We start from the raw sequence: 56245 nt of genomic DNA, 5'->3' as shown, positions 1-56245 counted from the left end.
CATTCATGAAAGCGAATCGTGCCTTCAGTGGTCTCAGCGGTGAAATCCGGCGCTTCGTCGCCAATGCGGATTGCCATGTTCGATCTCCTTGCAGTGATGGACAGGGAAGCCGCCAGCGCTACCGACGGCATGGACGCGAAACAGTATAGGAGAGGATGCCGGACTCGCCGGCCTGCCTCGGCTACCCCACCAGCGCGATCAATTGCTGGCGCTGGGCATCGGTGAGCATCGGGCCAAAACCGGCCCCGGCGTTTTCTGCCATGTAGCGCGGCTTGCCGGTGCCAGGGATAACGCAGGTCACCGCCGAATGCGACAGCAGGAATTTCAGCGCCAGCTGCGGCCAACTCTTGATCCCGACTTGTGCGGCCCAGCCCGGTAGTGGTTTGTCTTTGAGCCGGCCGAGCAAGCCACCGCCACCGAACGGTCGATTGCAGATCACCGCCACCCCTTTCTCGCGGCACAGCGGCAACAGGCGTTTCTCCACAGCGCGATCATCCAGGGCGTAGTTGATCTGCAAAAAATCCACCGGCTCGGCCTTGAGTACCGCCTCCACCTCTTCGTAGGCCGAAGCGGTGTAATGGGTGATGCCGATGTAGCGAATGCGCCCCTCTTCCTTCCATTGGCGCAGGGTCGGGAGGTGGGTTTGCCAGTCCAGCAGGTTGTGGATCTGCATCAAGTCGATGCGATCGGTCTGCAACAGGGCAAAGGACTGTTCCATCTGCGCAATGCCTTCTTCGCGGCCCCGGGTCCACACCTTGGTGGCCAGGAAAGCTGGCGAACGCGGCTCATGGATCGACAGCAGTTCGCCAGTAGTCTGTTCGGCACGACCGTACATCGGCGAGCTGTCGATCACCTTCCCGCCTTTCTCGAACAACGCGCTGAGGACTGCCGGCAGGTCCTTGTAAGCAGGGTCCGATGGCGCTACATCGAAGCCGCGATAGGTGCCCACACCCACCACGGGCAAGGGCTCGTTGCTGGAAGGAATGACTCGGGTCAGCATGGTCTTGCCTCCTGTTCCCGTCGACGGCGCGGTTTGCGCGCCGGCCGGACCGAACGTGAAGACCGCCGAAACACCGGCAGCCAGCGTGAGAACTTCTCTACGGGTGTACCCCTCAGGATGGCTCATAAATCGTTCCTCACCAGTCGATCGGGTTGCGCTTTTTGCGCCTGTCGTCGTGCCAGCCAGAAACACAGCCAGCCCCAGGCGCCGGCAAACGGCAGGACAAACAGCGACACCAGGGCGAAGCCTGCGCCCATTGCCGCCAATCCTGCCGACAACCAACCGCTGGCGGCATCACCGCCGCGATACACCAGGGTTTCGATCACATTCTTGGCTTTGTACTTTTCCTCGCGGCTGACCACCGTCCACAACACCTCGCGCGCCGGGCGCACAATGGCGAACTCCACCGCCCGGCGCAGGCCTTGGGCCAGGGCCACCGTTGTTGGCACGGGCGCCAGGGCCATGGCGGCAAACGCTGCCATCGCCGCCACTGGCAACGCCGCCAGCGCCCCGCCAACGCCAATCAAACGGATCAGCGGTGCCGTCAGCAGCAGCTGACAGATCAAGGTCAGGGCCGATACCAGCAAATCGACGACGGCGAAGAATTGCGTGCGGCTGCCCACATCAGCGTAGCTGCCGGCGACGATTCGTCCCTGCTCGAAATACAACAGGGTCGCGGCGCTGGTGTGCAGTAGCATGAACGCCACCAGCCCCAGCAGATATGGCGAGCGCAGGATCAAAGTGACGCCGGCGAGGATGCTGCCGCCCATACGCCGCTCGTCCAGCACCAGGCTGCCGGATTGCGAGCGGGTTCGCGACAACAGCGCCCGATAGCAGCGCACCGCGACTTCCAACAGCAGCGCCGCCGCGACGGTCAGCGCCACCGGGCCGAGACGGCCGACCATGCTCGCGGCCAGCAACGGCCCGATAAACGTGCCGAGGGTGCCGCCTGCGGCAATGAAACCGAACAGGCGTCGACCCTGTTCGCTGGAAAAACGGTCGACCAGCACGCTCCAGAAAATCGACACGATGAACAGGTTGTAGATGCTGATCCACACGAAAAACACCCGCCCCACGGCCACCGGGGCGATGTGGTTGGCGATCAACAGGCCAAACAGCAACATCGACAAGGCGATCAACCGGTAAATCAACGGTACGAAGCGCGTTGCCGGCAGACGCGACGCCAGCGTCCCGAACACCGGTACCATCAGCAACATGACAACAAAGGTGGCGGTGAACAACCACTGCAATTGCCCGGCTCCGCCTTCGAGCCCGAGGGCATCGCGCAAGGGCCGCACCAGGTAATAACTGGCGAGCACGCAGAAATGGAAGGCGAAACCCAGCATCAGGGCCGCTCTTTCGGATGGCAGGACGTTTAGCCATTTTTCCACGCCGAGCATCGGTGCCCTCCTCTTGCGCCAGCGTTTGACTACACTCTGGCAGCGATCACCCTATCTCCGTTGCAAGTCCCGAGTCGTCAATGCGGTCCACTGACGTTAGCCGAATGTCACGCGCCCTGGTGTTAATCGTCGTCATCGTAGCCGCGCTGTATCTGGCGCTGTGCGCTGCGTTGTTCGTGTTTCAGCGTGCGCTGATCTACTTTCCGCAATCGCGCGCCATCGAGGCGCCCGTTACCCTGACGTTGCCGGTCGGCGACGCCCGGGTGCTGGTCTCCGTCAGACCGCACCAGGGCCCCAAGGCACTGATTTATTTTGGTGGCAACGCCGAGGATGTCTCACGCAATCTGCCCGGTTTTGCCCAGGCATTTCCTGATTACGCTGTCTATCTAATGCACTACCGAGGTTTCGGGGGAAGCGCCGGTTCCCCTTCTGAAGAGGCCATTCAACGGGATGCCGTGACCTTGTTCGACCTGGTTCACGCCGAGCATTCACACATTGCCGTGGTCGGTCGCAGTCTGGGCTCGGGGGTGGCGGTGCGCCTTGCCAGCCAACGACCGGCGGCACGCCTGGTGCTGATCACACCGTATAACAGCCTTGAGGAACTGGCCACACGGCAGTTTCGCGGATTTCCCGTGCGGTGGTTGTTGCAGGATAAATTCGAGTCCTGGCGCTATGCCGAACGCATCAAGGTGCTTACGCGGCTGATAGCCGCCGAGCGTGACGAAGTGATCCCTCGCGCCAGCACCGATCGCCTTTACCGCCATTTCGCCAGTGGCGTGGCCTCGCTGCAGGTCATTCCGGGCACGGGGCATAACTCGATCGGCGACAGTCCCGACTACCTGAAAGCGCTCGGAGCCGGGTTGTAAGGAGGGTTACAAAGTCGTGTGCGAGCCTGCTTGCGAGTGCGTCAGCCCTGCCAGCACTGATGCCGGATGTACTGGCCTCATCGCCAGCAGGCTAGCTCCCACAGGGAATCCCGGGCAGCCGCAGATTTGCGGACACTGAGGATCAAATTGTGGGAGCGAGCCTGCTCGCGATGGCGTCAGGCCTGCCAGTATTGATGCGGGATTAGTGTCAACGTGGGCCTCTGCGGTCCGTTTCCCCCTCGCCGTGAACCTTGTGTCGATAGTCCAGTCATATCCCGTCATGCTGTTCACTTAAGCTGGGGCACACACATGTGGCGAGGGGGCTTGTCGGACCGCCGCACCGCCCCGTTCGGCTGCGAAGCAGTCGTAAAACCATTGCACACGGTGTATCTGATACGCCTCGGTGGCAGGTTTTGGGGCCGCTTCGCGGCCCAACGGGGCGGTGCGGCGGTCCGACAAGCCCCCTCGCCACAAGGTGTATTGCCCCGCTTAAGTGAACAGCATTACAGTCATATCCCCGCGTTTTCCTGCTCTCTCAAACTTGTCATCTCATCAGAGCTGTCCCCCCATGCGCCAAACTGTCGTTGCCTCGCGCGTTACTTCACTGTGCCTGCTTACCCTGCTTCCCACTCTCGCCAGCCCCGCCCTTGCCGACGCGCAAAGACAGCTGGTGGCAGCCATCAACGACTATAGAGCTCATCCGCAACGCTGCGAACGACGACCGGAACAACGGTTGGCTCCCCTCGCGTTCAATTCCAACCTGGCCTTGCCGATCGGCTACGGTGGTGGCCTGCGCGACAGGTTGAAAGCTTCCGGCTATCAGGCGGTGACAGTGCGCAGCATCCGCGTGGTCGGCGCCCGGGATGCCGAAGATGCCTTCGATTTGCTCCAGGACGAGCATTGCACAGCATTGCTCGATAGCCAGTACGCCGACATTGGCGTCAGTCGCGCCGGCAGCCAATGGCAAGTGGTGCTTGCACGGCCGGTGCTCGACGGTAAGACCGGCGATGCGCGAGATGCTGGCAAGGCCCTGCTGGCTCAGGTCAACGCAGCCCGGGCCAGACCACGGTTGTGCGGACACCAGCGTTTTGCCGCCGCACGCCCGCTGACCTGGAACGCCGCCCTCGGCGCCGCCGCCCAGGGCCACAGCAATGCCATGGCCGTGGGCAACTATTTCGCCCATCAGGACCCCGACGGCGATATGCCCGCAGACCGGGCCAGGGCCGCCGGTTTCCGGGGACGGCAGATTGGTGAAAACATCGCCGCCGGCCAGGGTTCACCGACCAAGGCCATGGCCGGCTGGCTCGCCAGCCCCGGGCATTGCGCCAACCTGATGAGCCCGATGTTCACCCAGGTCGGTGCAGCTTACGCCGCCGACTCCCGCAGCGACCGCGGCGTTTACTGGACGATGCTGTTCGGAGCGCCATGAGCCAGCACACCTATCTGCAGGACATTAAAAAGCCCGCGCGTGGCGGGCTTTGTAGTGGGAGATAAAGTAGGTGGCCGGTGCTGGTCTCCGGCTTACGAGGTTTATCAGGCCTCCCACAAAAGAGTCGTGTAGCTGTAATGGAACTCTTCTGCTTCACACGGCATAAGGGCTGGATCTCAGCGCGGAGATCTTTCTAACCGTGTACCCTTCGGAGCGCGCCCCACGCGTCCTCGCTATCCTTTTGCGCATCAGTCTGCGTCTTCACCTACAGGTTTGAGGATAGCAAAATCGAGCAGATTGCCAACCGCACTTTTAGACCGATTTCGACCAGTAGAAAGTGCGTAAGGAAGGGAAAACACTATGGCCGAAAAGAAGGACGATCAGCAAGAACTGGCTGGCAACCTGGCCATTGCTCAAGTTCAGCGACTCATGACGGCCGGCGCACCGCTCTCACCCTGCCGCTGCCGCCTCCACCGCAAAAGAATCGCTCGCCGCCGTCGGATTCCAGACCCGACACGCCGACACCGGCAGGCATCCTGAGGCTCTCCAGCACTTCGCCGGACTGCGGATCGATACGGCGCAACTCACTCTCATCGCCCTCCCAGGTGCCATGCCACAGATCACCTTCGACCCAGGTCACGCCGGTGACGAAACGGTTGGATTCGATGGTGCGCAGGATCTCGCCGGTACCGGGGTTGATCTGGTGAATCTTGCGCTCGCGATATTGCCCTACCCACAGCGAGCCTTCGGCCCAGGTCAGGCCCGAGTCGTTGCCGCCGCCGGGTGCGGGGATTGTGGCCAGGACGCGGCCGGTCTGCGGGTCGATTTTGTGGATACGGTCTTCGGCAATCTGGTACAGATACTCGCCATCGAAGGCAGTCCCGGCATGGCCGGCGACCTCCAGCGAGCGCAGTGTCTTGCCGCTTTCGGGGTCGAGGGCGTGAAGTCTGTCGGTGGTTGCAAACCAGACCTGTTCGCCGTCCCAGGTGACGCCATGCACGGCGTCAACACCAACAAACGGGCCATATTCACGAAGGATCTCGGCAGCTGCGGTTTTCATCTTGCATTACCTCTTCAGCGGACTGGTGGCGTTGATCCTAACCACTGGGCAGCGGCGCCGGGAGTAACAAGGTCGTCGCGAATCCGGGCATCGGCGGGGTCATCCAGCGCCGGGCGCGGCCGCAACCGAACGACTGCACCTTGCCCTCGTCCGCCAGGGTATCGAGCGCCCGTTGTACCGTGCGCTGACTGATGCTCAGTGCCAACGCCAAGGCCGAACTGGACCACGATTCACCGTCCGCCAGGCAGGCGCACAAGGCGGCAAATTTTTCTTCGAGCGGCGGTACCAGTACCACCACCTCAGGGCAAACCGGGGTGGTCAGGACGAACCCGCGCGGGGTGGCGGTCACACCGGCCAAGGGTTTGAGCGCGACCCGCAGCCGGCCGATTTCCACGCGCAGCCGTGCGCGGTGGGACTCGTCCGAAAGCTTCAGGCGAAATGCCCGGGCGATCAACACCTCCCTTACAACATCGGCTGGCCAGGCTTCGGCCAATGCTTGCGCGAGGCTGAACAGGATCGGTCGTGTGCCCAGGGATACCGACATGCCGCAGCCACGCACGACGTAGCGGCAGGCGTCCACCACCAGCGAGGTCGAAGCAAGCAAGGCTTCAACTTCGTCCAGCAACACTGGCCGCTGTTCGCCCCCGGCAATCAGGCGCGCAACCGGGGTGTCGAGGAGCATCGCTGCGTGTTCAACTTCAGCGCTCAACGCCGCAATGGCGGCTTGATCGGCCGCGCGCCGTGCCCGCGTCAGGGCATCCCTGGCCGCGCGCGATTGCAGGCGGCGCAGGGCAATTCCCAGCAGTACCAGTTCGTGGGCCGTGCGCAACGCTGGGGGCAATGGGTCCGGGTTAAGTCCGGCGATCAGGTGTTGCGCTTGATCGAGCTGACCGATCAGCAACAGTCGACGAATTTGCAGATAGCGGGCGTGATCGGCATTGACCTGATCACCGTGCGCCTCAAGGGTGATTCGCGCCGCTTCCAGCGCCTTGACCGGCCAGCCAAGTTCCCGGGAAGCCAGCGCGATCTCGGCTTCGGCTACCACGCAGCGGGCCCGGGACAATGACTCTTTCGGGCCGAACCCGCGCAGGGCGCTTTTGATCAGCGCCCGGGCCCGCACCAGATCGCCCAACTGAGCCATGGCAATACCGCGCAGCGCCAGCGCCGGTGCATCGTCGCGCAAGGCCACGCGGTCCAGCGCGCCCAAGGGATCACCCGCCGCCAGGGCGCGGGCTGCCGCTGTGATCATCGAGTCCATCGCAATACCGCCACGCTTGTCACTCCCACCGTTGCATACCCCGGTTTAGTCTAATTCACGACAGGCCACCAGGAGCGTACGCCGAGGAACAATGGCTGGAGCAACAGTTACATTGCCTTGGCGCCCTACTCCCGGTCTTTCGTCGAACGGATCAGATTGCTGCGTAATTTGACGATTGCCTTCTGCATCTGCACGAATTCGTCAGGGTCGAGACCGGTTTGCGGGAAACCTTCTTCCCAGAGGCCTTCACGCAGTTTGCGTCCTTCTTTCGTGAGCCTGATCCGTACCTGGCGTTCGTCTTGCGGATCGCGCTGGCGCAGCAGATAACCCATCGCTTCGAGCTTCTTCAGGATCGGCGTGAGGGTGTTGGATTCGAGAAATAGCTTCTCGCCGAGGCTGCCCACGGTCTGGTTGTCTTCCTCCCACAGCGCGACGAGGGTGATGTATTGCGTATAGGTGAGGCCAAGCCGTTCGAGCATCGGCTTATACGCCTTGCTGAACGCGAGGTTGGAGGAATAGACCGCAAAACACAGAAAATCGGCAAGCTTGAGGTCGAGGGCGGCTGTCTTGTCGGTGGGTTTCATGGGCATTCTCGGTGGGCAGGACGGATGAATCGCGGGGTCCGACTATACATCGCATGCGATGGTATCGGAAGTATTCACACCATTGGCAGTCGTCCAGAAAGCAGCGCCATGCAGGCCGACGACCGGCTCACCAGGTTTAACCCTGGCGAGCCGGTCGTGCAGTGGTCAAGCAGTCAGGACCTTGATGGCAACGTCAATATTGCCCCGTGTGGCCTTGGAGTACGGGCAGATGGCATCGGCGTTGTGAGCCAGTTCGGTCGCAACCCCCTCATCCAGGCCGGGCACCCGCAGGGTCAATCGAGCCTGGAGGAAGTACTGCTCACCGGTCTGGCCCAGATCGACTTCGATATCGACAGCCGTATCGGATGGCAACGTCACCTTCAATTGTTGAGCGGCCAGCCCTACCGCAGCGATGTAGCAAGCCGACCACGCCCCGGCGAACAGTTGCTCGGCTTTGGGGTGCGGTTGCACGCCGGTAAGCACGTGTGCCGCAGTGGTGCTGCCGGGGGACGACAACTCGATGTCGAGGTTGCCATTATGGCCGCGCGATGTATTGCCGGCGCTGCTACGGGTGGTATGGGTTCTGCCGCTGGCCAGTACTTTTTCGATCTTGCTCATGATGATTTCCTCAGGTTTACAGGTTGCTTAATTCGTATGCGCTTGCATCGCGTGCGATGCTTATCGCCGCATCCAGGCATCACGCCGTAATCACGTTCAGGGCAACGTCGATATTGCCGCGTGTCGCTTTGGAATAGGGGCAGATGGAATCGGCGATGTGCGCCAGTTCCGTCGCGACATCCTGTGCCAATCCCGGCACGCGCAGGGTCAGTCGAGCCTGAAGGAAATAGGCCGGACCAGTCTGGCCCAGGTCCACTTCGATGTCGACGGCCAGGTCCGCTGGCAACACGATGTTGCGCTCCTGCGCCACCAGACCGACCGCCGCGGTGTAGCAGGCCGACCATGCCCCGGCGAACAATTGCTCGGCGGTCGGGTGCGGCTGGGTGGCGGCGAATGTGTGTGCTGGCTGGGCGGAACCGGGTGACGACAACTCGATATCGAGGTTGCCGTTATGGCCGCGCAGGGAGTCACCGGCAGCGCTGTGGGTGGTGTGGGTTTTGCCGGTAGCCAGTACTTTTTCAATCTTGCTCATGGACGGTTTCCTCAGTGCGTTATTGCATGCGATTATATCGTATGCGAGTTATTAAGTGTAGAAGCAACGCTTATCAAGCGGCTGGTGCAGTCATCCAGTTATTGCCGTTGTGGCCATGGAAATCACGGGTGTGGCGACTTTCGGTGTTCATGGTTGGAATCTCCAAACGGCAAGGTCATGATCTGCTATCGCAAGCGATCTAATCGTACGCGATGTATAAATATTCAACCAAAGCCGCAGTCATGTCAAAGATTATTTTAAGTGTCGTCGACGGGCGGTAGATGCCGCCAGAATCGGGGGCGTAGTCAGGGCCCGGCATCCGGGCCCTGGTGTTCAGGCCTCTCTCAAGGCGCCGTCGAAAGCGGGGGTCAGCCCCGACAGTTGCAGCTTGCGAACAAAGTCACCGAGACGCTGTTGCTTGTAAGCTTCTACATCCAGCTCGCTGTAGTCATAAAACCCCTGGCCGTCACGCAAGCCATTGCGGCCGTTTTGCATATTGTCGGCAATCACCTGTGGCGACTCGAAACGAGGTGCCAACGCGCCACTGAGGTAGCGCGAGGCGTAGTACAGAATGTCGCCGCCGCCCCAATCGATAAACTCCAGCAGCCCCAACACCGAGAAACGCAGGCCAAAGCCGACGCGCACTGCGGTGTCGATATCTTCGGCGCTGGCCACGCCCTCCTCGACCATCCGCGCGGCTTCGTTCATCGCCAGCGCCTGGATGCGCGGGACGATGTAGCCGGCCACCGGGTTGCAGACCACGGGCACCTTGCCGATCTGCTTGAGCAGTTGCAGCAACCGCTCGACCACTTGTGGGCACGTCGCCTGGCTGCGGCTGACCTCCACCAACGGCATCAGGTACGCCGGATTGAGCCAGTGCGCGTTGACGAAACGCTGGGGTTCACTGACCATCTCGGCCAACTCGGTGACCAGAAAGGTCGAGGTGGTCGAGGCGATGATGGTCGACGCCGGGACATGCTCGCTGATCCATCCAAAGGTCTGCTGCTTGACGGCGATGACTTCCGGCACCGCCTCAAACACCAGGTCGCACAGGCGCAAGTTCTCCCCGGCCAGGGTTCGGGATTGCAGGGTCAACCGGGATATCGCGATGTCCGCCTGCTCCTCCACTAGCATGCCCAGGCGTACCAGCATCTGCAGTTCGCTGCGCACGTTGTTTCGCACGCGTTCGAAGTAACCACGCCGCTCGTGCTCGGCGCGATCCTTGATGTCGATCAGGGTTACCGGCAATCCCGCATGGATGAACGCCAGGGCAATGCCCTCGCCCATCCGGCCGGCACCGACCACGCAGACATGAGGCAACGCAGCGTTCATCAGTTGTAACCCCTGGTCAGCAGCTCGGTCATCTGCGCCCGGTCAAGACTGGCTAGACCGAGGTTTTCCAGGGTGCGACCTTCGGCGTAAAGATCCCGTGCAGCGACTGCCGATGCGATGCTCAGCAGTCCCTGCGCCACCGGGGTAGGCACACCGGCCCACCGGCCGACGGATACCAGGAAGGACAGGCCCAGGCGCGTGTCTTCGAGCATGTAGCGATGTTTCTGCAGGTCGATGTCTTCGCGCCAGTCGCCGCTGTCGGTCAACTTGCCGTGGGCACCGCGACCGTACATCCACTCCTCGCCTTCGCTGGTGTTGTAGTGATCGGCCAACGGAAAGTGCGGCGCGCCGTAGGTCAGTGCTTCGCGCACGGCCATGCGCTCGGCATCAAGCTGGTTGGTCACGCGGCGAATCGATGGCTGGGTACCCTCATTGTGAATGTCCCAGGCCTCGAAATGCTCCAGGGGACCTGCGTTCATCATGATCAGCGGCGGGTGAATGATGGGGCCTGCGTTCATCAACGCCCCGCTCAGGGCGTCTTCAATCGGCTCGACGCTCGGGTAGGCCTCGCGCAGCACCGCAAAAGCGTGCTCGGACAGGTTGCTCGGGAACACGCCGGTCGGCAGACGGGTGGCGTAGCAACTGATCACCAGGTCGCTGGCGCCGTGCTTGCGCACCAGGTACGGCAGCGTGCCGGTTTCAGCGAAAGCGACCTTGCTCTGGTTGCCCGCATCGGCCATGGCCTTGGCGAACACGAAACTGCCGAAGGTGCCCGGCGGCAGGAACACCACCTGACCGTCGTGCAGGTGCGGCGCGACTTGCCTGGCCAGGTCTTCATGGGAGGTCGACGGCAAGGGGATGATGACCAGTTGCGCGTCGCTCAGGGATTCGCCCAGGTTGTCGGTCAGGGACAGTTTGTCGCCAGGATTGCCGACGGCCAACTGGCGAGTGCCCCGGTAGTCCTTGATGGTCAGGCTGCCGATGTCCAGCAGCTCTTTGAGCGCTGCGCTGTCGCGACGCCACAGGCGGGTCTGATGCCCCTTTTCCGCCATCTCCACAGCAGCGGCATAACAGCCGTGTCCACCACCCAGCACGGTAATATTCATCGAGTTGCTCCTCTTGTCAGAGACCCGATGCTATCGAGGCGCAGCGCCGCGGACTTATCCGATTACGCAGCCGAATGACCGATTGCGCAGCAGTCTCAATGCTTGCGCCGCCGCAGGGTGTCCGAAGGCAGGCAACCATAGCGTTGTCGATAGGCGCTGGAGAAATGCCCGAAGCTGTTGATGCCATGACGCAACAGGATATCGGTGACGGTTTCGCCGGCCCTGCCCTGCCTGAGCGATTCGTGGATCACTGCCAGGCGACGGTCACGGATGTACTCGACCGGTGCCTGCTGGAGGAACTGATTGAAGCCATTCTGCAGAGTGCGCACCGAGACACCACACAGTTCGCTCAACGTCGCCAGGCTGATCGGTTCGTCGAGGTGCTCCTCGATGTAATCACGGGCCTTTTTCACGTGGTGCGGCAGCGGTGCGCGCGAGTCGCTCAACAGGTCCGCCGAGTAGTTATGCGGTAACTGTGTGAGCAGCAGTTGCATCAGGTATTCGGACAGGCCGCTGGCCAGGCGCGATCCGTCCACGCCGCTGCCGTAGAGCCGGCAAATGTAATCCAGGGTGTGATAGAGGCTGACGACGCCGGTGCCCAAGTGATCGACGCTGACATCAAAGATCACCGACTGGCGCAGGCTGCGGCCGAGCAGGCGTTGCAACTGCGTCTCCAGGGCATCACGGTCGACACGCAGGATCAGGTTGCGACATTGCCCATCGGTGACGATGCGGCTTTGCGCGAATGGCGATGACACGCTCAGGTAGCCCGACTGCATCGCCGCGCTGCGCCGCCCGTGGGCCACCTCGCAATGCCCCTGCAAGGTAATGCGGAACAGGTACTGATCGGCAATGTCGCCGATGGTAATCTCCACCGGCGCGCCATAACTCAGGTCGAGCAGCGCCGAATCGCCGAAAAAAACGCCGTTAAGCCGGGTATGGATGGGCTTGTCGCGCAGTACGTTGAAGCTATGCGGGCACAGGTATTGGCTGACCTTGTCCTTGATCTCGCGGTAATCGGCGGAGCTGAGCAGGCTGTGGCGTTCCAGCAGGTGTACGTCATTCAACATCAGAGGCTCTCCTGACCTGAAGCAGAGCGGCCCCGCTGCGTGGAAACGCAGCGAGGCCCAAGTACTGGCGTATTCATGTCACGCCCGGGTAGGGTATTCCCTGGCATAGCTTTCGCGGAAACGACGGCAACCACGCCATAGCAGAAGCACGGTTAACACCGAGGCGCCAGCAATCACCAGCGACATCGACGAGCCCACCGCTGCCGGCGAGCCGAAGTAACGGTCGGTCAACAGCGCCACCATCGTAGTGCCAAGTCCAAGCCCCAGCAGATTGCTGATCAACAGGAACACGGCCGAAACCTGCGCGCGCACCTGATTGGGCGCGAGGATCTGCATGGCCGCCGTGGACGCCGGCATCGGGAACGAGGCAAAGAACATCGCGGGTACCAACAGGGCTACCGACAGCCACAGTTGATCGACTTGCGGGAACAGTACGGCCGGCACTGCCATGCCGAGGGCACCGATCACCCCGGTGCGCATCGCGGCATCCTGATGCCCTTTTTTGGCCAGATAATCGGTGAGCCAGCCACCGAACAACACCCCGGCGGTGTTGGCCAGCAACAGCACGGTGCCGAGCATGTATCCCGCCTCTACCGGGGTCATCCCGAACTTGCGGATGTACAGCGCCGGGCTCCAGCTCATCATGCAGAAAAGCACCATGGCGTAGAACGAAAAGCCCAGGTAATGGCACGCAAAGGTGGCGCGGTGGCGCCCGAGGAAGCGCAAGCCATCGCTTAGCGCGACCTTCTTCGGGCGGCCCGAAGCATCAATCTGCAAACCCTTGCGCGCCGGGTCGCGCACGGTGAGCCAGATCAACAGGCCGACCACGATGCCAGGCAGGCCGACAATGAAAAACGCCAGCTGCCAGGCCTTCATCGCACCGAGAACCGCGACCTCGATGGTGTTCATATCCTTGAGCATCGCGATCACATAGCCGCCCACCAGGAAGGCCAGGCCGCCACCCACAAACGAGCCGATCGAATAAATGCCGACTGCCCGGCCAAGTTTTTCCTTGGGAAACATGTCGCTGAACATCGAGTAGGCCGAGGGCGACAGCGCCGCTTCGCCGACGCCGACGCCAATGCGCGCGAGGAACATGTGCAGGAAGTTTTTGCTCATGCCGCAGGCGGCAGTCGCCAGGCTCCAGAAAACCACGCCGACGGCAATGATCTTCGGTCGCGAGAAGCGGTCGGCCAGGTAGGCGATGGGCATGCCCATGAATGCGTAGAACAAGGAAAAGGCCAGCCCGTGCAGCAAGCTGAACTGGGTGTCGCTGATTTGCAGGTCGGCTTTGATCGGCTCGATCATCAGCGCCAGGATCTGCCGATCCACAAACGAAAAGATGTAGGCGACCATGCACAGGGCCACCACATACCACTCGTAAAAATAGGTTTTCTTGTGCTGCAGGACCGCGTTATCGACCTGGACATTCATTAGTGTTTGCTCCTCTTGGAATCCGCTCATGTGCGCAGCGCGCCGGGTGACGGTGCACAGAGCACCGACTGGGAAGTTGCAGGGCAGATGTAAAGGACAATGGATTCGAACATGCTCAGGCCTCTTATTGTTATGGGGTCAAACACCGGGTGGACCGGGCTTACCAGAACTTCCAGGTGTACGTCGTGGCGACACGGAATTCGTTGTAGTCGTAGCCGTACTTCTGTTTTACATCGATGTTGCGCAGGTCCAGCCCGAGGCCCTGCAGCGCCCCGCTCTGCACCACGTAGTTGAGCCCCAGAAAGCGTTCGCTTTCCTGGTTGTCGCTCAAGTTTGCGCCACGATCCCAGTGGGTACCCTTGATGTAGCGGGTGTAGAACTTCAGCCCCGGCATACCCATCCCGGCAAAGTCATAGCTGTAGCGTGCACCCCAGGACTTTTCATCCGGGCGGACAAACCCCAGGGACGACCAGTGCACCAGGTAAGGTTGCGGGATATAACCGTTCATGGTCGGGAACACGCTGTCACCAAGCATGCGCTGGTAACTGAGGCCAAACATGTGGGCGCCCTTGAGCAAAGTGAACAAGGCTCCGTAGGAGCGGTTGTCTACTTCACCGTTCAATGCACTGCCATCTTCATTGTTATTGAAGTAACGCAAGTCGGTTTTTAGTTTGTAGCCATTGCCCAGGTCGGCCATATGCATCAGGCCGAAATAGTGTTGCTGATAAATATCGTGCAACACGCCATAGAAATAACTGGCTTGCAGGTTCTTGGTAATGTCGTAAGTAGCGCCACCAAAGTCCAGGCCATCACTGTCGAGGTTATCAGTGGAGCCAAACTTGTAGAGTTTCTCGTGATTGGAAGACTCCCGTGTAGCGGCAGACCAGAAACGGCCACCGGTCAGCATCAATCCGTCAACTTCCCTGGACTCGACCACGGCCCCCTGGTAGATGGTATCCAGTTGTCGACTCGGGTCATCGGAAGCCACCGGCAATTGTGGGCGCAGATCACCGACCTTCAATTCGGTCTTGCTGTAGCGCATCTTGAAGGTGGCACCGGCGCGACTGTAGTCATCCGCCGTCTGCTGATCGCTCACGCTGTACGGTAGCGAACCATCGTTGCCTGACGAATCCAGGCGCACGGCGTATTGCGCATCCACATCAAGGCCGATGGCCAGGGCTGTGTCGGTGTAACCGGAGGTAAACTGCGCATCGAAACCCTGAGACCAGCTATGCACTTCTGAAACCGGCGCATTGGTATTGGTGTAGTTACGGTGCAAGTAGAAGTTACGCGTATCCACTTTTAAGTGACTGTCATCAATAACATCGGCATAGGCTGCCAGTGGCGAACAGATTATTCCGAGCGCACTGGCAATACCGAGCCCACGGCAAGATTGCTTTACCTGATACATCTGACATCTCCACATCTGTATGTGCTTGGGCACTGTATTTATAGGAGCGAAATCAAACTGAAAAACGCCGGGCGACCATGTAACAATCCAGCGACCGGAAAAGTGCACGGCAGACAACTACAGCAAAAGACGGATTGCATCAGGGACATAAAGGACCATGGGTTGGAGCATTGTCAGACCTCTTGTTGTTATGGGGTAAAACGCCAGGCGGGCTCAATGCAACAGTCCGCTACGACGACGCGCTTCCCTTCTACGCAAGGTATGCCAGTCAGCGTCGCGCCGATATCAAGACGAACAGCATTCGTTGGGGGGGTAATCTCCAAGCCGGCTAAAGGTTTCCCTTAGTCGAAATCCACGATGGGCGTTGGCAACGCCTGGGCTGCATAGGCCTTCCTGAAGCCAGTTCATGCTGATCGGTGCGCTCTAAACTAGCCATTGCACCACCTGCCAACCTCCCCGATTGCGCAGCAGGTTCTCCAATTGCGCAGCCCGCTGCCGAGCCCGGACTCACCTGCGCAGAATCAGAGAAATGTCCGCTCCCCAGCAAAACTTTTCGCTTCACTGGGCGTCCGTTAATAAGTCGACATGATCTTTGAACCCCAGACCGCTGATCTCAGCCAGGGACAGATGTTCTCTCTTGTTTTCCTCCTGGCCCGCGACCTTGGGTGGCTTTGTATAGCCGCAGCGCTGAACTTATCCATGGGGTGTAATAACCGCTGATGACGAATTTCGAATCGGGTACTAAAGCGCCATGGTCAGTAGGCGAACGGGAGTTGCTGCAAGTGCGCAACTTCAACAAAAAGCTCGCCTGGATACCGCGCTTTCGAATCCGCAACCGCATCACCCCCCATGTGATCCAGGCGCTGTTGCGCGCCAGTCAAATCGGCGGCGCGGGAAAATTGCTCAAGCACGGGCTCAAGGCTGAAACAAAGGTAGTGGGTGCGGGCGGCGACCAAGTGCCCGTTCGGATCATCCGGCCCAGAGGCAAAGCAAAGGGTGTTGTGCTTGATTTCCATGGGGGCGGCTGGGTAATCGGCAATGCGCAGATGAATGACGACTTTAACCTTGCCATGGTGAACGCCTGCGGCGTTACGGTTGTCTCGGTCGACTACCGGCTTGCCGTATCGACTCCGGTTCAAGGCCTGATGGAGGACTGCCTTTGTGCCGCTCGCTGGCTATTGGGTGACGACTGTCGAGAGTTTGCAGACCTTCCTGTTATCGTCGTGGGTGAATCGGCAGGGGCTCATCTTGCAGCGGCAACGATGCTGGCGTTAAAGCAATCGCCCGGCTTGCTGCAGCGGGTCAGCGGTGCGCTGTTGTATTACGGCGTCTACGATTTGACGGGAACACCAAGCGTCCGTGCGGCGCTCCCGCAAACGCTGGTGCTGGACGGCCCGGGCATGGTCGAAGCTTTTCGCCTGCTGACGCCGGGCCTGACTGACGCGCAACGCCGGCAGCCACCTTTGTCACCGCTATACGGCGACTTCACGGATTTCCCGCCAGCGCTCATGTTTGCCGGTGAACTCGATCCCCTGAGAGATGACACACTCCAATTAGCCGATCGCTGGATGAAATCTGCCCCTGTCGAAGTGCACTTGCTACCCTCCTCTCCCCACGGGTTTATTCATTTTCCGACGGCAATTGCAGATAGCGTGCTTGCTTACGGCAGGGACTGGATAACGGCTCGAATCGACGCCTGGATTGGCTGAAAACAATCTTGCAGGAGCAAGCTTGTTCGCGATGAGGCCCTCACATTCACCATCCTCGGCGTCTGACCTGCCGCCATCGCCGGCAGGCCAGCTCCCACAAGGGATTTGTGCCATGCGCGGATGTTGAATTCCCCAAGGAAACCTGTATGAGCTGGCTTGCCAGCGATGAGGCCCTCACATCCACCATCCTTGGCGCCTGACACGCCGCCATCGCCGGCAAGCCTCGCAGGCGTGGGTCATCCACCACGAATGCCCCACATCGAGCGCAAAAAGCCACCCTGGATGCACGATGACTCTTTACATCTCAACCTGTGTACCCAGCTCAATCACCCGATTCAACGGCAACTTGAAGTACTTCAGGTTGCTGTTGGCGTTCTTGAGCAAAAACGCGAACAGGCTTTCTCGCCAACGGGCCATACCGATGCGCTTGGTCGGGATCACCGTCTCCCGGCTGAGGAAATAGGTGGTGCGCATCGGACTGAAATCCAGCTCGGACAAGTGACACAGACTCAGGGCCAGAGGAACATCCGGCTCCTCCATAAATCCGAAGTGCAGACTGACCCGAAAGAAACCTTCGCCATAGGCTTCAACCTCAAACCGCCGGTCAGCAGCCACGCGCGGGCTGTCTTCGGAAACCACGGTGAGTAACACCACTTGCTCATGCAAAACCTGGTTATGCAGCAGGTTGTGCAGCAGCGCATGAGGAACAGCATCTGCCCTGGCCGTAAGGAACACTGCCGTGCCTTGTACGCGATGGGGAGGCTGCGTACGGATGCTGCCGATGAACAGCGGTAGAGGAAGTGCAGTTTCATCCAGCCGCTCAACGATAATCTTTCTGCCCCGCTTCCAGGTCGTCATCAAAATGAACAGACCAATGCCGGCAATCACCGGAAACGCACCGCCCTGAAAAAACTTTGCGGCGTTGGCCGCGAAATACAGGCTGTCTACCAGCAAAAATCCGAGCAACATTGGAATGGCCACCCAGCGCGGTGTTTTCCATAGGAGCAGGACGACAGCCGAGGACAGGATTGTTGTGATCAGCATGGTCCCCGTCACCGCGACGCCATAAGCCGCAGCCAAAGCACTGGATGACTCGAAACCAAGCACCAGCAGCACGACACCCACCATCAACGCCCAGTTAACCGTACCGATGTAGATCTGCCCCTGCTCATGGCTGGAGGTGTGCTGGATGAACATGCGAGGGATATACCCAAGCTGGATGGCCTGGCTAGTCAGGGAGAAAGCGCCCGAAATCACGGCTTGGGAAGCGATGATGGTCGCCAGTGTGGAGAGTGCAACCATCGGCAAGAGCGCCCAGTCGGGTGCCAGCAAATAGAACGGGTTACGCACAGTCTCCGGGTTGCCCAGGATCAACGCGCCCTGGCCAAAGTAATTGAGCACCAGGCCCGGCAACACGAGGATGAACCAGGCACGCGCAATCGGTTTGCGACCAAAGTGGCCCATGTCGGCATACAGCGCTTCTGCACCGGTCAATGCCAACACCACAGCACCCAAAATGGCCACACCCATTCCCGGATGAACCACGAAGAATTTCACAGCCCATACAGGGTTCAGTGCTTGCAGCACTTCCGGACGCAGCGAAATACCGTAGATACCAAGTGCACCCAACACCACAAACCACAGCACCATGATGGGGCCAAACAGGATACCGATTCGAGCCGTGCCATGTTTCTGTATCAAGAACAGCGCCACCAGCACAATCACCGACAAGGGCACGACCCAGTGTTCTATTCCGTCAAACGCCAGTTGTAGTCCTTCAACCGCAGAGAGCACAGAAATAGCCGGGGTGATCATGCTGTCCCCATAAAAAAGTGCTGCACCGAACAGGCCAAGCAGTACCAGAACCTTGCTCATGCGCGGATATGGTGCGGCCGCGCGGCGCGCTAGCGCCGTCAACGCCATGATGCCGCCTTCGCCCTGGTTGTTGGCACGCAGGATGAACAGCACGTATTTGATCGAGACCACCCAGATCAGTGACCAAAAGATCAAAGATAGAATGCCCAGCACTCCGTCGTGATTTACCTGAACGCCGTAGTGGCCGGAAAATACTTCCTTGAGCGTGTAGAGGGGGCTGGTGCCAATGTCCCCGTAAACCACTCCGACGGCGGCGACGAGCAAGCCCACTCCTGACGCCTTGGATTGGGATTGGGATTGGGATTGGGAATCTGAATGTGCACGGGTCGCTGTTTCACTCAAGGGTCGCTTCTCTCAAATTGCGGGAAAGAGGTGCATGCCATCCTTGGGCAATACATTGCCAGCGTCATCAGGAATGCAAACGCGTGGCCGATTAATAAAATCGCGGCCAGTATCGTTGCGGACCAAACCGCTTATCGTAAAAAAAGCGTAAAAAATTAACGGCTCGCCTCAAGCCTGGTTCCGACAAGTCATGCCGATGCGCACTGGATGGTGATTGCATGGATGGCGGTCGGCGGTGAAACGCCTCGTTGCACTCAACACCAGGCTCAGTGGCAACATCCTGGATACGCGCTTTCCAGCGGCATGCGCGCAGATCGTGGGTATAATGCGCGCCCTCTTCATAAGCCAATGTTTTCCAATGAAAAAACTGCTGTCCGTAGTAGCGCTGGTGCTCTCGGTAATCACCCCCGCCTTCTCAAGCCCTCCGTCGAACTTTTCCGAAGCCAAGGTCATAGCAAAACAGAAAATCTACCTCGACCAGGCGAACAGTGCCCTTGGCGAGTTGTACTGCGGTTGCAAGTGGACATGGGTAGGCAAGTCGGGTGGCCGTATTGACCCTGATTCTTGCGGCTATCAAACCAGAAAACAGCAAAACCGCGCCGAGCGGACTGAGTGGGAACATATAGTTCCTGCCTGGACATTCGGTAACCAACGCCAGTGCTGGAAGAACGGCGGTCGAGAGCACTGCGTGGACGACGATCCGGTCTTCCGAGCCATGGAAGCGGACCTGTTCAATCTCTACCCGTCTGTTGGGGAAGTGAACGGCGACCGTAGTAATTTCAACTACGCAATGACCCCCGGCGTAGCGCCGCAGTATGGGCAATGCAAGACCCGGGTTGATTTTGATCAACGAGCCGCCGAACCCCGTGACGAGGTCAAAGGGCTGGTCGCGAGGACGACCTTTTACATGTTCGATCGATACAATCTGAACATGTCACGTCAGCAGCAACAACTACTGATGGCCTGGGACAAGCAGTACCCGGTCTCGGCCTGGGAGAAAGTGCGCGATAGTCGCATTGCCTCAATCATGGGGCACTCCAACCCTTTCGTGACGGGTGACCGTCAATGGACGCAAGGATACAAGGCGGCAGGTGATGGAACCGTCAGCGCCATTGCCGGGAAACCCGTGCCAGTAACGGCCCAGCCAACCCTGGCGAAAGCGACCGGGGCAGGCTTGATCATTGGCAACCGCAAGAGCCAGGTGTATCACCTCTCAATCGGTTGCCCTGGTTATGCTCAAGTGTCGGAAAAAAACCAGATAACTTTTGACTCTGAAGCTGCCGCCCAGGCCGCCGGATTTCGTAAGGCCGGCAACTGCAAGTAACAGCAGGTGGAGTTGATGGAGCCGATTTGACGATTAGCGTCGCTGAAGCTTCCTCGGCATGCTCACGCCCTCACCAGGCGTGAGCATGGGCCGATCATTCAGGCAAAGACGAAGTCCCCCGCGGTAACGGAGTCTGGCAGGCCCCCGGTCAAGGTGAACCTGTGCGCATTAGGTTGCGTTCGGGCGACTCGATCAGCACCCAATCGCTCGCATTCGCCGGCGCCCTCTTCACCCCGGAGGAATGGTCGCCAGTGCCCCGATCAAAATGGTCAACAGCAGAAAACCACCGAGAAAAAGCGTCATTCTGGCCATATGGCCTCCCAGCTCATGAAGTTGCTGTACAGGGTCGTACTGCGCTGTTGTGCGCCGGGCGGATGACCCTGCCGATGACTTATTGTGGGCCGGTGACTGTTTTCGTTACAGATGCAGATTGCGCAGGAAAATACGGATCAGACAGGTTTCGTCCAGGCTCGGTCAAGTTCGATTGCGGGCGTCTGGGGGGAAAAAACTTGCGGGCAACGTCGACAAAGGGCGTGATGATCAGGCCGTGAAGCGTCAGGTAACGCTCGTGATCCTGCTCACCAGTGCCGAAGCGGATTGCTTCCGGGGTCGACCGGGTGACATAGAGCGTGCCGAACATCCAGTCCCACAGTGACAGGTTGATACCGAAGTTCTTGTTGAAATGCCGCGGCGCATCGCTGTGGTGAATCTGATGCTGCGCGGGACTGCTCAGCACCCGCTCGATCAACGGCCCGAATGAAAACCACACATGGCTATGCCGCAGGTTGGCCGCCAGACCGTTGAAGATGAACACAATCCACGTCACGCCAAACAGGGTATAGCGGCTGACCTCGCCGCCACAGGCGTACCAGAAGACTCCGGCATAGAGGCCCAGGCAGATGATATCCACCAGCTTTTCGACGAGTTCTTCAAGAAAATGCACCCGGCTTGCCGTAGCCGGCACCAGCACGGGCGCCGAATGATGGACTTTGTGAAATGCCCACAAGTAGCGCGAATGAAAGGCCCGGTGGTTCCAGTAATGAGCGAAATCCTTGACCAGGAACACGCCCAGGCCGTAGAGCAGGGAAAGCCCGAGATTCTCCCCCACTTGTGCGCGCGCGCCCCACAGGTTAGAGAAAAATCTGATGTAGTCCGCTGAACGCAGCACATAGGGATCAACCAGCCCGACAATCGGCAGCACCAGCGTCACTTTCAGGATGGCGAGCACGAAGTAGTAGCGGTAATCGAGCAGCGCCGAGCGGTGCAGGTAAACCCGCCGCCCGCCGAGGAACTGCCCGAAGGAGTGCGCCCCGGTCAATCCGCGAGACGTTCTGAATCGAAACAGGCCATAGGCGACGCCGTAGGAAACGCAGAGAAAGACCACTCCCAGGCGCCCATTGACATCGAAGATGCCAAGAAACTGGTGGGTGACCGGCTCGATCACCCACCTGATCAGGGAACGATGTAGATCGGCGAGCACATCCATACCCGACTGCCCTGCGTAAGTGGAAGGGCATTGTAAATGAGAATGAATACTCGATGTGCTGCCGGGTGAAAATCTCTAGCCACCGAGCGCGATGATGGCGACGATCAGCACGCTACCTGTGAGCGCCAGGGCCACCCCGCCCTGCCAAGGTTTGGCGTTAGCGTATTTGGCCAGCATCCAGCCGGCGATGACAGATACATGACAGCGTCCGCCAGCCCCAGGCAAGGTTACAGCCGAGCGCGGCAATCATCATCGAGCGCTCTTGCGCTGCCTGGTCTGCCGTCGCCACACTGATGGTTCCGGTGAACGTCATGGCCATTAACAGGCCGAATACAACTTCTGTAATGTGCTCGACTGGATCAGGCACCGGGGCCCGCTTCTGTTTTTAATTATTTTGCATTGCCCACCCTCTCCATGTCCTGCTCGTTGAGTACCGTCCGGCTCATCCGCCGATACCGGCTCTTCAAGTGTAGATTGAGCGGCTACACTGGAGCGAGTACGCCAACTGATTCACAGAGAGACAATTGATGCTTGATTACTTCGCGTTGGGGCTGTTGTTCTTTGTCGGACTTGTCCTGTTCTACGGGATTATCCTGCTCCACGACATTCCTTATGAAATTGCGGTCCACCGCAATCATCCGCACCAGGATGCGATTCACGCCACGGGCTGGGTCAGCCTGTTTACCCTGCATGCGCTGTGGCCGTTCCTATGGATCTGGGCGATGGCATACCGGGAAGACCGGGGCTGGGGGTTCAGTGATGGAAAATCAGGGCACGCCCATGTTGTGCATCTGGAACAACAAGTCGCAGAACTGCAAAGCCGCGTCGCGCACCTGGAGACAGCGACAGGAACGGCGCAGCACAGGTTGCCGACCGACAACAGTGGCGAGGGAATCTGACCCATGGATCTTTTACTGGTACTGACTTACACCGCCATCTGCGTTGCAATCTTCAAGATCTTCCGCATCCCCTTGAACAAATGGACGGTCCCCACCGCTGTATTGGGCGGGATCCTGATCGTTGGCGCGATGATTTTCGTGATGAACTACAACCATCCCTACTCGGAGGTTGCACGTTCGTATTTCGTCTCCGTCCCGGTGATTCCCGTGGTCACAGGCCAGGTGATCGACGTGCCGGTCCAGGGCAACGAACGCCTGGAAAAGGGCGATGTGCTGTTTCGGATCGACCCGGCCCCCTTCGAGTATCGAGTGAAGTCGCTCAAGGCCCAACTGTTGGTGGCCAAAGCTGACCGCGCCCGAATCAGCGAACTGATCAAGCGTAACTTCGCCACCCAACGGGAACTGGATGTCGTCGTTTCCCGTACTGATGACCTGCAGGCGCAACTCGACGGCGCGCAGTACGAACTCGATAACACGACGGTGCGCGCACCGAGCAAAGGCTTTGTCACCCATGTGTCTTTGCGTCCGGGCATGATGGCGACGAAGTTCCCGCTACGCCCCTCGATGGTGTTCATCCCCGATGAAGGCCAATATTTCGCGGCGTGGATGCGCCAGAACAGCCTGCTGCGCCTGACGGTCGGCGATGAGGCCGAAGTCGCTTTCGACGGCATTCCGGGTAAGGTTTTCGAGGGCAAGGTCAAAAGCGTCCTTGAAGTCATCGCCGAAGGTCAGGTCCAACCTTCCGGCTCGCTCATCAGCTTTACCGGCTCACCACCGGCCGGTCGGGTTCCGGTGATCATTGAAATCACCGACCCCGATTTCGCCCCGTATGCCAAGCTGATGCCCGGCGGTGCCTACGGCCAGGCGGCGCTCTACAGCCAGCATTTCACCCACATTGCCATGATGCGCAAAATCCTCCTGCGCATGGCGGCCTGGATGAACTACATCTTCCCATTCCATTAATCGCTGGATGATGGCGGCGTGACGTTCAAAGGATTGAGACAAAGGCCGGTTCAAAGGAGCCGGCCCGATCACGCCGTTGAACGGGTCGTTGCAGGTTAACTCAGCGATTGGCACAGACATGAAGTGCAACGCGGGGAATGGTTCCCCGCGTGCCTTGGAGTTGAATGCATTCGAAAGGTGCGGATATCTTTTTATATTCAGCGCTGCGCTAAAGAATCCAGGGCAGCAGAAGGTGCGAGGCAATCCAGGGAGACGCCTGGCCCACGACCCATTGCAGGAGGACACATGCGGCCAGGTAAGCCGCAAAGAACTTGATCATCGTCAATCTCGCCATGACCATCACCAACCTCCCGCCTTTGAATCCTGGGGTTCCAATTCGACCCCGTGACCATCACCACGCCGAACCGCCCGTAAAGCTTTGACGCCTGCAATTTTTATCAGTTCCATGTGTGCCGGGACTCGATTGCGGGCTACCGTCCAACCCGCTTGCGCCCCGCTGCACGCCGTTTGGCGGCTTATCCACCGAGCCCTCTTCTGGGCAGAACCATACATCCGACAAACGGCCTCGCCGACTTGCACCCTCGTTCCGGAGCAAAAAGCGACGAGCCTACCGGCTGGCTGCACAAGGTTGCGGGTGACCCGATCCCGGCCTATGGTCCAAACGAACCCTTGCCTGTGACGAGTACTCGATGCTTATCGCAGGTCGCTGTTCATTCGCAGCACAGCTACATCAGGAGCTACGCAAGGAGGAGATGACATGCCAGGCAATTCACGCCCCGCCGTGCTCGAACTGATCGGCAACACGCCACTGGTGCGCGTCAGCCGTTTCGATACCGGCCCCTGCACACTGTTTCTCAAGCTCGAATCCCAGAACCCCGGTGGTTCGATCAAGGACCGCATCGGTCTGGCGATGATCGACGCCGCCGAGCGCGATGGCCGGCTGCGCCCCGGTGGCACCATTGTCGAGGCCACCGCTGGCAACACGGGCCTGGGCCTGGCGCTGGTCGGCCGGGCCAAAGGCTACCGGGTGGTGCTGGTGGTGCCGGACAAGATGTCCACGGAAAAAGTCCTGCACCTCAAGGCAATGGGCGCCGAGGTGCACATCACCCGTTCCGATGTCGGCAAAGGCCATCCGGAGTATTACCAGGACGTCGCCGCACGGTTGGCGCAGGACATTCCCGATGCCTTCTTCGCCGACCAGTTCAACAACCCCGCCAACCCGCTGGCCCATGAGTGCAGCACCGCGCCGGAAATCTGGGCACAGACCCAGCATGACCTGGATGCCATCGTCGTCGGCGTCGGGTCAGCCGGCACCCTCACCGGCCTGACCCGCTTCTTCAAACGGGTACAACCGGACCTGGAAATGATCCTGGCCGACCCGATCGGTTCGGTGATGGCCGAATACAGCCGCAGCGGCACCCTCCCCACCCCCGGTTCCTGGGCGGTGGAAGGCATTGGCGAAGACTTCATTCCATCGATTGCCGACCTCTCCAGCGTGCGTCACGCCTATTCGATCAGCGATGAAGAAAGCTTCGATCACGCCCGCCAGTTGCTGCGCGCCGAAGGCATTCTCGGTGGTTCTTCGACCGGGACATTGCTGGCGGCGGCCTTGCGTTACTGCCGCGAGCAAACCGAGCCGAAACGGGTGGTCAGCTTCGTCTGCGACACCGGTACCCGTTACCTGTCCAAGGTCTACAACGACCAGTGGATGAACGACCAGGGCTTGTTGCAACGCAAGCATTACGGCGACCTGCGCGACCTGGTGGCGCGGCGTTTCGAGGATGGCCGGGTGATCAGCGTCGGCCCCGACGACACCCTGCTCACCGCGTTCCAGCGCATGCGCCTGGCGGACGTCTCGCAACTGCCGGTGCTGGTGGGCGGGCAGCAACTGGTCGGGGTCATCGACGAATCCGACATTCTGCTCGGGGTGCACGAAGACGCGGCGCACTTTCGCAAGACCGTGGCCAGCGCCATGACCGACAAACTGCAGACCTTGGCCCCCGACGCCACGCTGGCGGAACTGGAGGCTGAACTGGGCCGAGGCCTGGTGGCGATCATCAAGGATGCCTCGGGTTTTCACGGACTGATTACCCGAACCGACATGCTTAATCACTTGCGGAGATCCCTGCCATGAGTCAACAGGACAAAAACTCCCCGCCACAGGGCTTCGCCACCCGGGTGATCCATGCCGGGCAAGCACCGGACCCGTCCACCGGGGCCTTGATGCCGCCGATCTACGCCAACTCCACCTACCTGCAACAGAGCCCCGGCGTGCACAAGGGCCTTGACTACGGACGCTCGCACAACCCGACGCGCTGGGCCCTGGAGCGTTGCGTCGCGGACCTCGAAGGCGGTACCCAGGCCTTTGCCTTTGCGTCGGGGCTGGCGACTATTTCCACCGTGCTCGAACTGCTCGACGCCGGCTCGCACGTCGTCTCCGGCAATGACTTGTACGGTGGCACATTCCGCCTGTTCGACAAGGTGCGCCAGCGCAGCGCCGGGCACCGTTTCAGCTTCGTCGACCTGACGGATCTGTCCGCCTTCGAGGCAGCGCTGGAAGACGACACGCGAATGGTCATGGTCGAGACGCCGAGCAATCCCCTGCTGCGCCTTTGCGATCTGGCCGCCCTCGCTCGCATCTGCCGTTCACGCGGGATCATTTGCGTAGCCGACAATACCTTCGCCAGTCCGTACATCCAGCGCCCGCTGGAGCTGGGTTTTGACATCGTGTTGCACTCGACCACCAAGTACCTCAATGGCCACTCCGACGTAATCGGCGGCATCGCCGTGGTCGGGCAAAACGCCGAGCTGGCCGAGCGCCTGGGTTTCCTGCAAAACGCCGTGGGGGCGATCGCCGGGCCGTTCGACGCCTTCCTCACCCTGCGCGGCGTGAAGACTCTGGCCCTGCGTATGGAACGCCACTGCAGCAACGCCCTGGAGCTGGCGCAATGGCTGGAGCGTCAGCCACAAGTCTCCAGGGTCTACTACCCCGGTCTGCCCTCGCACCCGCAGCACGAATTGGCTTGCCGGCAAATGCGCGGGTTCGGCGGAATGATCGCCCTCGACCTTAACAGCGATCTGGCAGGCGCCAAACGCTTCCTTGAGAGTGTGCAGATCTTCGCTTTGGCCGAGAGCCTGGGCGGCGTGGAAAGCCTGATCGAACACCCGGCGATCATGACCCATGCCACCATCCCTGTTGCCACCCGTGCGCAGTTAGGGATCGGCGATGGGCTGGTACGTTTATCAGTTGGAGTCGAAGACGTGGAAGACTTGCGGGCCGATTTGGCGCAGGCGCTGGCGAAGATGTAAGCCCCCCCCGACTAACGGGACACCCTGTAGGAGCGAGCACGCTCGCGAAAAACCGGAGAGCGCCACGGGCATTCAGGATGCCCGCGTCATCGTTGACGTCCATCGCGAGCATGCTCGCTCCTACTGGATCGCGCGCAATGCCTCTATAATCCCGACGTTTTCGTCTACCCTCACGAAGCGTCGTGCAGCAATCAGCTTGTGCGGGGCGCATCGACATTTTTCCGCTATTGAACCGGAGAACCTCCATGCTCAAACGCACCCTGGCATTGGCCGTCGGCCTGACCTTGTCCCTTTCCACCCTGCTGGCTCAGGCTGCCGAGACCCTCAAGGTCAGCGCCATTCCCGACGAAGCCCCCACCGAACTGTTGCGCAAGTTCAAGCCATTGGGCGAATACCTGGAGAAGCAGTTGGGCATGAAGGTCGAGTTCGTACCGGTGTCCGACTACCCGGCCGTGGTTGAAGCGCTGGCCACCGACCGCATCGACATGGCCTGGCTGGGCGGCTTCACCTTCGTCCAGGCGCGCCTGAAAACCGGCAATGCCATACCGCTGGTACAGCGCGAACAGGATGCCCAGTTCACCAGCAAATTCATCACGGCCGACCCGAACGTCAAATCGCTGGCCGACCTCAAGGGCAAGTCCTTCGCCTTCGGTTCGGTGTCCTCCACCTCCGGCAGCCTGATGCCGCGCTACTTCATGCTGAAGGACGGCATCAAGCCGGAAACCTATTTCAGCCGCGTCGGCTACTCCGGTGCCCATGACGCCACCGTTGCCTGGGTTCAGGCCGGCAAGGTGGATGCAGGCGTGCTCAACGCCAGCGTCTGGGAAAAACTGGTAGCCGCCGGCAAGGTCGATACCAACAAGGTCAAGGTCTTCGCCACCACACCGGCCTACTTCGACTACAACTGGACCGTGCGCGGCACCCTCGACCCGGCCCTGGCCGCGAAAATCAAGGCCGCTTTCCTCGCGCTCGACCCGGCCAACCCTGAGCAAAAGGCGATCCTCGACCTGCAAGCCGCCAGCCGCTTCATCGAGACCAGTCCCGAGAACTACAAGGGCATCGAGGAAGCCGCACGCGCTGCCGACCTGCTGAAATGACCTTGCATCTGAACCGGGTCAGCCTCACCCATGGCAATGGCGTGCGAGCGCTGCATGAGGTCGACCTGCACATCGGCGCCGGTGAGCAGGTGGCGATCATCGGCCCCTCCGGTGCCGGCAAGTCGAGCCTGCTGAACCTGCTGGCCACCGCCCTGCGCCCCGGCAGCGGCACGGTCGAAGTGCTCGGCGAGCAAGCCTGGCAGCTCGGCGCCCGCCAGCGCCAACGCTTGCGGGCGCGCATCGGCCTGGTGCACCAGGCACCGCCACTGCCACCGCGGCAACGGGTGGTCACGGCGGTGCTGGCCGGAAAACTCGGCCAATGGGGTTTTGCCAAAAGCCTGCTGAACCTGCTGCATCCGGTGGACGTTCCTGGGGCTCGGGCGGCACTGCTCAAGCTGGACCTGGGCGACAAGCTGTTCGCCCAATGCCAGCAATTGTCCGGTGGCCAGCTGCAACGCGTGGGCATTGCCCGCGTGCTGTACCAGGCGCCCGAGGTGTTGCTGGCCGATGAACCGGTGTCGGCGATGGACCCGGTATTGGCCGGGCACACCCTGTCGACCCTCTGCCGCCACGCGCGCGAGCACAAGGTGACGCTGGTCGCCAGCCTGCATGCGGTGGACCTGGCGCTGAGCAACTTCTCGCGCATCATCGGCTTGCGTGAAGGGCAGGTCCTGTTCGATCTGCCCGCAAGCGACGTCGACCACGATTTGCTCGACAGGCTCTATGCCAATGAGCAACTGCAATCCCCGCCCCCTCCGGTGGCACCCTTGAGCCTGCAGATTCCCCGATGCTGACCCGCGATACACGAGACCCCGCCACCCTGCCTCGCCTGCTGCTCAGCCTGTTGGCACTTGCCCTGCTGTGGCCCGGCGTCCATTTCAGCGAACTGGACCTGGGTGTCCTGCTCATGGCCGACAGCCAGAGTGAGATGGGCCGGTTTGTCTCAGCCTTCTGGCCACCGGCTCATGGCGAAGAATTCCTTGAACTGCTGTGGCAAGCCACGCTGCAGACACTGGCGATCGCCACCGCCGGCATGGCCCTGGCGTTGCTGCTGGCCGTACCCGCGAGCCTGCTGGCCAGTCGCGCACTGTCACTCTCGGCGGCCTCGCGCAGCGGTCGCCCGAGCGCCTTGGGCCGGCTGTTGCGCTGGCCGGTGCGCGGGCTGCTGATCTTCCTGCGCAGCGTGCCGGAAATCGTCTGGGCCCTGCTGTTCGTGCGCGCCGTCGGCCTTGGCCCGACGGCGGGGGTGCTGGCCATCGCCATCACCTACAGCGGCATGCTCGGCAAGGTCTACGCGGAAATTTTCGAGTCCGTCGACCAGCGTCCCGCCCACGCACTGCTGCAAGCCGGCAGTGGCCGGCTGGCGGCGTTCTGCTACGGCATCCTGCCCAATGTCGCGGCGGAGTTGCTGTCGTACACCGTGTATCGCTGGGAATGCGCGATCCGCGCGTCCGTGGTGATGGGTTTCGTTGGCGCCGGTGGCCTGGGCCAGCAAATCGACCTGTCGCTGCGCATGTTCGCCGGCGGTGAAGTGGCGAGCATGTTGCTGACCTTTTTCGTGTTGGTGCTGCTGGCCGATCAGATCAGCCGCCTGCTGCGCTGGAGGTTCGCATGAATCGCCTGATCAACCTGCTGCTGATCCTGTGCATCGGCGCGGCGGTCGTCGCGTCGTTCCGTTATCTGGGTATCGATCTGGGTGAGCTGGCGGGCAGCGATAACCTGAAGCAGATGGGCGCCTACGTCCTGCGTTTTCTCAGCCCCGACCTCAGTGCCAGCCACCTGCAAGCCATCGGCCGTGGTGCCGTGGAAACCCTGGCCATGTCGGCCTTGGGCACCCTGCTCGCGGCGGTATTGGGCCTGGTGCTGGCACTGCCGGCGGCCGGGCGTTTCGGTTTGCCGCTGCAGAGTGCGTCGCGCCTGGTGCTGAACGCCCTGCGCGCCATTCCGGAACTGGTGTGGGCTGCGCTGATGGTGCTGGCCGCCGGACTCGGCCCCAACGCCGGGACCCTGGCCCTGGCCATGCACACCACCGGCGTACTTGGCCGCCTGTTCGCCGAAGCGCTGGAAAACACCCCGCCGCAACCAGCCGAAGCAATCCGCCTGCAAGGCGGGAATGTGGTGTGGGCCTTCTGTTACGGCACCCTGCCCAACCTGTTTCCGCAACTGTTGGCGTACATCCTGTACCGCTGGGAAAACAACATCCGCATGGCCAGCGTGCTCGGCTTTGTCGGGGCCGGTGGCCTGGGGCAAATGCTCTATGTCAGCCTCAGCCTGTTCCAGGAAGCCCAGGCCAGCACGGTCATTCTGGCCATGTTGCTGTTGGTGTTTGCAGTCGATGGTCTGAGCAGCTGGAGTCGTCAGCGCTGGGTCAAGGCGTGATGGGCAATTCAGGGGTATTGAACGCAATGTTCCATTTAAAACTATTCTGACTCCGGCGCACGAAAGGCCTTACTGTAGTAACCAGACTGGTCGAAACAGCAAACCCGCTGCTTGCCGGATGCAAGCATATCGCAGGCATCTCCCATTCGTTTTGCACGCGTCTTGAGTTGCTTGGCTGAAGTAATCCAGTGGATCCAGTCTACTCGTGCGATGGTCGTCGTATTGTTCCAGACTTTACGCGCCTCGGGAGCGGCTGCCAGCGCCTCCTGAAAATCCGGCGGGATGTCAGGCTCGGGTTCCTTCTTCACTGGCGTCAGCTCCAGCGTAACGATATCCCCAACCGCCGCGCCTGCGGCTTCGTACAACTCTCTACTTACCTGCAACCAATGGCTCAGTTGACCATCCGGCTCAAGGGTTGCCTGAAACGGGTGCCCATTGATTGTGCCTTCAACTGTCGTCCTTCCTCGCCTCGGAAGCTTTTCACTCGCATTTCTTGGCAGTACTACGAACGCCCACGACGTATCATCATCAGGCTTTGCCGGACGAAGAAGCTTTGCTTCAAATCGGGATGTCACATCGATTGTTGTCATTGCAATTTCTCCAACTGATACGCCTGACTACTATCCGTATAACGTTCCTTGTTGTCCTGCAAGCCTGGCCTAGCCTGGATGAGTTGCAGTAAACACGAGACAGCCAGAAAGACATCGTGTTCGAGGCTGGTGACCGTGTACATCAGCTGACTGACAGCGGCGTGAGACATGAACGGTAAACGTATGGCGCGGCCCCCCAAAAAAGTGCTGAGTACTTACACCTGCGCATCATGCGGTACCGCGCGCCATCGCAAGCAGGCTCCTAAAGGTTCAAGTGTCTAAACCACCCGGCATTTGTTTCCCGCTTACTCCTTGAGAATCAACAACGGCTCGCCCTTCTTCACGATGTAAGACGCCAACTCCGAACCATTGCCCTGCCCGACATTCTTCGCCACATGGGCAACACCGGCGGGTATGTACAACGAATCACCGGCCTTGAGCGTGACCGGCGCCCGCCCCTCCAGTTGATACTCGAATATGCCGCTGACGACGTAGGCCACTTCCACACCCGGATGAGCATGCCTGGGCGATGTCACGCCCGGGTCGAAATCGACACGCACCTGAATCACTTCGCGGTCGGCGGCGCCGAGGTCTTCGCGTACCAGGTCGGTACGATGGATGCCCTGCTGCCAGCTTTTCGCCGCGCCGGCCTCTTGCGCCTGGGCGAGGCTCGCGACGGCAGACAGGCCGGCGATGACCAGGGCAGCACCCAGGCCGCCAGCCATGTTACGGGGATTGAATCGGGACATTGCCTTTCCTCCAGTTGAACCTCGGTACGCCACGCCAGCTTTGGCGCGGTGTCTGAGGTTGCATTTAGAGGCCGCCATGTATCGCCCGGGTGTCGGGGAACGCTGAATTTGTATTCGAAAGTAGCTGTGGCCGCTGCAGATACCTGCAGATACAAGCGCAGCACCCGCTTGCGTCAGGAACCTTGCTCGCCCACCCTTGCCAACTCCACCCCGCGACTGGCCTTGAACGCTTGGTGCTCTACGATGAAAGCAGGGCACTGATCAAGTCCTGCCAGCGCTCCGCCTCGGCTTCAGGAACGAAAAAGCCCAGCGGACAGGCTGGGCTTTTTTTACTGACACAAGAGTTGTCTAGGCAGAAGCCTTATCGATTTTTCGCGCCATCCTGATGGCTTCCGCCTTATCCAGCACGTCACGCTGAGAGGCGATCGCTTTGGACATCGCCAATGTAAATACATCCCGCTTTGTTTCGGGGGAAGCCTTGCAAAAAAACTCAGCCAATGGACTGGATTTTCCGGTCTTAGCTGCACTCATTTTTTTCTGCCTCGGTTAAGAGTTCTATAAGCCCTGCATGATCATAGGTCTCAGGTAACAGGTCGTCAATCTGGTCAACTGTGACGTCGCCTTCGTACTCGCCATCAGTCCCATCAGTATTCTTTACAAGTAAATTCACGATCAGATTCTCACTGTAGGATCGTCTGATCTCGATAATGTTCCTCCTGGCGGCCAGATACTGCCTGACGAACTCATCCGTAGGAATGTTCCGCCCTTCGGTTATCTCTCTGGCTCTGACGAATTGCCAAGCCAACTCCGGTCGCTGATAAACGTACATTATCTGGGCGGCCCGTCGATTCCCCAAAACCCGGTCAATGTTGCGCCTTGCCACATTTATGTTGGCCATTGTTCCGTCAAGAATGAACGAAATGCGCTTCTCGAACGCTCGATCCAGGACCTTCTCGAGAATTTTGGTAACCGCTCGCTGGAATAAAAAAGAGTTACTGCCCGTATAACCCGGAATCAGGCTCCTGAACTCATCAGGATCTATGCGCAGAACCCTTTGCGCTTTTAGGCCATCGCCGCCCCCTTCGATAATCTCGACAAGGGCTTTAGAAATCTCGGTTTTACCAGCCCCAGGCGATCCCGCCATGAAAACCGTAACGGGGTAGTCTTCCGGCGTAAAGATGCTTGTATCAGCAATGTCCCTGGCAAGTGCAGCCCGGTTCACCCGAGCAAATTCGAAGGCAGCCTCTTCTATCGCTATTTCTATTGGTGTCATTTCGAAGCTCGCCCAGCGTTTGCCTCAAGCTAACACCTGACCCGGATTTCCACCACCGCTCCACCTGTATGAATCCACAGCAACATCCAGCAAGAAGTGACCGCGACCGGGTGTCCAGACCGGGTCGCGGCTATTTTCAGGCTGACGTGACGATCACTTGAGATCGAAGCGATCCAGATTCATCACCTTCGTCCACGCAGCCACGAAGTCATTGACGAACTTCTGCTGCGCATCGGCACTGGCATAGACTTCGGCCAGGGCGCGCAACTGCGCGTTGGAGCCGAAGACCAGGTCAACCCGGGTGGCCGTCCACTTCACCGCGCCGGTTTTGCGATCGCGCCCTTCGAACTCCTGCCGGGCGTCCGAGGTCGGCTTCCACTCCACGCCCATGTCGAGCAGGTTGGTGAAGAAGTCGTTGGTCAAGGATTCCGGACGCGAGGTAAACACGCCATGTTTGCTTTGGCCGGCATTGGCGTTCAACACGCGCAGGCCGCCGAGCAACACGGTCATCTCCGGTGCGGTGAGCGTCAGCAGTTGTGCCTTGTCGATCAGCAGATTCTCGGCCGGTACGCGATATTGCTGTTTGAGGTAGTTGCGGAAACCGTCGGCAATCGGCTCGAGGAAGCCGAAGGAATCGACATCCGTCTGTTCCTGGCTGGCATCGGCGCGGCCCGCAGTGAACGGCACCGTCACACTCTGGCCGGCGTTTTTCGCGGCCTGTTCGACACCCGCACAACCAGCCAGCACGATCAGGTCAGCCAGGGAGATTTTCTTGCCGCCGCTTTGCGCTCCGTTGAACTCGTTCTGGATGCCTTCGAGTTTGGCCAGCACATTCGCCAATTGATCCGGCTGGTTGGCCGCCCAGGACTTCTGCGGCGCCAGGCGCAGGCGACCACCGTTGGCACCACCGCGCTTGTCCGAACCACGGAACGTCGAAGCCGCCGCCCATGCGGTCGACACCAGTTGCCCGACCGACAGGCCAGAGGCCAACAGCTTGCTCTTGAGCGCTGTGACGTCACTGTCATTGACCAGTGCATGATCGACACGTGGGATCGGGTCTTGCCACAGCAGCTCTTCGGCCGGCATTTCCGGACCCAGGTAACGCGACAACGGCCCCATGTCACGGTGGATCAGCTTGTACCAGGCGCGGGCGAAGGCGTCGGCCAACTGGTCCGGGTTCTCCAGGAAGCGCCGCGAAATCGGCTCATAGATCGGGTCGAAACGCAGGGCCAGGTCGGAGGTGAGCATGGTTGGGTTACGACGTTTGGCAGGATCAAAGGCATCGGGAATGATGCCGGCGCCGGCGCCGTTTTTCGGGGTCCACTGATGCGCACCGGCCGGGCTTTTGGTCAGCTCCCACTCGAAGCCGAACAGGTTCTCCAGGTAGTTGTTGCTCCATTTGGTCGGTGTGGTAGTCCAGGTCACTTCCAGGCCGCTGGTGATGGTGTCGGGGCCTTTACCGCTGCCAAAGGTACTCTTCCAGCCCAGGCCCTGCTGTTCCAGGCCGGCGGCTTCGGGCTCAGCCCCGACGTTGTCGGCAGGCCCGGCACCGTGGGTCTTGCCAAAGGCGTGGCCGCCGGCGATCAGCGCCACGGTTTCCTCGTCGTTCATGGCCATGCGGCCGAAGGTTTCGCGGATATCCAGGGCTGAGGCGCGCGGGTCCGGCTGACCTTCCGGGCCTTCCGGGTTTACGTAGATCAGGCCCATCTGCACCGCGGCGAGGGGGTTTTCCAGATTGCGGCCATCTTCGGTACGGCTGTCTTCGTTCCTGCCAGGCTCTGCCACGAGCGGGACATCGCCCGGTGGCTGCACGGGTTTGCTGTCATCTTTGCCGTAACGGCTGTCGCCACCCAGCCACTTGTTTTCCGAACCCCAGTAAACGTCCTCGTCCGGTTCCCAGACATCCGGACGGCCACCGGAAAAACCAAAGGTCTTGAAGCCCATGGACTCAAGCGCGACGTTACCGGTCAGGACGAGCAGGTCAGCCCAGGAAATCTTGTTGCCGTATTTTTGCTTGATCGGCCAAAGCAGCCGGCGTGCCTTATCGAGGCTGACGTTATCGGGCCAGCTGTTGAGGGGTGCAAAGCGTTGCTGCCCGGAACCGGCGCCGCCACGGCCGTCGCCCGTGCGATAGGTGCCTGCGCTGTGCCAGGCCATGCGAACAAAGAGAGGCCCATAGTGGCCGAAGTCGGCTGGCCACCAGTCCTGGGAGTCGGTCATCAGCGCCGTCAGGTCTTGTTTCAGCGCTTGGAAGTCGAGGCTTTTAAACGCCTGGGCATAGTTGAATTCGCCGCCAAGCGGGTCGGACTTGGGCGAGTGCTGGCTCAGGATTTTCAGGTTCAGTTGATTCGGCCACCAGTCGCGGTTCGTCGTGCCACCACCAGCGGCGTGATTGAACGGGCATTTCGATTCGGTTGACATGGCATCTCCTCATTATTGTGTGATCAGCTAACCACCCTTGAGCGTGGATCCGGAGTACCGATTAATGAAATAGCTTTTCGACATGGGATCCATATCTTAAGCCTATGACAGCTGCGGGATCATTCGCTCCAGACCATCCATTAAAGTACCGGTCGGGGAAACTGTCGCTTCGCCATGGAAGATTGCTGATAAAAGCCCTGTTGCGCCCACTCGGCGAATGAAAGCCCTCCAACGAGAAAATGCTGGCAAACAAAGGGGAAGTTTGCGCAAAAAGTGCCACACTCAAGGCAATCATTGCTGCAGGGATGTTGGCGAAAACCAAAGCAGGACGCGCGCGAGGCCGCCATGGTGCTAAAAGCCGTTGTCCTCTGGATACTGCTGTCGATTGTCGTCGTCGCCGTGCTTTGTCGGCTGGTTCACAATGCCAAGGTCGCGGACCGGGCGCTGAAGAGACAGGCACTGGAGCGAAAACCCGTAGACCCGGGCTTGACCGACAGGCTTGGCCACCCGATGTCGCGCAGCGCTCACGACGATCAGGAAGGTTTGCGCGACAAGAAGGAAGCGGATTAAACCCGCCATAAAAAAACCCGGCTTTTCAGCCTAACGCTGTTCACTTAAGCGGGTAGCACACTTTGTGGCGAGGGGGCTTGTCGGACCGCCGCACCGCCCCGCTGGGCCGCGAAGCGGCCCCAAAATCTGTCACCGAGGTGTATCAGGTATACCGCGTGTAGTGGTTTTACGACTGCTCCGCAGCCGAACGGGGGCAAGCCCCCTCGCCACAAGGTATGTAGCCCGCTTAAGTGAACAGCGTTACGGCTTTTCAGCCGGGTTTTTTATTCATTTCAACAGCACTTCGGTCCGGCTTTGCTGCCGTAACGGGCTTCCTGGCGCTCGCGAAAGAACGCCTCGTAGTCCATCACCGGCTGGTCCGGGTGTTTGCCCTGCATGTGCTCGACGTAGTTGTCATAGTCAGGCATGCCGACCATCAGGCGCGCGGCCTGACCGAGGTATTTACCGAGGCGACTCAGGTCATTGAACATGCTTAAACCCTCGGATCACGCTTGCGGCACAGTCTGGTAAGGCGCTTCTTTATCCGTACGCTCTTTAGTACCCCAGGCGGCAATGCCAACCTTGAGCGCAAAGAACAGGATGCTGAACACCACGAACAGGAACAATGCGGTCAGCGTTGCGTTGGTATAGGCGTTGAAGATCACGTGTTGCATCTGATCAATGCTCTTGGCTGGCGCGAGGACCTGACCGTTGGCCAGGGCATCGCTGTATTTGCGGGCCAGCGCCAGAAAGCCGATTGCCGGGTTGGCGTCGAACAGCTTGATGAAGCCCGCCGTCGTGGTGCAGATCAGCAGCCATACCGCCGGCAGCAAGGTCACCCACACATACCGCTGGCGCTTCATCTTGATCAGCACAACAGTGCCGAGCATCAGCGCGATCCCGGCCAGCATCTGGTTGGAGATGCCGAACAGCGGCCACAAGGTGTTGATCCCGCCCAGCGGATCGATCACGCCCTGGTACAGCAGATAGCCCCACATCGCCACACAACCGGCGGTGGCGATCAGGTTGGCGGTCCAGGATTCGGTACGTTTCAGGGAAGGCACGAAGGAACCGAGCAGGTCCTGGAGCATGAAACGCCCGGCGCGGGTACCGGCGTCGACGGCGGTGAGGATGAACAGCGCCTCGAACAGGATTGCGAAGTGGTACCAGAACGCCATGGTGTTTTCACCCGGCAGGAGTTGGTGCAGGATCTGCGCGATGCCTACGGCCAGGGTCGGCGCGCCGCCGGCACGGGCCAGGATGGTGGTTTCACCGATGTCGTGGGCTACGGCTTGCAGCGCCTCCGGGGTGATGGCAAAGCCCCAACTGCTGACGGTTTGCGCAACAGTCACGGCGTCAGCGCCGACTACCGCAGCCGGGCTGTTCATGGCGAAATACACGCCCGGATCGATCACCGAGGCCGCGACCATGGCCATGATCGCCACGAACGATTCCATCAGCATGCCGCCATAACCGATGTAACGGGCATGCCCTTCATTGGCGAGCAATTTCGGCGTGGTGCCGGAAGCGATCAGCGCATGGAAACCCGAGACCGCGCCACAGGCAATGGTGATGAACAGGAACGGGAACAGGCCGCCCTTCCACACCGGACCGGTGCCGTCGATGAACTGGGTCAACGCTGGCATTTTCAGCTCGGGCATGGTCACCAGGATGCCGATGGCCAGGGCCACGATGGTGCCGATCTTGAGGAAGGTCGACAGATAGTCACGGGGCGCGAGGATCAGCCACACCGGCAATACCGCCGCCACAAAACCGTAACCGATCAGCATCCAGGTGATCTGGATGCCGGTAAAGGTAAAGGCCTTGGCCCACACCGGATCGGCAGCAATCTGCCCGCCCAGCCAGATCGAACCGAGCAGCAACAGCACGCCGATCACCGAGATCTCACCAATGCGGCCCGGGCGGATGTAGCGCATGTAGATGCCCATGAACATCGCGATCGGGATGGTCGCCATTACGGTGAAAATACCCCACGGGCTTTCGGCCAGGGCCTTGACCACGATCAGCGCCAGCACCGCAAGGATGATGATCATGATCAGGAAGCAGCCGAACAGCGCGATGGTGCCGGGGATGCGGCCCATTTCTTCACGGACCATGTCACCCAGGGAGCGACCGTTGCGGCGGGTCGACAGGAACAGGACCATGAAATCCTGCACCGCACCGGCCAGCACTACCCCGGCGATCAGCCACAGGGTACCGGGCAGATAGCCCATTTGCGCGGCCAGCACCGGACCGACCAGCGGGCCCGCGCCGGCAATGGCGGCGAAGTGGTGCCCGAACAGCACGTGCTTGTTGGTCGGAACGAAGTCCAGGCCATCGTTGTTGAGCACGGCGGGAGTGGCGCGATTGGGGTCCAGCTGCATCACTTTGTTGGCGATGAACAGGCTGTAGTAGCGGTAGGCAACGAGGTAGATAGCGACGGCTGCAACGACGATCCACAAGGCGTTGATCGCTTCGCCGCGGCGCAGGGCCACGACACTCAGCGCAATCGCTCCCAGGACAGCCACGGCAAACCAGGCAAGGTGTTTAGCCAGACGGGGCATAGCGGGTCTCCTGCCACAGCCTGTGAACTGTGGCGGTAATTTTTATAATTGTGTCCGCGGAGCGGAGCTGGCCCAATATCCGCGCATGCCGTCTACAAATAAATCCGCGTTACTACGTACGTGGCATCTACGTAGTTCTACGTAGATGCCATCCCCTGTGGGCCCATCCCCGATCAAATTGTGGGAGCGGGCTTGCTCGCGAAGGCGGTGGATCAGTCACTATTGATGTCAACTGACACACCGCTTTCGCGAGCCAGCCCGCTCCCACATTTGTTTTGCATTTCAACAGACCAATATTCAGGCCGCCGGTCATTCCGTCCAGCAACGCTACTGGCCGAACGCCTCTTTGGCATATGATCCCGAGCCTTCGCGCGGGCAGGAATGAACATGCAGCTCAAACACAAAATCGTCGCCCTCGGGATTCTGCCGCTGGTGCTGGCCATTGCCGTCATCTGCGCCCTGGTGATTTCCCTCAACCGCCAATTGGGTGATCAACAGGCGCAACTGATCGAAGACAGCATTCTGGCGAGCAAGCGCGCCGAACTAAAAAACTACGTGGAAATGGCGCAAAGCCTGATCGCCCCCCTGTACGACGACGGCCACGGCGACGCCCGCGCCCAGCAACAAGTGCTGGAAGAACTGCGCAAGCTCAGCTTCGGCATCAACGGCTACTTCTTCGTCTACGACCACGAAGGCCGCAGCCTGATGCACGCGCGGCAATCGGAGCTGGTGGGCCAATACCTCTGGGACATGAAAGACCCCCACGGCCTGCCGGTGATTCAGGCGCTGCTGCAAAGCGCGAAATCGGGCGAAGGCTTCCAGCGCTACGCCTGGAACAAGCCCTCCTCCGGCCAGGTGACCGACAAGCTCGCCTACGTGGTGATGCTCGATCGCTGGGGCTGGATGCTCGGCACCGGCATCTACCTCGAAGACGTCGAGCGCGCCACCCAACAGGCCCGCGCCGAAGTGGCCATGGGCATCCGCAAGACCATGATGGCGATTGCCGTGGTCGCCCTGGTGGCGGTGCTGTTCGTCTTCGCCAGCGGCATGACCCTCAACGTCAGCGAACATCGCCTGGCCGACAAAAAACTGCAGCGCCTGACCCAGCGCATCGTCAGCCTGCAGGAAGAAGAACGCTCGCGCGTCTCCCGTGAACTGCACGACGGCATCAGTCAGGTGCTGGTGTCGATCAAATTCCAGTTCGAACTGGCCAGCCATCTGCTGGAGCGCGGCCAACCCCACGACAAGGGCTTGAGCACGCTAAAGGACGCCACCGAGCGTCTGGGCGATGCCATCGGCGAAGTCCGCAGTCTCTCCCACGACCTGCGCTCCTCCCTGCTCGACACCCTCGGCCTGTCCGCGGCCATCGGCCAACTGGCCGCGGAATTCGAGCAGCGCAGCGGGCTGACCGTGACCTATGACGAAAATGAATTCGACTGCCAACTGGTCGACGGCGCGGCGGTTTCGCTGTTCCGCATCGTCCAGGAAGGCCTGACCAACATCGAACGCCATGCCCGAGCAAAGAACGTTTCCATTACCCTGCGCGGCTGCGATAAAAACGTACGGCTGACCGTGGTCGACGACGGCATCGGTTTCAATGTCGCCCAAGTCGAGCGTTTGCACGCCGGTATCGGCCTGCGCAACATCCGCGAGCGAGTCGCGCATTTTGGCGGGCGCTTCGAGCTGATCTCGATGCCCGGAAGAAGTGAGCTGGACGTGCTGTTGCCGATGACACCGCCCGCCACGAAACGCTGACCGGCCCACAACAAGAGTGAATACCTGCATGAACCTGCCCTCCCCGATCCGCGTCGCCCTGGTCGACGATCACTCCCTGGTCCGCGACGGGATCAAGGCGCTGCTGGCCGTCATGGACTTTCTGCAAGTGGTGGGCGAAGCCGAAAACGGCGCCGAGGCAATCGAAATGGTCGGGCGCTGCCAGCCGGACCTGCTGCTGGTCGACATCAGCCTGCCAGACATGAACGGCCTGGAGCTGACCCGGGTGCTGCGCAGCCAATACCCCGCCCTCAAGGTGCTGGTGCTGAGCATGTACGACAATTACGAGTACGTCAGTGAGTCGCTGCGCTCGGGTGCCAGCGGCTACGTGTTGAAGAACGCCCCCTCACGGGAAATCATCGCCGCCATCGAAGCCATCACCAGCGGTGGAACCTTCTACAGCGCCGAAATCGCCCAACGGCTGATCGCCGACAGGCATACCGACAACGAACTGACCCCGAGGGAAAGCCAGGTGCTGTCGAAGATGGCCCAAGGGCTGAACAACAAGGAAATGGCCCGGGAACTGGACATCAGCGTGCGCACGGTAGAGACGCACCGCTTGAGCATCCGGCGCAAGCTCAACATCGACAAGCCTGCGGCGCTGGTCAAATACGCCATCGATCACGGCCTCATCTCCCGTTAACAGCCCGAATCCTGTATCCACTACAAAACCTGTGGGAGCGGGCTTGCTCGCGAAGGCGATGTGTCAGTCGACAACATTGCTGGCTAAGCCGACGCCTTCGCGAGCAAGCCCGCTCCCACAAGGGGGTGACCAATCACCCATTGACCGCATCGATAGTCACCATCATCTCAATGAAGTTCTCTTAAAAAATCCCCGGCGTAACATCTGCTCCATACCAACCCATAAATACCCCGGAGCACACGATCATGAAACACCAGACCCTCCTCAGCATCGCTTTCTCGGTTTTCGCAGTTAACGCTTTCGCCGCAAACTCCGTTCAACCTGTGGTCGCTGAAGGCGGCTCGGATCGTCTGATTGAAAGCCGTGTGGCAGAGGGTGGTTCCGATCGCCTGATCGAGAATCGTGTGGCTGAAGGTGGCTCTGACAAACTGCTGCAGAACCGCGTGGCTGAGGGTGGCTCCGACAGGCTGCTGCAAAACCGCGTTGCTGAAGGCGGCTCTGACAAACTGCTGCAAAACCGCGTCGCTGAAGGCGGTTCCGACAAGCTCCTGCAGAACCGCGTCGCTGAAGGTGGTTCCGACAAGCTCCTGCAGAACCGCGTCGCTGAAGGTGGTTCCGACAAGCTCCTGCAGAACCGCGTCGCTGAAGGTGGTTCCGACAAGCTCCTGCAAAACCGCGTTGCTGAAGGCGGTTCCGACAAACTGCTGCAGAACCGTGTGGCCGAAGGTGGTTCGGATCGTCTGATCCAGAATCGCACTGCCTGAACAAGCTGCTCTACCACCGCCTCACAAAAAAACCGGCCTGATCAGCCGGTTTTTTTTGTAATGGTCAACCTGACGGAGCCCGGAAATCCTCAGGCCAGGCTCGGGGCAGTCTCAGCGCTGCTGGCACGCTCAGTATCCAGCAGTACATCCAGCGTCGTAAGAAACAGGTCATGACTCAAAATACCGGTGCACACCGTAGATAGAATCTGTCTCCCAGTCGCATCCTTAATAGTGACCATTTCACTCCACTTATTTAGATCAACTGTGGAGAGTGTCGATAGCGGAATTTTACTACCCTCAACGTCCAGGCACTCACCTGTGAAAATGATTGGCTGGGTAGTGATACTCAAGAAGTCGCCCCCGACTCGTTTGCGCCAGACCATCCACCAAAATCAAATAACGACTATTTTATTTTTAAAGAAACCAACAGGCCAATGACCGGAATAATATGATCTAACTATTGTCAACCATCGATCACCAAGCCCGCGGCGAAGCTTGAGCTTTTCCACCTTGTTCGATCAGGTGAAAGAAGCACGGCGAGCAGACCCCGATTACCTGACCCAGGGTGACTGGCAAACCGATCTGAAGTCATCCGACTGGGATCTGACCCTCGCCCTGGCTGCCCAGGGCCTGGCTCGACAGAGCAAGGACCTGATGCTCGTCGCCTGGCTCAGCGAAGCCCTGGCGCACAAGCACCATTTCACCGGTATCACCTTTGGCCTGACCTTGGCCGAACGCATACTGGACAATTTCTGGGCCGGCCTCTTCCCTTCCCTCGAGGATGGGGTCGATGAACGCGCTGCCCGCCTGGCGTGGATGAAAACGACCCTGGCGGAGGTGGTGGGTGGATTGCCCATCACCCAGGGCCAGCAGTACGGCCTGCTGCGTTATGACGAATCCCGGTACGTCGAAAACCTGGCGTTGCAAAACCCCCAGGCCATGCGTGCCGCCCTCGACGAAGGCAAGATCAACGCCGAGGTGTTTCAGCGTTCGGTGGTGCTGACCGACTCTGATCACCTGCGCCTCAAGGCCGGCGAAATAGCCGCCAGCCTCAATGCGTGCCAGCGGTTGCAGAACACCGCTGACAGGCTGTTCGGCCCTGACGCGCCCAGCTTTGCCGGACTCAATGACATGTTGTCCCGCGCAGGACAACTGGCCGAAAAACTGCTCAAGGACCGGGGTATCGAACTGCACCCCGCCCCTGTCGCTGCCTCCCTGGCTGAACCTGAAAGCGCTGGCGCACAACCCACAGGTGCTGCAATGAACCAGATCCCCCAAGACCTTTCAGCCGCGCCGCTGCGCACCACGCCGCAGTCGCGCGATGAAGCGTTCACCCTGCTGGCGGGTATTGCGCAGTTCTTCAAACAGACCGAGCCCCAAAGCCCCGTGCCCTACCTGATCGAACGCGCCATCAAGTGGGGCAACATGCCGCTCGAGGGTTGGCTGAACGATGTGATCAAAGACAGCAATGTAGTGGACAATATCCGCGACGTACTGGGGACCAGGGACGCGAAGTCCTGAGCTGCCGCCGGCGCGCATTGATCGCCATGGCCCGCGACGGTGGGCACCTGCTAATGTGTCATCCGAGGCCATCACAACGTCGGGTTGTGGTGGCCTTTTTTCTGCTGCGTGTAAGATAACTTTTACAACAGCTTCCTCAAATTCCGGTTTAATGCTAAATAGTGCTCAGTATTTTTAACACCCGACACTGTCATGTCACACAGTGCAACGAGAATAACGATATGAAAGTCCTTTTCGAGAAACGTGAAGCGCCAGCACCCCTCCACCTGCACCCGGCGGTGACAGCATGATCGAAGTTACCGAAGTTTCCATTGCCCAACTGCGTGCCGCTCTCGAGTCCGGGCAGACCACCTCGGTTGAACTGGTCCAGGCCTATCTGGCCCGGATCGATGCCTATGACGGCGCCGATACGTCCACCGCTCTCAACGCCGTGGTAGTGCGCAATCCCCAGGCGCTGAAGGAAGCGCAGGCCTCTGACGCCCGTCGGGCCAAGGGCGAGACGCTCGGGCCCCTCGATGGCATTCCGTACACGGCCAAGGACAGCTACCTGGTCAAGGGCCTGACCGCCGCTTCGGGCAGCCCGGCTTTCAAGGACCTGATCGCCTATCGCGACGCCTTCACCATCGAGCGCCTGCGCGGTGCCGGGGCGATCTGCCTGGGCAAGACCAATATGCCACCGATGGCCAATGGCGGTATGCAGCGCGGAGTCTACGGCCGCGCCGAGAGCCCGTACAACGCTGATTATCTCACCGCGCCTTTCGCCTCGGGTTCGTCGAACGGTGCGGGAACGGCCACCGCTGCCAGCTTCGCCGCCTTCGGCCTGGCCGAAGAAACCTGGTCCAGTGGTCGTGGCCCTGCCTCCAACAATGGCCTGTGCGCTTATACCCCTTCGCGCGGGGTGATCTCGGTGCGCGGCAACTGGCCGTTGACGCCGACCATGGACGTGGTCGTGCCCTTTGCCCGGACCATGGCGGACCTGCTCGAAGTGCTCGACGTGGTGGTGGCGGACGATCCGGACACCCGCGGCGATCTGTGGCGCCTGCAACCCTGGGTGCCGATCCCGAGTTCTTCCTCGGTGCGCCCCGCTTCTTACACCGCGCTGGCAGCGAACAGCGAGGCACTGGCCGGCAAGCGCTTTGGTGTCCCGCGCATGTACATCAATGCCGACCCTGAGGCCGGCACCTGCGAAGCACCGGGCATCGGCGGCCCCACCGGCCAGCGCATCCATACCCGGCCTTCGGTGATCGGGCTCTGGGAGCAGGCGCGCAAGGCACTCGAAGCCGCGGGCGCCGAGGTGCTGGAAGTCGATTTCCCGCTGGTGTCCAATTGCGAGGGTGACCGTCCGGGCGCACCGACCGTGTTCAATCGCGGCCTGGTGTCCAAGGAGTTCCTGCACCATGAGCTATGGGACCTGACGGCCTGGGCGTTCGATGATTTCCTGCAGGCCAACGGCGATCCAAAACTCAACCGTCTGGTCGACGTCGACGGCCCGCAGATTTTCCCTCACGACCCGGGCACCCTGCCCAACCGTGAAGGCGACCTGGCCGCCGGCATGGACGAATACGTGCGCATGGCCGAGCGCGGCATTACGCCCTGGGACCAGATCAGCACGGTGCCGGACGGACTGCGCGGGCTCGAACAGACCCGTCGCATCGATCTGGAAGAATGGATGGACCGGCTGGGGCTCGATGCAGTGATCTTCCCGACCGTGGCCGATGTTGGCCCGGCGAATGCCGATGTCGATCCCAAGTCGGCGGACATCGCCTGGAGCAACGGTGTGTGGGTCGCCAACGGCAACCTGGCCATCCGTCATCTGGGTGTTCCCACGGTGACCGTGCCAATGGGCGTCATGCCGGATATCGGCATGCCTGTGGGGTTGACCTTTGCGGGTCGCGCTTATGACGATTCGTCGTTGCTGCACCTGGCTTCGGCGTTCGAGTCGACCGGGAGCAAACGGCTGATCCCGCCGCGTACCCCGCCCCTTCAAGTCTAACCATACAAGCGAGCCTGTTCGCGAAAACCCGAAGACGCCGCGGGCATTCAGGATGCCCGCGTTATCGTTCACGTCCATCGCGAGCAGGCTCGCTCCTACAAGGATTTGTGGCCTTGCGCAGATGTTGTGTCCGCAGCAAATCCATGTGGGAGCGGAGTTTCAGGGATCGACCTGGGCCATCAGTTCCGGGATCGATTCGGGCCGTTTTGCGTAGCGTTGCGCCAGCACCGCGCAGACCATCAGTTGGATCTGGTGGAACAGCATCAGCGGCAGGATCAGCACACCAATGGTGCTGCCGGCAAACAATACCTGCGCCATGGGCACACCGGTCGCCAGGCTCTTCTTCGAACCGCAGAAGAGAATGGTGATGCGGTCTTCCTGATTGAAGCCAAAGGCTTTGCCCAATCCGGCCGACGCCAGCAGCACCAGCCCCAGGACCAGGCAACAAACCACCACCAGCCCCACCAGGTCCAGCAGCGGAATCTGCTGCCAAAGTCCCTCGATCACCGCCTCGCTGAAGGCGCCGTAGACCACCAGCAGAATCGAACCCTGATCGACGAACTTCAGCCAGTTCTTGTTGCGCGCAACCCAGTTGCCGATCCAACGCCGCGCGATCTGCCCGGCAATGAATGGCAGCAGCAGTTGCACGCTGATCTTGAGGATCGCATCCAGGGTCGATCCGCCCTCACCGTGCACATCCAGCAGCAAGGTCACCAGTAACGGCGTGAGAAAGATCCCGAACAAACTGGACGCCGCAGCGCTGCAAATCGCCGCGGGGATGTTGCCACGCGCCAACGAGGTAAAGGCAATCGCCGACTGCACCGTGGCCGGCAGCGCGCAGAGGTACAGCATGCCCATGTACAAATCGTCGCCGATCAGTGGCGACAGCAACGGCTTGAGCGCCAGGCCAAGCAGCGGGAACAGCACAAAGGTCAGGCTGAACACCAGCAAATGCAGGCGCCAGTGCCCGGCACCGGCGATGATCGACTCGCGGGAAAGTTTGGCGCCGTGCAGGAAAAACAGCAGGGCGATGGCGCTGTTGGTCAGCCAGCCAAAGCCGACCGCGACCTGGCCGCTGGCGGGCAGCAGGCTGGCGAGCAGCACCACGCCGAGCAGGGTCAGGGTGAAGTTGTCGGGTAACAAGCGAGGGCGGGTCATGGGTTTGATCATCCGGGGTTGCCAGTACGTGAAAGCGACTCTAACGTGACAGGGAATTACCGACTAACGCCGAAGAGCCAGCAGATGCCGCCTAAAGGACATGACAAGAGTATCCGGCGCAGTATTCCCGGGCTGGCAAGCCTGCCACGACCCTTGTACGGTCGCACTGAATCGCTGCCCAATCGCGCCCTGACCCGGCGTCACAGCCATCCATGGGTGCAGTTGTCCTATGCGATCCAGGGTGTGCTGGAAATCCAGACCGGCGTCGGGCGCTTTGTCGCACCACCGGCTCGGGCGGTGTGGATTCCGGCGGGCATGCCGCACCGGGTATTCAGCTCGCCGCGCACGGAGATGCGCAGCCTGTACATCGATTGCAGTGTCACGGCGTGGGCGGCGCCGCGCTGTCATGTGCTGGGGGTCAGCGATCTGCTGCGCGAGTTGATCCGGGCGTTCAGCCAGATCCCGGTGGAGTACGATCAAAGCGGCCCCCACGGGCGCCTGGCGCAGGTGATCCTGGATCAGTTGGCCGAGGCGCCGCAATTCGATTTGATGCTGCCCCTGCCCCAGGACAGTCGATTGAAACAGATCTATCAGAGCCTGGACCTGCATCCGGAACAGTCGACCACGCTCGGCCACTGGAGCGAGCAATTGGGCGTGACTGAAAAAACTCTCAGCCGACTGTTCCTGCGGGATACCGGACTGACATTCCGAGCGTGGCGCCAGCGCTTGCGCCTGTTGGGCGCGTTGACTCCGCTGGAGCAAGGACAACGGGTCACGGATGTGGCGTTGGCCTGTGGCTATGATTCAACTTCGGCGTTTATCGCGGCGTTCCGCCAGCAATTCGGCGAAACGCCGGGTGAGTTTTTTCGCTGAGCGCCCTGCACCCTACCTGTTTGTTGCCTGTCAGTACGCCATCGCAGGCAAGCTCGCTCCCACAAAGCGCGGCGTCGTCCACAGCATTCGTGCACAACGACATTCAACTGTGGGAGCGGGCTTGCTCGCGAAGAGGCCGCTACAGCCAGCATTGATGTTGACTGACACACCGTCATTCGCGAGCAAGCCCGCTCCCACAGTTTGATCTGTATCAGACGCGAAATCTGTGTACACCCTTGCACCCGGACAAAATGGGCAATGCTTTTTTCTGTCCCGACCGACCGACTAAATTCCAGGCAAAAAAAAATCCCGGGCAGCTGATGGACGCCCGGGATCTAAAAATGCATAAACCGTGGTGGTGAACGCGGCGCGAATATTACGGAACATTTCACACTGTAACAAGATATTTTTATTCACTATCTAGTTACTAATTCTTCCAACACCTTAAATATGCACAACTTTTCAAGAATGACCCTACATGAACCAGCGATACTCCCGCGCACTGATGTCGTTCATGAAGGCCAGATGATCCTGGCGCTTGTTTTCGCAATAGACGTCCACGAACTCCGCGCCCAAGCCTTCGCGCAGCTGCGCATGGCCTTGCATGGCCTGCACGGCCTCCAACATCTCCAGAGGGAAGTCGATACCACTGCCCCGGTCTTCATTGAGGGGGACAATCGGTTCACGGCCGCTCTCCAGACCTTGCTCCAGCCCCACCAGAATGGCTGCCAGCACTAAATACGGGTTGGCATCGGCACCGGCCAGGCGATGCTCGACGCGCAGGTTTTTCAGGTCCGACTCCGGCACCCGCAAGCACGCATCGCGGTCTTCAAAGCCCCAACTGGCGCGGGACGCGGTGTTCACCGTACCGCTCAAGCGACGCAGTGCGTTATGGTTCGGCGCAAAAATCGGCATGCAATGCGGCAACACATCCAGGCAGCCGGCCACGGCGTGACGCAACGCTTGCTGGTCATTTGCCGCCAGCAGGTTGTTGCCCGCCCCGTCGTACAGGCTCACATGCACATGCATGCCGCTGCCGGGATGTCGCAGGTACGGCTTGGCCATGAAACTGGCGCGGTAGTGGTGCTTGAGGGCAACGCCGCGGGTACTGCGGCAAAACAGGGCCGCCCAGTCTGCGGCGCGCAGGCCGTCATCGAGATGGCCGAAATTGATTTCGAACTGGCCCGGACCGAGTTCGGCGGTGATCACCGTGGCATCGACGCCCTGGGCCCGCGCGGTCTCGACCATTTCATCGAGCACCGGGGCAAATCGCGTCAGGCGTTCGATGTGCATGTTCGGCTGATCATCGGCATCCCCGGTCAGCTCATCCCGGGGGAACTGCGGCAAGCCATCCTTCAACCGGCTATCGAACAGATAAAACTCCAGTTCGAACGCCACCACCGGAAAAATGCCTTTGCCACGCAGACGCGCCAGCACCTGGGCGAGGACTTCACGGGGTTCGAATTCAATCGGTTTTTCGGTGCCGTCGGAGGTGATCAGCATTTGCCCCAGGGGTTGTTTTTCCCAGCCCACGAGCTTGAGCGTGCCGGGCACCAGGCGCCGGCGTGCATCCGGATCGCCGTCGTTGAAACAGTAATCACCGATCTTGAACAGGCCGCCCTGGGTGCCCAGCAATACGCAGTTCTGCGGCAACTTGAGGGCGCTGCCGGCAGCGACTTTTTCGAGCATTTCGATCGGGTAGCGCTTGCCGTAGAAATGCCCCGGAATGTCCAGGGCAATCAGATCGACATAACGCACGTCCGGGTGGCGGTGACGGAAGTTACGAACCTCGGCCAGCAGATCAGAGCACACAGCATCCATCTTTTTTATTCCTGGTTGTTTTCAGGTGTAAACCCAAAGCACGCGGGTCAGTTGGTCGCAAAGATTGCCGTAGCGACAGTGCGCATGACTGGCCAGCTGGAAGCTGTCGCCTGCGTGCAAGGTCACCGGTTCGTTGCCGTCGAGCCACAGGGTCAATTGCCCTTCCAGCACATAGCCACCCTGCTCGGAGCTGTCCTTCATGTGCCTGTCACCGCTGCTGGCTCCAGGCTCCAGCTGGCTTTCGAGCATGGAAAAAGACGCGCGCATCTTCGGCGAAACCATGATGTCGGTGATGCCGTCGGCGTAGTACAGCGTGCGACGCTCGTCGGGGCGCGTAACCCAGGACAGGGCCATGGGTTTGGGCAGGCTGTAGAAATAAGTGGTCGGTACACCCAGGGTTTCGCTGATGGCGGTCAAGTCCGCCACCGTGGGGCGCGACAGTCCGCGCTCGACCTGGGAGAGAAAACCGACGGAGCGACCGATTTTGTCCGCCAGCTCCTTCAAGGTGTACTTCTTGTGCTTGCGCAGGTCCTGGATCAGGATCGCCAGCGCGGAGATTTCTTCTTGCATGTCCATCAACTGTCCCTCAAATGCTGTCACGCAGCCGGTACCAGGCCTTGCCGATGGCTTCCAGCGGAGCGGCCAGGTATTTGCCGCCGGGAAAACGGCCGTTGCTCAATCCCTGATACAGGCCAAGCTCATCCGGCTGGCCCAGTATCGCGTCGGACACCGCCCGCGCGGCGGCCAATGTCGGTAATACGCCATGCCCGGAATAACCCTGCATCCAGTAAAGCTCGCCGCGTCGACCGATATCCGGTGTGCGCTTGAGGGTCAGGTCGATGTGCCCGCCCCAGGCGAATTCCAGTTTCACGCCGGCGAGCTGTGGGAACACCCTTTGCAGGAATGGCCGGGTCGCCGCCGCGATGTTTTTGGGCATCCCGCCCAGGTAGGTGCAACCACCGCCGAAGAGCAAGCGGTTGTCCGGTGTGCGACGGAAATAATCGAGGACAAACTGGTTGTCCGTGACGCACACGTTATTCGGTAGCAGCGCCATGGCCTGGTCTTTTGTCAGCGGCGCGGTGGCGACCTGGTAGGTGCCGACCGGCAGCACACAGCTGGCCAGTTGCGGATCGAGCCGGTCGAGGTAGGCGTTGCAGGCCAGCACCAAGACATCGGCGCGGACCAGACCGCGCGGCGTCGACACGACAAACCGGTCGCCCTCCTCGCGGTAGTCCAGCGCCTTGCTTTGCTCGTGGATACGGCCACCGGCGCGCTCAATCGCATTCGCCAGGCCGAGGGCCAGTTTCAACGGGTTCAGGTGCCCGCCTTCGGGGTCGAACAGGCCCGCCTGATAGCGCTCACTGGCAACCCAATGGGGCAATTGGTGGCGTGGAATGAATTGCAGGCCATCGTGGCCCCACTTGTGGCTCGCCTCGTGTTGCCAGTCCGTCAGCAGGCCCACCCGGCGCGGCATGACCGACGTCCAGAGGTGACCGGGGCGATAGTCGCAATCGAAATCTTCGCGTCCGGGCAGGTCCCGCAATTCCCGCGCCGCCCAACGCATGCCGTCCCACAAGCGCCGCGCCCGCTCATGACCCAGCGCGGCTTCCAGCGGTGGCATGTCGCACGACCAACCGAGAATTGCTTGTCCGCCATTGCGGCCCGACGCGGCCCACGCCACCCGGCTGGCTTCCAGCACAGTCACGCGCTTGCCGGCCAGCGCCAGGCGCAAGGCCGTATGCAAGCCGCTGAAACCGGCGCCGATGATCAGCACTTCGGTGTCGTGCTCGCCCTCCAGCGCTGCTCGATGCACCAGGCGATCGGCACAGGTGTGAGCGTAATAGCTGGCGACATGCTGGGTGGATTGCTGAAACATAAGGGGTCGTGAATTTTTCTACTTATAATTTCATGAAAAAATACACGGTAAATTTCACACAAGCAATGTTTCCAGGCGCAAAAAAAATCCCGCCCAAGTTGGCTTGGGCGGGATTTCTTTATTTGAACCGCGTTAGCGGATCACTGCCACTGGCGGCTCAGGCCACAGGAATCATTGGATCGGCCGATGCCAGCGCAGTGGCACGGTCGGCAGCAGGCGGGTAGATCCACAGGGTGTTGATCTGGGTTTTCAGCGCCTTGGCCTCCTCCTTGATGAGCTTGACCTGACGGTCCCAGCCTTCGGTGTACACCGCGCCCCAGGCACCCAGGTCCAGACAGGTCACGTACTTGGGCTGGCTGTACGGCGTCGGGGCCACGCCGAGGATGTGTGCGGCCACGTTGTTACCGGCATGCCGACCCAGCGAAATGGCGTGCTGGCAGGTCATCAGGGCGAAGTTGCCGATATCATCGCTGGCCGCGTAGGCCACGTCGCCGGTGGCGTAGATGTCTTCCTGGCCGATGACCTTCAAGTTCGCGTCGACGTGCAGGCGGCCCTGCTGGTCGCGTTCGGCCGGAATCTGCTCGGTCAGCGAGCTGGCGCGCACACCGGTGGTCCAGACCACGGTATTGGCGTCGATGCGTGAACCATCGGACAGGTTTACACCGTTTTCATCCACCGAAACCACCGACGCTTTGAGGTGCCATTTCACCCCGGTCGCCTGGCTGGCTTCGACGATCGATTCGGCGATCTCGGCGCCCATGGAACCACCGATTTTATCCCCGCGATCAACGATGATCACTTCGATGTCCGCACTGTCACCGAGGATGCCACGTAAACGGCTCGGCATTTCCGTCGCCGTTTCGATCCCGGTGAAACCGCCGCCGGCTACCACGACGGTGTTGCGCGCCTTGCTTTGCGGCTGGCTGGCCAGGGACTTGAGATGGTTTTCCAGGCGCACGGCATGCTCGATCTGGTCGACGTCAAACGCATGCTCGGCCACACCCGCGGTGTCCGGCACGGCCAGGCGGCTGCCAGTGGCCAGCACCAGCTTGTCATAGCTGCAGGTTTGTCGGGAGCCGGAGGCATCGGTGTAGCCGACCGTTTTCTGCTCGACGTTGATGGTCTGTGCCGCGCCCTTCATGAAATTGACGCCCACGGCATCGAACAGCTCGCCAATCGGTGCGGCCAGTTGATGGGCATTGGGCTCATAGAAGCGCGGACGCACACGCAGTTCGGCCTGAGGCGCCAGCACGGTCACCTCAACGTCGTCATGGCCGTGAAGGTCGAACAGACGCGTTGCACTCAAAGCGGTCCACATACCACCAAAACCTGCGCCGATTACCAGAATGTGCTGTTTCATTTTTTGCTCCAGGGATACCCAGGTAGAGAAAGTCGATTGGGCTCGCGCTCATCGGGAGCGGGCACGTCGTCGGCGTCTGACTGTTCCAGACGCTGGTACCTGCCGACCGAACAACTACGACTGTATTGATCCTAGTTAATTTCTGCAACAGGTTTTTAACCCGGGCCATCATCGACCCTCTGGATTCCTCGGAGGCAAATGCCCTATTCCGCGTATGACAGGGGGATACTTGTAAGAAAAAGAAATTTTACGATCACCCGCCGCATTGCTCAGATTGCTGTCGACTGCTAAAATCTACGACTAATTCAGTCGGTGATATTTATGTCTCTGTATAGCGCAGGTGTCGAGTACGGCATCCATTGCCTGGTTTTTCTGGTGGGTAGCGGCGGCGATTCGCGCGAAGCGAGCGTGCGCGACTTGGCCGAGTTGCAAGGCGTGCCCCTGGACTACCTGGCAAAAATCTTCACCAAACTGGCCAAGGGTCAACTGGTGGTCGCTACCGAAGGGGTACGCGGAGGCTTCAGGCTGGCCCGACCCGCAGACGAAATAACCCTGCTGGATATCGTCAAAGCCATCGACGGCCGCAAGTCCATTTTTGAATGCCGGGAGGTTCGCGGCCGTTGCGCGCTATTTGACGGTTCGCCACCGGAATGGGCGTTGGACGGCCCTTGTGCGATCAATGGCGCAATGATGGTGGCGCAGAAGCGCATGGAAGAAGCTCTCGCCCAGCAAACCATCCTCGACATTGCCAGAAAGGTCGGGCGCAAGGCCCCGCCGGAGTTCGGCGAGCGAGTGGAAAACTGGATGAATGATCGTCGAGACAGGAAAAGCGCCAGCCAAGGCGCCCCGCTGATCCCGTTGACCGATATTGGCGAGTGATACTCAGAGGCAGTCGCGTACCGCTTTGCGCAGGTCTCCTGATTTTGCCCAAGGCGGCCCTTGGTACAGTGATACCCGGCTGCCATTTTTCGATTTCACGATATCGACAATTTCGTCAGCCGTGATCACGCTTGGCGCAGTGATCCGGTAGCCGTTGGAAATAGACGACTGGGTCGAGCCCGATACCTCATGCTGCCAGACAGGCAACACGCACGCTGCGTATTCCTTTGGCGGCTTCTCACTGAATTTATTCAGATTGGGCTCACCCGGCACCACCGACGCCGGCAACGAACACCCTGCCAGCAACGCCAGCACAACTCCCCCGATCAACACCCGCATGATGCTTCCCTTAAGTTCTGAAAAAATGTCCTGGAAAAATTGTAGCCCGTCGTTTACCGCGCGGCCATTGGCCAGAGCGAAATCAGAGGCCGACACTGTGACCGTTTCCCCCCGGATAGTTCCGTTCGTTCAGGTAGGCCATCCACCGCTCATACGCTTCATGCTGCCATTGAGTGACCCGCTCCCATTCCGGCCCGCTCAGTTGGTGGGCGCTGACCAGTTGCATCATTTGGGTCGTGGCAGCGTCAAGATCAACGATCGGCTCGTGGGCCCGGGCCCTGAAATCATCGGTAGTGCTCATTGGAAGTCGCCCCGCTCTGCTGATAAGCCGATACATGAGTAGGACAACGCAGTTTCCCCTTCGCCTTGATTTTCCCGACCAAAGGTGGCGCAAACCCACCTGCTGAACACAACGCCCCATGGCGTAAAGCGGTCTAAAATTTCGGAACGTGAAATCAGGAGATCATCATGTGGCTTAACGAAGCGGAACAGGAACTACGACGCGACCTGCAGGGACTGGCGTCAGATTTGCGCTGGTCGGCGGTTGAGCTTTTGCGCATAGAGCAGCATTTGCGCCTGAGCGGGAACGAGGCCGATGCCCAAGCCATGCAGCGGTTGTGTTCGTTATTTCAGGGCGATGAAGAAAAGTTGTCCGGCTATGCCGAAGAAGTGAAAGCCAGAGTGATCAGCCGCAATAAAACCCCATAGCGGGCTGTTTGTCGTGAACACCCTGTCCCGCAACCCGGTGGTCGCGGTGACACTGTAGGAGCGAGCAAGCTCGCGATGGTTTTGAGAACATCGCGTTAAACGAGTAAGCACGCGTTATCGTTTAACACCATCGCGAGCAAGCTCGCTCCTGCAGCCAGCAAGTTTCAATCATCTTTGCTGGTGGTCACCGACAGGCTTGCCGGTTCGGGCCCGGTAGCCAGGAAGCGCCGCGGCAAATGCCAGTGCTTCCTCTCTACTGCCGAATGAACCAAGCCGGTCACCCCGGGTGCATACCCGCCACGGACCATTGTTCACGCTCAGTACGTCATAACCGTTCATATGCATTTTGTTCAGCATCGGTACGCTCATCGTCTCCTCCTTTCGGCAGGGATGTCAGATTGACAGACCCACCTTACACCTACCGTTCTCGAAAATACCGACCAGACGTCGCAACATAAATTCCAAAATTAATGGCACTTTGCGGCGTATTCATCCCTCAAAATATTCCGTTGCCAGCCGAAACAGTCACTGGCCCCGATTTTGCGTTTGGATCTCCAATCCACGACAACCGGTAATCCATGAAAATACGAGCAACGGTTATTTGCGAGCAGGACCGCCATGTTCTCCTGGTGCGCAAGGCGGGAAGCCGCTGGACGCTGCCGGGGGGTAAGGTCGAGCCTGGCGAAACCGTCGCCGATGCCGCCATTCGCGAACTGCAGGAAGAAACCGGATTGCGGGTCGATGAGCTGGTGTACCTGATGGCGCTGGAATCAGGCACTACTTGCCATCATGTCTACGAAGTGTCGGTACTGAACCTGCATCAGGTCCGCCCGCACAACGAAATCATCGATTGCATCTGGCATCCCCTGGAAACCGTGCACAACCTGAACACCAGCGACGCTACGCTCAGTATTGTCAGGGCGTTTTTGCGTCGCTTGTAGTGAGCCTCTTGCCTCAGCCCTGATCGCCACCGCCCACGGGCATGACCATGCCGGTGATGTAGGACGCTTCGTCGCTGGCCAGAAACAAAATGGCGCCTGCCTGTTCATCCAGCGTGCCGTAGCGTTTCATCAGGCTGCTGTCGAGGGTCTGGTCGACGATTTGCTGATACCAGACTTTCTCCTGGTCACTTTGCCCGGCACTGTTGCGCGGGATAATCCGCGGTGGCGCTTCGGTACCACCCGGTGCTGTGGCATTGACCCGCACGCCGCGACCAGCGGTCTCGAAGGCCAGGCAAGCAGTGAGCGCATTCACCCCGCCCTTCGCCGCACCGTAGGGCACACGGTTGACGCTGCGGGTGGCGATGGAAGAAACGTTGACGATTGCACCACTGCCCTGCTCCAGCATGAACGGTAGCGCGGCATGACAGCACCACAAGGTCGGGAATAACGAGCGACGGACTTCGGCCTCGATCTGCGCTGCTTCATAGTGCTCGAAGGGCTTGGCCCAGATCGTGCCGCCGACGTTGTTGATCAACACATCGAGACGACCAAAACGCTCGACAGCCGTATGCATGACCCGGCTGCATTCCTCGTATTGCTCAAGGTCAGCGGTCAGTGCCAGCACCTGGCAGGTTGGTGCCAGCTGCTGCTGTACTTCGAACACCAGTTCGGAGCGATCGATCAGGATCAGCTTCGCCCCTTCGGCCGCCATACGTTCGGCCACACGCCGCCCGATGCCTTGGGCAGCGCCGGTGATCAGCGCGACTTTTTCGTGAAATCTGTTCATGTGTACCTCATCGGTTAATGACGAATCCTGCGGGAGCAAGCTTGCTACGGGCGGCGTTCCGACGATGGCGGCCCCATCCACAACATTTCTGTGGAATGTTCCGGCCTCTTCGCGGGCAAGCCCGCTCCCACATTGGAGCTGCGGCGTGCGCAGAAAACGCGGTCACCGCCCATCAACTGT

Annotated in this window: 52 protein-coding genes and 1 pseudogene (1 of these 53 running past the window's edge); 22 read left to right on the top strand and 31 right to left on the bottom strand. The window is 60.2% G+C overall.

Annotated elements, in window-relative coordinates:
- From AC07OG_RS22080 to AC07OG_RS22070, 3 genes are all read right to left on the bottom strand, one after another.
- Window positions 1-77: the 5' end (the start) of a peroxiredoxin gene (locus AC07OG_RS22080; protein WP_060541723.1), read on the bottom strand. The gene continues 577 nt to the left of window position 1, outside the view; the window shows 77 of its 654 coding nt (coding positions 1-77); its start codon is at window positions 75-77; its stop codon lies off the left edge, out of view.
- Between the two features lie 104 nt (window positions 78-181).
- Window positions 182-1126, bottom strand: coding sequence for an aldo/keto reductase (locus AC07OG_RS22075; protein WP_495068093.1), 945 nt, complete (start codon window positions 1124-1126; stop codon window positions 182-184).
- The gene (locus AC07OG_RS22070; protein WP_495068092.1) at window positions 1123-2400 is read right to left on the bottom strand and encodes an NTP/NDP exchange transporter; all 1278 of its coding nucleotides are present in this window, start codon (window positions 2398-2400) and stop codon (window positions 1123-1125) included. The genes AC07OG_RS22075 and AC07OG_RS22070 overlap by 4 nt, the downstream gene beginning before the upstream one ends.
- Before the next feature lie 80 nt (window positions 2401-2480).
- On the opposite strand from AC07OG_RS22070, the gene AC07OG_RS22065 reads away from it, so the two are divergent.
- Entirely contained in the window at window positions 2481-3266 is a 786-nt protein-coding gene (locus AC07OG_RS22065) for an alpha/beta hydrolase (RefSeq protein ID WP_495068091.1), read from the top strand.
- 568 nt (window positions 3267-3834) lie between these two features.
- Window positions 3835-4695, top strand: coding sequence for a CAP domain-containing protein (locus tag AC07OG_RS22060; RefSeq protein ID WP_495068090.1), 861 nt, complete (start codon window positions 3835-3837; stop codon window positions 4693-4695).
- A 427-nt stretch (window positions 4696-5122) separates the two neighbouring features.
- Here AC07OG_RS22060 and AC07OG_RS22055 read toward each other — a convergent pair whose 3' ends face one another.
- From AC07OG_RS22055 to AC07OG_RS22010, 10 genes are all read right to left on the bottom strand, one after another.
- A complete protein-coding gene (locus tag AC07OG_RS22055; RefSeq protein WP_495068089.1) occupies window positions 5123-5755 on the bottom strand; it encodes a Vgb family protein in 633 nt (210 codons plus the stop codon).
- Between the two features lie 37 nt (window positions 5756-5792).
- Window positions 5793-7013, bottom strand: coding sequence for a helix-turn-helix domain-containing protein (locus AC07OG_RS22050; RefSeq protein ID WP_495068088.1), 1221 nt, complete (start codon window positions 7011-7013; stop codon window positions 5793-5795).
- A gap of 125 nt (window positions 7014-7138) precedes the next feature.
- On the bottom strand, window positions 7139-7597 hold the full coding sequence (locus tag AC07OG_RS22045; protein ID WP_495068087.1) for a MarR family winged helix-turn-helix transcriptional regulator: 459 nt from the start codon (window positions 7595-7597) through the stop codon (window positions 7139-7141).
- A 165-nt stretch (window positions 7598-7762) separates the two neighbouring features.
- Window positions 7763-8215: an Ohr family peroxiredoxin gene (locus AC07OG_RS22040; RefSeq protein ID WP_060541731.1), complete on the bottom strand. Its 453-nt coding sequence runs from the start codon at window positions 8213-8215 to the stop codon at window positions 7763-7765.
- A 79-nt stretch (window positions 8216-8294) separates the two neighbouring features.
- Window positions 8295-8747 (bottom strand): Ohr family peroxiredoxin, encoded by a 453-nt coding sequence (locus AC07OG_RS22035; RefSeq protein ID WP_495068086.1) that lies wholly within the window; start codon window positions 8745-8747, stop codon window positions 8295-8297.
- A 333-nt stretch (window positions 8748-9080) separates the two neighbouring features.
- On the bottom strand, window positions 9081-10079 hold the full coding sequence (locus AC07OG_RS22030) for a 3-hydroxybutyryl-CoA dehydrogenase (RefSeq protein ID WP_495068085.1): 999 nt from the start codon (window positions 10077-10079) through the stop codon (window positions 9081-9083).
- Window positions 10079-11185: an NAD/NADP octopine/nopaline dehydrogenase family protein gene (locus AC07OG_RS22025; protein WP_495068084.1), complete on the bottom strand. Its 1107-nt coding sequence runs from the start codon at window positions 11183-11185 to the stop codon at window positions 10079-10081. Before AC07OG_RS22025 ends, AC07OG_RS22030 begins: the two co-directional genes overlap by 1 nt.
- A 95-nt stretch (window positions 11186-11280) precedes the next feature.
- Window positions 11281-12255 carry a cupin domain-containing protein gene (locus tag AC07OG_RS22020; protein ID WP_495068083.1) on the bottom strand — a complete coding sequence of 325 codons (975 nt, stop codon included), beginning with the start codon at window positions 12253-12255 and terminating at the stop codon, window positions 11281-11283.
- Between the two features lie 78 nt (window positions 12256-12333).
- Window positions 12334-13689: a spinster family MFS transporter gene (locus AC07OG_RS22015; RefSeq protein ID WP_495068082.1), complete on the bottom strand. Its 1356-nt coding sequence runs from the start codon at window positions 13687-13689 to the stop codon at window positions 12334-12336.
- 160 nt (window positions 13690-13849) lie between these two features.
- Window positions 13850-15100 (bottom strand): OprD family outer membrane porin, encoded by a 1251-nt coding sequence (locus AC07OG_RS22010; protein WP_495068081.1) that lies wholly within the window; start codon window positions 15098-15100, stop codon window positions 13850-13852.
- A gap of 719 nt (window positions 15101-15819) precedes the next feature.
- On the opposite strand from AC07OG_RS22010, the gene AC07OG_RS22005 reads away from it, so the two are divergent.
- Window positions 15820-16809: an alpha/beta hydrolase gene (locus AC07OG_RS22005; RefSeq protein WP_495068080.1), complete on the top strand. Its 990-nt coding sequence runs from the start codon at window positions 15820-15822 to the stop codon at window positions 16807-16809.
- A 297-nt stretch (window positions 16810-17106) separates the two neighbouring features.
- Here the strand turns inward: AC07OG_RS22005 and AC07OG_RS22000 are convergent, their stop codons facing one another.
- Entirely contained in the window at window positions 17107-19026 is a 1920-nt protein-coding gene (locus AC07OG_RS22000) for a potassium transporter Kup (protein WP_495068079.1), read from the bottom strand.
- A 358-nt stretch (window positions 19027-19384) separates the two neighbouring features.
- Between AC07OG_RS22000 and AC07OG_RS21995 the strand changes: the two genes are divergently transcribed.
- The gene (locus AC07OG_RS21995) at window positions 19385-20350 is read left to right on the top strand and encodes an endonuclease (protein ID WP_060541793.1); all 966 of its coding nucleotides are present in this window, start codon (window positions 19385-19387) and stop codon (window positions 20348-20350) included.
- A gap of 391 nt (window positions 20351-20741) precedes the next feature.
- Here the strand turns inward: AC07OG_RS21995 and AC07OG_RS21990 are convergent, their stop codons facing one another.
- Window positions 20742-21836, bottom strand: coding sequence for a sterol desaturase family protein (locus tag AC07OG_RS21990; protein ID WP_495068078.1), 1095 nt, complete (start codon window positions 21834-21836; stop codon window positions 20742-20744).
- A 527-nt stretch (window positions 21837-22363) separates the two neighbouring features.
- Here AC07OG_RS21990 and AC07OG_RS21985 point away from each other — a divergent pair.
- The 8 genes from AC07OG_RS21985 (at window position 22364) to phnE (ending at window position 30483) form a co-directional block, all read left to right on the top strand.
- A complete protein-coding gene (locus AC07OG_RS21985) occupies window positions 22364-22735 on the top strand; it encodes a DUF3302 domain-containing protein (protein WP_060541741.1) in 372 nt (123 codons plus the stop codon).
- A 3-nt stretch (window positions 22736-22738) separates the two neighbouring features.
- Window positions 22739-23698, top strand: coding sequence for an HlyD family secretion protein (locus AC07OG_RS21980; protein ID WP_218423815.1), 960 nt, complete (start codon window positions 22739-22741; stop codon window positions 23696-23698).
- A 757-nt stretch (window positions 23699-24455) separates the two neighbouring features.
- Window positions 24456-25832 (top strand): pyridoxal-phosphate dependent enzyme, encoded by a 1377-nt coding sequence (locus tag AC07OG_RS21975; RefSeq protein WP_218423814.1) that lies wholly within the window; start codon window positions 24456-24458, stop codon window positions 25830-25832.
- Window positions 25829-27007 carry a trans-sulfuration enzyme family protein gene (locus AC07OG_RS21970; protein ID WP_495068077.1) on the top strand — a complete coding sequence of 393 codons (1179 nt, stop codon included), beginning with the start codon at window positions 25829-25831 and terminating at the stop codon, window positions 27005-27007. Before AC07OG_RS21975 ends, AC07OG_RS21970 begins: the two co-directional genes overlap by 4 nt.
- Window positions 27008-27252: 245 nt before the next feature.
- Complete coding sequence (locus AC07OG_RS21965) at window positions 27253-28104, top strand: putative selenate ABC transporter substrate-binding protein (protein ID WP_060541745.1); 852 nt, start codon at window positions 27253-27255, stop codon at window positions 28102-28104.
- Window positions 28101-28898 (top strand): phosphonate ABC transporter ATP-binding protein, encoded by a 798-nt coding sequence (locus AC07OG_RS21960; RefSeq protein ID WP_218423811.1) that lies wholly within the window; start codon window positions 28101-28103, stop codon window positions 28896-28898. Before AC07OG_RS21965 ends, AC07OG_RS21960 begins: the two co-directional genes overlap by 4 nt.
- Complete coding sequence (locus AC07OG_RS21955; protein WP_060541747.1) at window positions 28892-29719, top strand: PhnE/PtxC family ABC transporter permease; 828 nt, start codon at window positions 28892-28894, stop codon at window positions 29717-29719. Before AC07OG_RS21960 ends, AC07OG_RS21955 begins: the two co-directional genes overlap by 7 nt.
- Complete coding sequence (phnE, locus tag AC07OG_RS21950) at window positions 29716-30483, top strand: phosphonate ABC transporter, permease protein PhnE (protein ID WP_495068076.1); 768 nt, start codon at window positions 29716-29718, stop codon at window positions 30481-30483. The genes AC07OG_RS21955 and phnE overlap by 4 nt, the downstream gene beginning before the upstream one ends.
- A 41-nt stretch (window positions 30484-30524) precedes the next feature.
- On the opposite strand, the gene AC07OG_RS21945 is transcribed toward phnE, so the two are convergent.
- The 5 genes from AC07OG_RS21945 to katG form a co-directional block, all read right to left on the bottom strand.
- A complete protein-coding gene (locus AC07OG_RS21945; protein WP_495068075.1) occupies window positions 30525-31073 on the bottom strand; it encodes a YdeI/OmpD-associated family protein in 549 nt (182 codons plus the stop codon).
- Window positions 31074-31378: 305 nt separating this feature from the next.
- Window positions 31379-31822, bottom strand: a complete 444-nt coding sequence (locus AC07OG_RS21940) for a cupin domain-containing protein (RefSeq protein WP_060541751.1) — start codon at window positions 31820-31822, stop codon at window positions 31379-31381.
- 348 nt (window positions 31823-32170) lie between these two features.
- Window positions 32171-32353 carry a hypothetical protein gene (locus AC07OG_RS21935; RefSeq protein WP_218423807.1) on the bottom strand — a complete coding sequence of 61 codons (183 nt, stop codon included), beginning with the start codon at window positions 32351-32353 and terminating at the stop codon, window positions 32171-32173.
- On the bottom strand, window positions 32340-33095 hold the full coding sequence (locus tag AC07OG_RS21930) for a zeta toxin family protein (RefSeq protein WP_495068074.1): 756 nt from the start codon (window positions 33093-33095) through the stop codon (window positions 32340-32342). Before AC07OG_RS21930 ends, AC07OG_RS21935 begins: the two co-directional genes overlap by 14 nt.
- Window positions 33096-33248: 153 nt before the next feature.
- Window positions 33249-35516, bottom strand: coding sequence for a catalase/peroxidase HPI (katG, locus tag AC07OG_RS21925; protein ID WP_495068073.1), 2268 nt, complete (start codon window positions 35514-35516; stop codon window positions 33249-33251).
- A gap of 345 nt (window positions 35517-35861) precedes the next feature.
- Here katG and AC07OG_RS21920 point away from each other — a divergent pair, with 345 nt between their 5' ends.
- Window positions 35862-36086: a hypothetical protein gene (locus AC07OG_RS21920; protein WP_495068072.1), complete on the top strand. Its 225-nt coding sequence runs from the start codon at window positions 35862-35864 to the stop codon at window positions 36084-36086.
- A gap of 272 nt (window positions 36087-36358) precedes the next feature.
- Here AC07OG_RS21920 and AC07OG_RS21915 read toward each other — a convergent pair whose 3' ends face one another.
- Window positions 36359-36556 (bottom strand): YbdD/YjiX family protein, encoded by a 198-nt coding sequence (locus AC07OG_RS21915; RefSeq protein ID WP_060541754.1) that lies wholly within the window; start codon window positions 36554-36556, stop codon window positions 36359-36361.
- 15 nt (window positions 36557-36571) lie between these two features.
- On the bottom strand, window positions 36572-38629 hold the full coding sequence (locus tag AC07OG_RS21910; RefSeq protein WP_495068071.1) for a carbon starvation CstA family protein: 2058 nt from the start codon (window positions 38627-38629) through the stop codon (window positions 36572-36574).
- A gap of 387 nt (window positions 38630-39016) precedes the next feature.
- On the opposite strand from AC07OG_RS21910, the gene AC07OG_RS21905 reads away from it, so the two are divergent.
- The 5 genes and pseudogenes from AC07OG_RS21905 to AC07OG_RS21885 all read left to right on the top strand — a co-directional run bounded on the left by AC07OG_RS21905 (window position 39017) and on the right by AC07OG_RS21885 (window position 45323).
- On the top strand, window positions 39017-40384 hold the full coding sequence (locus AC07OG_RS21905; protein WP_060541756.1) for a cache domain-containing protein: 1368 nt from the start codon (window positions 39017-39019) through the stop codon (window positions 40382-40384).
- Window positions 40385-40412: 28 nt separating this feature from the next.
- Window positions 40413-41045, top strand: a complete 633-nt coding sequence (locus AC07OG_RS21900; protein WP_060541757.1) for a response regulator — start codon at window positions 40413-40415, stop codon at window positions 41043-41045.
- A 245-nt stretch (window positions 41046-41290) separates the two neighbouring features.
- A complete protein-coding gene (locus AC07OG_RS21895) occupies window positions 41291-41809 on the top strand; it encodes a phage infection protein (protein ID WP_495068070.1) in 519 nt (172 codons plus the stop codon).
- A 495-nt stretch (window positions 41810-42304) separates the two neighbouring features.
- Window positions 42305-43330 (top strand): annotated as a pseudogene (gene tssA / locus AC07OG_RS21890) (type VI secretion system protein TssA); the annotation flags it as partial.
- 286 nt (window positions 43331-43616) lie between these two features.
- On the top strand, window positions 43617-45323 hold the full coding sequence (locus AC07OG_RS21885) for an amidase (protein WP_495068069.1): 1707 nt from the start codon (window positions 43617-43619) through the stop codon (window positions 45321-45323).
- Between the two features lie 159 nt (window positions 45324-45482).
- On the opposite strand, the gene AC07OG_RS21880 is transcribed toward AC07OG_RS21885, so the two are convergent.
- The gene (locus AC07OG_RS21880; RefSeq protein WP_495068068.1) at window positions 45483-46481 is read right to left on the bottom strand and encodes a bile acid:sodium symporter family protein; all 999 of its coding nucleotides are present in this window, start codon (window positions 46479-46481) and stop codon (window positions 45483-45485) included.
- 84 nt (window positions 46482-46565) lie between these two features.
- Between AC07OG_RS21880 and AC07OG_RS21875 the strand changes: the two genes are divergently transcribed.
- Window positions 46566-47354, top strand: a complete 789-nt coding sequence (locus tag AC07OG_RS21875) for an AraC family transcriptional regulator (protein ID WP_060541762.1) — start codon at window positions 46566-46568, stop codon at window positions 47352-47354.
- Between the two features lie 474 nt (window positions 47355-47828).
- On the opposite strand, the gene AC07OG_RS21870 is transcribed toward AC07OG_RS21875, so the two are convergent.
- From AC07OG_RS21870 to AC07OG_RS21855, 4 genes are all read right to left on the bottom strand, one after another.
- Complete coding sequence (locus AC07OG_RS21870) at window positions 47829-49175, bottom strand: glutamine synthetase family protein (protein WP_495068067.1); 1347 nt, start codon at window positions 49173-49175, stop codon at window positions 47829-47831.
- 21 nt (window positions 49176-49196) lie between these two features.
- Window positions 49197-49751 carry a helix-turn-helix domain-containing protein gene (locus AC07OG_RS21865; protein WP_060541764.1) on the bottom strand — a complete coding sequence of 185 codons (555 nt, stop codon included), beginning with the start codon at window positions 49749-49751 and terminating at the stop codon, window positions 49197-49199.
- A 10-nt stretch (window positions 49752-49761) separates the two neighbouring features.
- The gene (locus AC07OG_RS21860) at window positions 49762-51051 is read right to left on the bottom strand and encodes an NAD(P)/FAD-dependent oxidoreductase (protein WP_495068066.1); all 1290 of its coding nucleotides are present in this window, start codon (window positions 51049-51051) and stop codon (window positions 49762-49764) included.
- A 157-nt stretch (window positions 51052-51208) separates the two neighbouring features.
- Window positions 51209-52411, bottom strand: a complete 1203-nt coding sequence (locus AC07OG_RS21855) for an NAD(P)/FAD-dependent oxidoreductase (RefSeq protein WP_495068065.1) — start codon at window positions 52409-52411, stop codon at window positions 51209-51211.
- A 321-nt stretch (window positions 52412-52732) separates the two neighbouring features.
- Here AC07OG_RS21855 and AC07OG_RS21850 point away from each other — a divergent pair, with 321 nt between their 5' ends.
- Window positions 52733-53290, top strand: coding sequence for an RrF2 family transcriptional regulator (locus AC07OG_RS21850; protein ID WP_495068064.1), 558 nt, complete (start codon window positions 52733-52735; stop codon window positions 53288-53290).
- Window positions 53291-53293: 3 nt separating this feature from the next.
- Here AC07OG_RS21850 and AC07OG_RS21845 read toward each other — a convergent pair whose 3' ends face one another.
- Together AC07OG_RS21845 and AC07OG_RS21840 are read right to left on the bottom strand one after the other, a co-directional pair.
- Window positions 53294-53629 (bottom strand): hypothetical protein, encoded by a 336-nt coding sequence (locus AC07OG_RS21845; protein WP_060541795.1) that lies wholly within the window; start codon window positions 53627-53629, stop codon window positions 53294-53296.
- 82 nt (window positions 53630-53711) lie between these two features.
- A complete protein-coding gene (locus AC07OG_RS21840; RefSeq protein ID WP_495068063.1) occupies window positions 53712-53930 on the bottom strand; it encodes a hypothetical protein in 219 nt (72 codons plus the stop codon).
- A 167-nt stretch (window positions 53931-54097) separates the two neighbouring features.
- On the opposite strand from AC07OG_RS21840, the gene AC07OG_RS21835 reads away from it, so the two are divergent.
- Window positions 54098-54337, top strand: coding sequence for a hypothetical protein (locus AC07OG_RS21835; RefSeq protein ID WP_495068062.1), 240 nt, complete (start codon window positions 54098-54100; stop codon window positions 54335-54337).
- A 168-nt stretch (window positions 54338-54505) separates the two neighbouring features.
- Here AC07OG_RS21835 and AC07OG_RS21830 read toward each other — a convergent pair whose 3' ends face one another.
- Window positions 54506-54706, bottom strand: a complete 201-nt coding sequence (locus AC07OG_RS21830) for a DUF2188 domain-containing protein (RefSeq protein WP_495068061.1) — start codon at window positions 54704-54706, stop codon at window positions 54506-54508.
- A gap of 209 nt (window positions 54707-54915) precedes the next feature.
- Here AC07OG_RS21830 and AC07OG_RS21825 point away from each other — a divergent pair, with 209 nt between their 5' ends.
- Complete coding sequence (locus AC07OG_RS21825; protein ID WP_218423773.1) at window positions 54916-55278, top strand: NUDIX hydrolase; 363 nt, start codon at window positions 54916-54918, stop codon at window positions 55276-55278.
- 13 nt (window positions 55279-55291) lie between these two features.
- Here AC07OG_RS21825 and AC07OG_RS21820 read toward each other — a convergent pair whose 3' ends face one another.
- Window positions 55292-56065, bottom strand: a complete 774-nt coding sequence (locus AC07OG_RS21820; protein WP_495068060.1) for a 1,6-dihydroxycyclohexa-2,4-diene-1-carboxylate dehydrogenase — start codon at window positions 56063-56065, stop codon at window positions 55292-55294.
- Between the last annotated feature and the right edge of the window lie 180 nt (window positions 56066-56245).

Source organism: Pseudomonas sp. GW821-FHT09H03 (assembly GCF_059415945.1).
Note: the sequence above shows the minus strand (reverse complement) of the source record. Positions and strands in the feature narration are given on the sequence as shown.

Excerpts from the sequence above, each read along its gene's own strand:
- AC07OG_RS21930 (WP_495068074.1), bottom strand. The coding sequence starts at position 33,095 with ATGACACCAATAGAAATAGCGATAGAAGAGGCTGCCTTCGAATTTGCT.
- AC07OG_RS21905 (WP_060541756.1), top strand. The coding sequence starts at position 39,017 with ATGCAGCTCAAACACAAAATCGTCGCCCTCGGGATTCTGCCGCTGGTG.
- AC07OG_RS22055 (WP_495068089.1), bottom strand. The coding sequence starts at position 5,755 with ATGAAAACCGCAGCTGCCGAGATCCTTCGTGAATATGGCCCGTTTGTT.
- AC07OG_RS22020 (WP_495068083.1), bottom strand. The coding sequence starts at position 12,255 with ATGTTGAATGACGTACACCTGCTGGAACGCCACAGCCTGCTCAGCTCC.
- AC07OG_RS21900 (WP_060541757.1), top strand. The coding sequence starts at position 40,413 with ATGAACCTGCCCTCCCCGATCCGCGTCGCCCTGGTCGACGATCACTCC.
- AC07OG_RS21955 (WP_060541747.1), top strand. The coding sequence starts at position 28,892 with ATGCTGACCCGCGATACACGAGACCCCGCCACCCTGCCTCGCCTGCTG.
- AC07OG_RS22040 (WP_060541731.1), bottom strand. The coding sequence starts at position 8,215 with ATGAGCAAGATCGAAAAAGTACTGGCCAGCGGCAGAACCCATACCACC.
- AC07OG_RS22035 (WP_495068086.1), bottom strand. The coding sequence starts at position 8,747 with ATGAGCAAGATTGAAAAAGTACTGGCTACCGGCAAAACCCACACCACC.
- AC07OG_RS21945 (WP_495068075.1), bottom strand. The coding sequence starts at position 31,073 with ATGACAACAATCGATGTGACATCCCGATTTGAAGCAAAGCTTCTTCGT.
- AC07OG_RS21910 (WP_495068071.1), bottom strand. The coding sequence starts at position 38,629 with ATGCCCCGTCTGGCTAAACACCTTGCCTGGTTTGCCGTGGCTGTCCTG.
- AC07OG_RS22065 (WP_495068091.1), top strand. The coding sequence starts at position 2,481 with ATGCGGTCCACTGACGTTAGCCGAATGTCACGCGCCCTGGTGTTAATC.
- AC07OG_RS21860 (WP_495068066.1), bottom strand. The coding sequence starts at position 51,051 with ATGTTTCAGCAATCCACCCAGCATGTCGCCAGCTATTACGCTCACACC.
- AC07OG_RS21935 (WP_218423807.1), bottom strand. The coding sequence starts at position 32,353 with ATGAGTGCAGCTAAGACCGGAAAATCCAGTCCATTGGCTGAGTTTTTT.
- katG (WP_495068073.1), bottom strand. The coding sequence starts at position 35,516 with ATGTCAACCGAATCGAAATGCCCGTTCAATCACGCCGCTGGTGGTGGC.
- AC07OG_RS22060 (WP_495068090.1), top strand. The coding sequence starts at position 3,835 with ATGCGCCAAACTGTCGTTGCCTCGCGCGTTACTTCACTGTGCCTGCTT.
- AC07OG_RS22075 (WP_495068093.1), bottom strand. The coding sequence starts at position 1,126 with ATGAGCCATCCTGAGGGGTACACCCGTAGAGAAGTTCTCACGCTGGCT.
- AC07OG_RS22070 (WP_495068092.1), bottom strand. The coding sequence starts at position 2,400 with ATGCTCGGCGTGGAAAAATGGCTAAACGTCCTGCCATCCGAAAGAGCG.
- AC07OG_RS21835 (WP_495068062.1), top strand. The coding sequence starts at position 54,098 with ATGTGGCTTAACGAAGCGGAACAGGAACTACGACGCGACCTGCAGGGA.
- AC07OG_RS21865 (WP_060541764.1), bottom strand. The coding sequence starts at position 49,751 with ATGGACATGCAAGAAGAAATCTCCGCGCTGGCGATCCTGATCCAGGAC.
- AC07OG_RS21940 (WP_060541751.1), bottom strand. The coding sequence starts at position 31,822 with ATGTCCCGATTCAATCCCCGTAACATGGCTGGCGGCCTGGGTGCTGCC.
- AC07OG_RS22005 (WP_495068080.1), top strand. The coding sequence starts at position 15,820 with ATGACGAATTTCGAATCGGGTACTAAAGCGCCATGGTCAGTAGGCGAA.
- AC07OG_RS21825 (WP_218423773.1), top strand. The coding sequence starts at position 54,916 with ATGAAAATACGAGCAACGGTTATTTGCGAGCAGGACCGCCATGTTCTC.
- AC07OG_RS21915 (WP_060541754.1), bottom strand. The coding sequence starts at position 36,556 with ATGTTCAATGACCTGAGTCGCCTCGGTAAATACCTCGGTCAGGCCGCG.
- AC07OG_RS21980 (WP_218423815.1), top strand. The coding sequence starts at position 22,739 with ATGGATCTTTTACTGGTACTGACTTACACCGCCATCTGCGTTGCAATC.
- AC07OG_RS22045 (WP_495068087.1), bottom strand. The coding sequence starts at position 7,597 with ATGAAACCCACCGACAAGACAGCCGCCCTCGACCTCAAGCTTGCCGAT.
- AC07OG_RS22010 (WP_495068081.1), bottom strand. The coding sequence starts at position 15,100 with ATGTATCAGGTAAAGCAATCTTGCCGTGGGCTCGGTATTGCCAGTGCG.
- AC07OG_RS21845 (WP_060541795.1), bottom strand. The coding sequence starts at position 53,629 with ATGCGGGTGTTGATCGGGGGAGTTGTGCTGGCGTTGCTGGCAGGGTGT.
- AC07OG_RS21895 (WP_495068070.1), top strand. The coding sequence starts at position 41,291 with ATGAAACACCAGACCCTCCTCAGCATCGCTTTCTCGGTTTTCGCAGTT.
- AC07OG_RS22015 (WP_495068082.1), bottom strand. The coding sequence starts at position 13,689 with ATGAATGTCCAGGTCGATAACGCGGTCCTGCAGCACAAGAAAACCTAT.
- AC07OG_RS21875 (WP_060541762.1), top strand. The coding sequence starts at position 46,566 with ATGCCGCCTAAAGGACATGACAAGAGTATCCGGCGCAGTATTCCCGGG.
- AC07OG_RS21990 (WP_495068078.1), bottom strand. The coding sequence starts at position 21,836 with ATGGATGTGCTCGCCGATCTACATCGTTCCCTGATCAGGTGGGTGATC.
- AC07OG_RS21850 (WP_495068064.1), top strand. The coding sequence starts at position 52,733 with ATGTCTCTGTATAGCGCAGGTGTCGAGTACGGCATCCATTGCCTGGTT.
- AC07OG_RS21970 (WP_495068077.1), top strand. The coding sequence starts at position 25,829 with ATGAGTCAACAGGACAAAAACTCCCCGCCACAGGGCTTCGCCACCCGG.
- AC07OG_RS21960 (WP_218423811.1), top strand. The coding sequence starts at position 28,101 with ATGACCTTGCATCTGAACCGGGTCAGCCTCACCCATGGCAATGGCGTG.
- AC07OG_RS22025 (WP_495068084.1), bottom strand. The coding sequence starts at position 11,185 with ATGAATATTACCGTGCTGGGTGGTGGACACGGCTGTTATGCCGCTGCT.
- AC07OG_RS21855 (WP_495068065.1), bottom strand. The coding sequence starts at position 52,411 with ATGAAACAGCACATTCTGGTAATCGGCGCAGGTTTTGGTGGTATGTGG.
- AC07OG_RS21870 (WP_495068067.1), bottom strand. The coding sequence starts at position 49,175 with ATGGATGCTGTGTGCTCTGATCTGCTGGCCGAGGTTCGTAACTTCCGT.
- AC07OG_RS22050 (WP_495068088.1), bottom strand. The coding sequence starts at position 7,013 with ATGGACTCGATGATCACAGCGGCAGCCCGCGCCCTGGCGGCGGGTGAT.
- AC07OG_RS21840 (WP_495068063.1), bottom strand. The coding sequence starts at position 53,930 with ATGAGCACTACCGATGATTTCAGGGCCCGGGCCCACGAGCCGATCGTT.
- AC07OG_RS21880 (WP_495068068.1), bottom strand. The coding sequence starts at position 46,481 with ATGACCCGCCCTCGCTTGTTACCCGACAACTTCACCCTGACCCTGCTC.
- AC07OG_RS21885 (WP_495068069.1), top strand. The coding sequence starts at position 43,617 with ATGATCGAAGTTACCGAAGTTTCCATTGCCCAACTGCGTGCCGCTCTC.
- phnE (WP_495068076.1), top strand. The coding sequence starts at position 29,716 with ATGAATCGCCTGATCAACCTGCTGCTGATCCTGTGCATCGGCGCGGCG.
- AC07OG_RS21995 (WP_060541793.1), top strand. The coding sequence starts at position 19,385 with ATGAAAAAACTGCTGTCCGTAGTAGCGCTGGTGCTCTCGGTAATCACC.
- AC07OG_RS21820 (WP_495068060.1), bottom strand. The coding sequence starts at position 56,065 with ATGAACAGATTTCACGAAAAAGTCGCGCTGATCACCGGCGCTGCCCAA.
- AC07OG_RS21830 (WP_495068061.1), bottom strand. The coding sequence starts at position 54,706 with ATGAGCGTACCGATGCTGAACAAAATGCATATGAACGGTTATGACGTA.
- AC07OG_RS21985 (WP_060541741.1), top strand. The coding sequence starts at position 22,364 with ATGCTTGATTACTTCGCGTTGGGGCTGTTGTTCTTTGTCGGACTTGTC.
- AC07OG_RS21920 (WP_495068072.1), top strand. The coding sequence starts at position 35,862 with ATGGTGCTAAAAGCCGTTGTCCTCTGGATACTGCTGTCGATTGTCGTC.
- AC07OG_RS21965 (WP_060541745.1), top strand. The coding sequence starts at position 27,253 with ATGCTCAAACGCACCCTGGCATTGGCCGTCGGCCTGACCTTGTCCCTT.
- AC07OG_RS22030 (WP_495068085.1), bottom strand. The coding sequence starts at position 10,079 with ATGAACGCTGCGTTGCCTCATGTCTGCGTGGTCGGTGCCGGCCGGATG.
- AC07OG_RS21975 (WP_218423814.1), top strand. The coding sequence starts at position 24,456 with ATGCCAGGCAATTCACGCCCCGCCGTGCTCGAACTGATCGGCAACACG.